Here is a 57,671-nt window from a genome sequence, read left to right on the forward strand (position 1 = left end):
CGTTTATCGCTCGGTGCCTAGGGATGATGAGCGGTATTTTGGGGTTGAGGCGCGGAAGGATTTTTGATGTTTAACAAACCTCTCAAAACCCACCACCGTCATCCTCGCGAAGGCGGGGATCCAGAATGGCCCGTCGAACGGTGCTCGTCACAACACTCTGGATTCCCGCCTGCGCGGGAATGACGGATGTAGGGGCAAAGAAATTCGTTTCCGACAACCCACCCCTGTAGGCGCTACTCGAATGGGCTGGCGTACAGCGGCGCTGACTACGTGTATCGCTCGGTGCCTAGGGATGATGAGCGGTATTTTGGGGTTGAGGTGCGGAAGGATTTTTGAGGTTTAACAAACCTCTCAAAACCCACCACCGTCATCCTCGCGAAGGCGGCGGTCCGACGATTCGGGATCCAGTATGGCCCGTCGAACGGTGCTCGTCACAAAACTCTGATCCCCGCCTGCGCGAGGATGACGGGTGTAGGGGCAAAGAAATTCGCTTCCGACAACCCACCCCCTGTAGGCGCTACTCGAATGGGCTGGCGTATAGCGGCGCCAACTACGGGTATCGCTCGGTGCCGAGGGATGATGAGCGGTACTTTGGGGTTGAGGTGCGGAAGGATTTTGAGGTTCGAGCCTGACCATTACGTTGAACAACCCCACCGTCATCCTCGCGCACGCGGGGATCCAGAATCTTGTGACGAGCACCGTCCGCCGGACAATTCTGGATCCCCGCGTGCGCGAGGATGACGGACGTAGGGGCAACGAAATTCGTTCAGACAACGCCACCCCTGTAGGAGCGGCTTCAGCCGCGATGCCCTTGACCTTAAACAACCCAAAAAGCACCACCAGGAAACCCAAACCCATGACCACCCCCACCCGCCAACTCAGCCTTGGCGCCTTCCTCATGGCCGGCGGGCACCACATCGCCGCCTGGCGCCACCCCGACGTGCAGGCCAATCCGCTGGATTTCGCCAGCTACAAACGCACCGCACAAATCGCCGAGGCGGCCTGTTTCGATGCGGTGTTTGTCGCCGACAGCGTGGCCGCCAGCACCGACGACATTGCCAGCCACACCTCACGTTCGGTGTACTTCGAGCCGCTGACGTTGCTGGCCGCGCTCAGTGCGGTGACCGAGCGCATCGGGCTGATCAGCACGGTCACCACCAGCTACAACGAGCCTTACCACGTGGCGCGTAAATTCGCCTCGCTGGATCACTTATCCGGTGGCCGCTCAGGCTGGAACCTGGTCACTTCGGATGCCGCCGCCGAAGCCTTCAATTTCGGCCGCGATGCGCATATTCCCCACGCCGAGCGCTACGCCCGCGCCCGCGAATTCCATCAGGTGGTTACCGGCCTGTGGGACAGCTGGGCCGACGATGCCTTTGTGCAGAACAAACAGTCCGGCCAGTTCTACGACCCGGCCAAGCTGCACGTGCTCAACCACAGCGGCGAGCATTTCAGCGTGCGCGGTCCGCTTAACGTCGCCCGCTCGCCGCAAGGTCGGCCGGTCATCGTGCAGGCCGGTTCTTCGGAAACCGGTCGCGCCCTGGCGGCGGAAACGGCGGAAGTGGTGTTCACCGCGCAAACCTCTTTGGCCAAAGCGCAGGCGTTTTATGCCGATGTGAAAGGGCGCATGGGCGCCTTTGGCCGCGAGCCCGACGCGCTGAAAATCATGCCCGGCGTGTTTGTGGTGGTCGGCCAGAGCCGTGACGAAGCGCAGGAGAAATTCGAGCAGTTTCAGGAGTTGGTCGAGCCACAGGTGGGCGTCGCCTTACTGGGACGCATGTTGGGCAATTTTGATTTGTCGGGTTATCCGCTGGACGGCCCGCTGCCCGATTTACCGCTCACCGAAAACGGTCAGCAGAGCCGGCAGAAATTGCTCACCGAACTGGCCGGCGCCGAGAACCTGAGCCTGGCGCAACTGGGCCGGCGTATTGCCGGTGGAAGAGGGCACTACAGCTTGATCGGCACCGGAAGCGACATCGCCGATGAGTTGCAGGCCTGGTTCGAAGGCGGCGCGGCGGATGGCTTCAACGTGTTGGTGCCGCACTTGCCGGCCGGGTTGGAAGACGTCGCCCATTTTGTGGTGCCGGAGCTGCAACGGCGAGGCTTGTTTCGCACTCAGTATCAGGGCAGCACCCTGCGTGAGCACCTGGGCCTGACTCGGCCGGTGAATCCGTTTTTCAGCCAATGACATCAAAAGATCGAGGCTGAAGCCTCTCCTACAGTGAACGCATTTCTCTGTGAGAGAGGCTTTAGCCTCGATTCCTGAAACCAAGAGACCACCCCATGACCTACCTCGCCAACCCCGACCGCTACCAATCCATGCCCTACCGCCGCGTCGGCCGCAGCGGCCTGGTATTGCCGGCGCTGTCCCTCGGCCTGTGGCACAACTTCGGCGATGCCACGCCGATTTCCACCCAGCGCGCGTTGCTGCGCACGGCGTTTGATCTGGGCATCAATCACTTCGACCTGGCTAACAACTACGGCCCGCCCTATGGCAGCGCAGAAACCAATTTCGGTCGCCTGCTCAAGGAAGATTTCGCCGCGCACCGCGACGAGCTGATCATTTCCACCAAGGCCGGCTGGGACATGTGGCCCGGTCCCTACGGCCAAGGCGGCAGCTCGCGCAAGTACCTGATTTCCAGCCTCGACCAAAGCCTGCAGCGCTTGGGCCTGGATTACGTCGATATCTTCTATTCGCACCGCTTCGACCCGCACACGCCGTTGGAAGAAACGGCCGGCGCGCTGGCGAGCATCGTCGAGCAGGGCAAGGCGTTGTACATCGGCATCTCGTCTTACTCGGCGGGAAAAACCCGCGAGATCACCGCCTTGCTGCGCGAGCGCAACGTGCCGCTGCTGATTCATCAGCCTGCGTACAACCTGCTTAACCGCTGGATCGAAAAAGACCTGCTCGATGCCACCGACGAGGTGGGCGCCGGCGTCATCGTGTTCACCGCCCTGGCCCAGGGCTTGCTCAGCGACAAATACCTCGATGGCGTGCCGCAAGATTCGCGCGTAAACCGGCCGGGCGGCGCCTCGCTGCGTCCCGAGCATTTGTCCGAAGCCAACATCGAACGCGCCCGCGCGCTGAATGAAATCGCCAAGCGCCGTGGCCAAAGCCTGGCGCAACTGGCCCTGGCCTGGACCTTGCGCGACCCACGCGTGACCTCGGCCCTGATTGGTGCCAGCCATCCTGAGCAGATCGTGGAAAACGTCGCGGCGCTGAACAACCTGGCCTTTAGCGCCGAGGAGCTGGCCGAGATCGACCGCTACGCCGTCGAAGGCGGAATCAACCTCTGGGAAAAACCGTCCACCGACTGGGAATGACATGCGCCTATTAAAACGTTTTACCGCGCTGTGGCTGCTCGCCGCGTGCAGTCAATTGGCGTTGGCCGATCCGGCCACGCTGCGCATCGGCTATCAGAAAGGCTCGGCGAGTCTGGTGTTGGCCAAAGAGCACAAGCTGCTGGAGCAGCGCTTTGCCAACACGCAGATTAAATGGATTGAATTTCCGGCCGGGCCGCAGATGCTCGAAGCGCTGAATATCGGCGCCCTTGACGTGGGTTCCACCGGCGATATTCCGCCGCTGTTCGCCCAGGCGGCCGGCGCCGATTTGCTCTACATCGCCGCCGAGCCGGCCAAGCCGCAAGCCGAGGTGATTGTGGTCGGCAATGCCAGCCCGATTCACAGCGTGGCCGAGTTAAAGGGCAAAAAGGTCGCCTTTCAGAAAGGCTCCAACTCGCACAATTTGCTGCTGCGGGCGCTGAACAAAGCCGGCCTGGCATTTAGCGATATTCAGCCGGTGTACCTGTCGCCCGCCGACGCCCGCGCGGCGTTCGAGCAGGGCAGTGTCGACGCCTGGGTGATTTGGGATCCTTACTATTCAGCGCTGGAACTGGAAGGTAAGGCGCGCCTGCTGGCCAATGGCGAAGGGTTGGGCCTGATTGGGCCATTCTTCCCGGCGGCGCGGCCTTATACCGAGGCGAATCCGCAGTTTATTCCGGCGTTGCTGGATGAACTGGGCAAAGCCGAAGCGCTGATCCGTACTGACAAAGCCGCCAGCATTGCGCTGCTTTCCAGCTTTATGGGCTTGTCGCCAGCGGTGATCGAACGCAGCTTCAGCCATCGTCCGCCGTCGCCGCCGATGGCGGTCAGCGCCGAGATTGTGCAGGCACAGCAAGCCACGGCCGATCTATTTCTGGCCAATCGGTTGCTGCCGAAAAAACTCGATATTGAAGCGGCGGTGTGGCGGCCGTAACCGCCAGGCGAGCGGGGCGCCTTAGCGCTCGCGCATCGCTTCGGAACGGGCTTTGAGCACGGGTTTAAGCAGGTAATCCAGCACGCTTTTATGCCCGGTGATGATGCCGACGTTGGCCACCATGCCGGGAATGATCAGCAGCGGATGCTCGTCGGTTCCCAGGTGGTTTTTGTCGGTGCGCACCTGGATCAAGTAGAAGCTGTTGCCCTTGTCGTCGGTCACGGTGTCGGCGCTGATCAGTTCCAGCTTGGCTTTCAGCCCGCCGTAAATCGTGTAGTCGTAAGCGGTGAACTTGACCATGGCGCTTTGGCCGGGGTGCAGGAACGCGACGTCTTGTGGGCGCACCCGCGCTTCGATCAGCAGGTTGTCTTCCAGCGGCACGATTTCCAGCATGTCGCTACCGGGCTGCACCACGCCGCCGATGGTGTTGATCTTCAGCGTTTTGATGATGCCGTGCACCGGCGAGGTGACGGTGGTACGGCTGACGCGGTCGTCAATCGCGACGCTGGTGGCGGTGATTTTTTGCAGTTCGGTGCGCTTTTCGTTGAGCTCTTTCGAGGCGTCGGAGCGGAACGCCAGGTCGGATTCCTGCATCTTGCTTTTGATTTCGTCGATGGCCGCCTCGGCGCGCGGAATGGCCAGCGAGGTGGAATTCAGCGAGCCGCGAATTTCCACGGCGCTGCGGCGCAAGCGCAGAATTTCCACCGGTGAAATCGCGCCGGTGCCCACCAATGGCTCGGACATGTTCAGCTCTTGCTGCAACAAGCCGAGGCTGGAGCGGTATTGCTCAACCTTGGAGCGAAACTCGGCCAGCTCCTGGGTTTTCTGCCGCAGTTGTTCGTTGAGGGTGCGCTGCTCGCTTTCCAGGTGTTTTTTCCGCGAGCTGTACAGCGCCAGTTCATCGGCGGCCAGTTGCGGCGCCTTTTCCAGAACGTCGGCAGACAGCTGCATGGGCCGGCCTTCGGCTTCGGCAGACAAGCGTTCCACCCGCGCTACCAACGCCATGCGGTCGGCTTCGGTTTCGCCACGGTTGGATAAAAACCGCGTGTCATCCAGACGCATGAGCTTGTCGCCCTTGTTCACCATCTGGCCTTCGCGCACGAAAATTTCGGTGACGATGCCGCCTTCCAGGTTCTGGATCACCTGCACTTTGCTCGAGGGAATGGCTTTGCCCTCGCCGGTGGTCACTTCATCGAGCACGGCAAAGTGCGCCCAGCCGAGAGCGGTGAGCAGCAGGCCGCAGGTCACCCACAAGGTGATGCGCGACAGCCAGGGTGAATCTTCGCGCACCACGCCGTCCACTTCCGGCATGAACTCGGTGTCCTGTTTTTTCTGCCGCAGGCTTGAAAAGTACCCGCGTGGCGGTTGGCTCAGGTCCATGTTTTTTCCGTTAACACTCATCAGTTGACGTCATACCGAGGCCTGGCCGATGCGGCCTTTGCGCAGGGCGTCGATAACCGCATCTTTCGGCCCGTCGGCCATCACTTGGCCGTTGTCGAGCACCACCAGACGGTCGACCAGGCTGAGCATCGAGGTGCGGTGGGTAATCAGCAGCACGGTTTTGCCTTGAATCCAGGTGTGCAGCTTGGCTTTGAGGGCTTCTTCGCTGGCGTTGTCCATGGCGCTGGTGGGCTCGTCGAGCACCAGAATCGGTGGGTCCAGCAGCAGCGCGCGGGCCAGCAATACCGCCTGGCGCTGGCCGCCGGAAAGCAGTTGGCCGCGCTCGCCCACCGGGCGCTCAAAACCTTGCGGATGTTGGCGGGCGAGTTCGCTGACGCCGGTCATTTCCGCCACTTCGAGCATGCGTGCATCGCTCACGTAACGGGCGCCGAGGGTGAGGTTGTCGCGCAGGCTGCCCGACAGCAGCGGCAGGTCGTGGGCGACGTAGCCGATCTGGTGGCGCAAGTCGGCGACGTCGAGTTGGCGCAGGTCGAGGCCGTCGAGCAGCAATTGGCCTTCTTCGGGTGTGTAGAAGCCCATGATCAACCGCGCCAGGGTGCTTTTGCCCGAGCCGCTGCGGCCGATGATGCCGATGCGCTCGCCCGGCTGCATATGCAGGCTGGCGCCGACCAGGGCGGGGCCGCTGGCGTTGGGGTAGGTAAAGCTGACCTTGTGCATGTCCAGCGCGCCCTTGAGTTGGGTGCGCTCCAGCGGCCGCTGTTTGGCTTGGCGCTCTTGCGGCATGGACATCATGGCGTCGGTGCTGCGCATGGTGATTTGCGCTTGTTGGTAGCGCGTAATCAGGCCGGCAATTTGGCCCAGCGGCGCCATCACGCGGCTGCCAAGCATGTACGAGGCCACCAGGGCGCCGACGCTAAGGTTGCCGTCGATAATCAGGTACACGCCGGCAATGATCGTCGCCATGCCGGAGAACTGCTGGAGGAACAGCGTGCCGTTGGTAGCCAGCGCCGACAGGTTGCGCGCATGGGCATCGAGGCGGGTCATGGCGCCGTGGGTGGTTTCCCATTTGTGCTGCCGCTCGCTTTCGGCGCTGCACGCTTTCAGGGTTTCCAGGCCGCTGAGGGTTTCAATCAGCAAGGCCTGACGCTCGGCGCCCAGGGCCAGGCTTTTCTGCACGGTGTCGCGCAGGCGCGACTGAATAATCAGGGCGAAAATAATCGTGATGGGAAAGGCCAGCAGGGGAATCACCACAATCCAGCCGCCGAGCAGACCAATCACCACAATCATCAGCAGGGCGAAGGGCAGGTCGATAATGCTGGTCAGGGTCACGGCGGTGAGAAACTCGCGCAGGCCCTGGAAGTCGTGAATGCTCTGGGCGAAACCGCCGACGCTGGCGGGCCGGGCGATCATCGACATACCTGTGATGCGCTCGAACAAGGTGGCCGAGAGCACCACGTCGGTTTTCTTGCCGGCGACATCCAGCAGATGGGAACGCAGCACCCGCAGCAGCAATTCGAACATCGTGCCCAACAGCAAACCGATGGACAGCACCCACAAGGTCGAAATGGCCTGGTTGGGCACCACGCGGTCGTAGGTCTGCATCACAAACAGCGGCACCATCATGCCCAGCAGGTTGATCAGCAGGCTGGCGAGAATGGCGTCGGCATACAGCCAGCGCGACAGTTTCAAGGTGTCGCGAAACCACGCTTCCACACGCGGCACCAGCGGCGTGCGCAGGTCTTCCAGTTCATGGCGCGGCCGGGCAAACAGCGCCTGGCCGGCGTACTCGGCTTGCAGCAGCTCGCGGCTTACCCATTGCTCGCCGCCTTCGGCCTCGCTGGGCAAAATCAGCGCCTGACCATCGGCGCGCCACTCGCGCAGCACGGCGCAGCGGCCGCCCTTGAGCACCAACAGCACCGGCAGGTTAAGGGCGGAAATGGCATTCAACTCACGGCGCAGCAAGCGGCCTTGCAAGCCGGCGCGGGCTGCAGCGCGAGGTAATAAATCGGGGCTCAGACGTTGTTCAGGCATCGGCAAGCCGGCACTCAAACTGCCACGGCTGGCTGAGCAGTTGTGCAGGTTGCACAAGATCAACAACCCATCGAGCAGCGGGTCATCGTGGTCTAAACGCGGGTCGCCGGACGGGCCGGTCCGTTCCATGGTGGTCACAGTCTCACTACTCCTCATTCAGACCTTGAGCACTCGGCTGACTGCTGTCTGATCGCACTGTGCCACTGTGGTTCAGACAAATTATTCAGCGAGTTCACCGAGGGCTGATACAGCGGGACCCGGCGCCACCCATGCACTGTTGTAGGAGCGGCTTCAGCCGCGATGCTCTGGATTGAAGATCAAGGGCATCGCGGCTGAAGCCGCTCCTACAAGGGCGGGTGGGGCGGCTGGCTGCCGTCGCTTATTTCATCGACGGCAATTGCGCGGTGCTTTTCACTTCGTTGAGCGCGGTCGCTTCGGCGGGCAGCACGGTGCCTTGCTTGCGCAGCAGCTCGCCCATGGCCGATTGCAGGCGGTACATCGAGAATTCCTCGGTGTAGCGCACTTCCACGTAACGACGGTTGGCGGTGAACAGTTCGTTCTCGCTGTCGAGGAGGTCGAGCAGGGTGCGTTGGCCCAGGCCGAATTGGTCTTGGTAGGCCATGCGTACACGCTTGGTGTAGTCGGCGTAGTCACGGGCCAGCGGCGTCTGCAGGCGGGCGTTGCGCAGGGCGTTCCAGGCCAGGGTCACGTTCTCGTTGATCTGACGCAGGGCGTTGTTGCGGATGTCCATCGCCTGGTTGATTTGGTAGGCGGTGGATTGCAGGTTGGCCTTGTCGCGGCCGCCGTTGAGCAGGTTGTAGGTCATCACCACGCCCGCACGCCAGTTGTTGTCATGGCCTTCGTCGCCGGCGGTGTTGTTGTTGGCGTTGGCCGCCAACTCGGCGTCGAAACGTGGGTAGAAGGGCGACTTGGCCACTTCGTATTGTTTCTCGGCGGCGATCACGTCGGCTTGGGCCGATTTCAGCATGGGGTTGTTATCCACCACGCGCTGGCGCGCTTCGTTCACGTCTTCGGGAATCTGGCCTTTGATCGAGGCCGGAATTTCCAGCTCATCGGCGGGGCGGCCAACGGCACTGAAGAAATTGGCTTCGGCGTCCTGCAGGTTCACTTCCTCGGTGTAGAGGTTGTTGGCTGCCAGGGCCAAACGCGCGGACGACTGATCGGAGTCGGCGTTGCTGCCCACACCGCGCTCGCTGCGCAGGTTGATCTGATCGCCCATGCGCTGGTGCGCCTGCAAGTTATTGCGGGCCAGGTCGACCATCTCGCGGCGTTTCAGCACTTCGAGGTAAAGCTGCACGGTGCGCAGCGCCAAGTCTTCGCCGGTGCCTTGGATGTAATAAGACCGGGAATTGACCACCGCTTCGGTGCGAGCAATTTCGTTCGGCGTGTTGAAGCCATCGAACAGCATTTGCCGCAGGCGCAGCTGCGAGGTGCCGTAGTCGAGTTGTTCCTTGTTGTGGCTGTTCAGGCCATTGCCGCGCGCGCGGGTGGTGGGGTTGTCGGTTTCTTCGCGGCCGTAACCGGCGATGGCGTCGACTACCGGGTAGTAACCCCTTGTGCGACGCCGACTTGCTCCTTGCTCGCTCGGCGGTCGTTGATGCTGGCTTGCAGCTCGGGGTGGGTGTCGATGGTGCTCTGGATGGCTTCGGACAGGGTCATGGCCTCGCGCCTGTGCGCAGACCACAGCCAACAGCACGCTAGTCCATAGCGGTTTTATTGCAGGCATGGGTACTTCTCCATAGGTGTGAACGTTGTGTTGGTATGCCAATAAATTGGCTTATGCGCCTACTAGACCGTTTCAGGCTTGTAACATTCCAGCTAAGAACAACTTTAGAAGAACCTAAGAAATTTTTGGAACAAACCTTATGAATATTTATTCTTATGCAGTATGTGAAAACGAGCACATTGTTTTTGCCTGCACGTCACGTTTACCGGGGTCTTTGACGCTGGCGAGACTTGCAAATCACGGTCAATTGCGGTTTCGAGCGTCTGGAACGGGGAGAAACACTGCGGTAGTTTGAGCAGCGCTAGGGCGGTAGTTTTTTGACGTCATGGCTTTTTGATGCAAATCATCGTTGCCTAACTTTCGGCGGGTTTTTCGTATTCCTCAGCTTTTGAAAGGCGGTTGGCCCTTTTGAAAATGCGTGTCGACGGGTCGTTGGCAGCAGTAGTGAGGAAGGAATCATGGCTACGTTGATTGGTGTCGTCAGTAAAGTAATCGGCGAGGTCTTTGCGGTAGCGAGCGATGGATCGCGACGCGCGTTGACTGAGGGCGACCGCGTATACGCGGGCGAACAACTGGACACCGGCGCTCAAGGCGCCGTTGCCGTGGCGCTGGCCAATGGCGGCGAACTCACCCTGGGCCGCGAAAGCAGCCTGGAACTGGATACCGCGCTGCTCAACGGCGGCAGCGGTAACGAGGTGATCGTTCAAGACCCCGTTGCACCGGCCACGCCCAGCCAGGACGACCTGACTGACGTTGAGCAACTGCAAGCGGCCATCGAGGCGGGCCAAGACCCGACCCAAGCCGGTGAAGCCACCGCTGCCGGCCCGGGTGCAGGCGCAGGCGGCCCCGGCGGTGCAGGCGGCGGCCGTTCCTTCGTGCTGCTGACCGAAGTCGGCGGCGCCGTGACCCCGAACATTGGTTTCCCCACCGAAGGCCTGGCGCGCGGCCCCGAGTTTCCCGATCCCGACCCGGCCGCCCGTAACCTCCCTGATCCTGATCCTGCGGCCCCGGACGGCGACCCCGACGCCGGCACCGTGTCCATTTCCCTCGACGAAGACAGCGACCTGCCCGGCAGCATCGAAGGCAGCCCGTACGGCGACGACCAGCCCGGCGTGCCGGCTTCGCTCAGTGGCAGCCTGGGTTATAACTTCGGGCCGGACGGTCCGGGGGCGTTCGCCTGGAACGCGGTGGATTTGTCTGGCATCACCTCGCAAGGTCAACCGCTGGTCGTGGTCATCAGCGCCGACGGCCTGACGCTCACGGCCCACCAAGGCGGCGCTGACGGTCCGGTGGTATTCACGGCCACCAACACTAATCCGCTGACCGGCGCCTTCGACTTCAACCTGGAGCTGCCGCTGGATCATCCAGTGGCCGGCGCCGAAGACACGCTAAACCTCAACCTCGATTACACCATCACCGACGGCAACGGCACGCCGAGCACCGGCACCCTGGCCGTGGGCATCAACGACGACAGCCCCGAATTGAATACCGGCGGTGAGGGTTCGCCGTTCGTGGGCGGCATCGTCCATGAAGACGCGCTGAGCCAATTGCCGGCCAGCGGTCAGTCAGGTCTTCCGGGCGTGGCGGTTGCCGCGCCCTACGAGGGCAACAACGAAGACGGCGATGCGCCGGGTTCCGACAGCAACCCCGCGCAGACCGTGAATGTCGGCGTGGAATCCGGCCCCGGCTCGCTCACCAGTCTGGTGAACTTTGGTGCTGATGGCATTGGCAGCTTCGGCCTGGTCGGCACCGCTGCCGCCACCGCCGTGCTCGATGCCCAGGGACTGACCTCGGGCGGCGTGGCGTTGACCTATTCCGTCGTGGTGTCGGCTGACGGCAGCTACACCACACTCACCGCCAGCGGCCCCGGCTACGACGTGTTCACCCTGCAAGTGGGCGCCGATGGCAGTTTCAATTTCACCCTGCAAGGGCCGCTGGACCACGCGCTCGCCAATGGCGATGACGGCGAACTGTTCGGCAATGGCAACGTGCTGGGTATCGACTTCACCGGCCTGCTGACCGCCACCGATTTCGACGGCGATCCGGTGCAAGGCTTCGGCACGGCCGGCGGCCTGTTTGTGATCAATATCGAAGACGATGTGCCAACCATCGGCACCGTGGGCACCGAAGCCCAGCTGCAAGTGGATGAAAGCGATCTGGGCGCCAACGCCTCAGCCAACTTCAGCGATGCATTCACTGTGCAAGCCGGCGGCGATGGCCTGCAAAGCGTGAATTACGAGCTGACCGTGAGCGACCCGGCCAGCGGCCTGGTGGACACCGCCAGCGGCGAGAACGTGGTGCTCAGCGTTAATGCCGGCGTGGTCGAAGGCCGTACCGAAGGCGGCAACGAACTGGTGTTCACCGTGAGCGTGGGCGCCGACGGCACCGTGACCCTCGATCAGATTCGCCCCGTGGTCCATGACGACGGCAGCAACCCCGACGATGTCGATGTGCTCGGCAGCGGCCACATCAACTTGGTTGCCACCGCCACTGACGGCGATGGCGACACGGCCAGCGGCAGCCTCGACCTGGGCAACGCCATCAGCTTCCGCGATGACGGCCCAAGCATCACCCCCGGCACCTTGGCCGGCATCGCCCTGGTGGTGGATGAAAGCGCGCTTTCGGTGGATGCCAGCGCTGATTTCAGCGGCGCGTTCACTCCCGTGTTTGGTGCCGATGGCGCCGGCAGCGTCAGCTATCAACTGAACGTCAGCACGCCCGGCGCCGACAGCGGCCTGGTGGACACCGCCAGCGGCGACGCCATCGTGTTGTTTAAAGAGGGCGACATGCTGGTCGGCCGCGTCGGCGATGCCGGCGGCCCGATCTCCTTTACCGTTACGGTGAACGCAGCGACCGGCGTGGTCACGCTGGATCAACAGCGCGCCATCGTGCACGACCCGGACACCGGGCCAAATCAATCCACCGGCTTGCTCACCGATAATCTGGTGCAGCTGAGCGCCACCGTCACCGACAAAGACGGCGACAGCGCCACCGCCAATCTGAACATCGGCGGCACCCTGAGTTTTGCCGACGATGCGCCCATCATCGACCCGGGCACCGGCTTGCCGCCTGCGCTGGTGGTGGATGAAACAAACCTGAACGTGGACGCCAGCGCCGACTTCAGCGGCGCCTTTACGCCGCTGTTCGGTGCTGATGGCGCGGGCAATGTGGCCTACACCCTGAACGTCAGCGCACCGGGCGCCGACACCGGCCTCGTCGATACCGCCAGCGGCAACGCCATTGTGCTGTTCAAAGAAGGCGACCTGCTGGTTGGCCGCGTCGGCGATGCCGGCGGCCCGATCTCCTTCACCGTTTCGGTGAATGCGGCGACCGGCGTGGTCACGCTTGACCAACAATTGGCCATCGCCCACCTGCCCAACACCGGGCCGGACCAAGCCAGCGATTCGCTGCTGGGCAATCTGATTCAACTGACCGGCACCATCACCGACGGTGACGGCGACACCACCTCGGCCACCGTGAATATCGGCGGCGCGCTGAGTTTCGAAGACGATGCACCCACCGTCTCGCCAACCACGGCCACCGCCACATTGGACGACGAAGGCCTGCTCGGTGGCATTAACGGCGGCCCGGGCGATGTCGCCGGCGCGGCCACCACCACCAGCGGCACGCTGAACTTCGCCGCAGGCGCCGATGGCTTGCAAAGCATTGCGCTGACGGGCCCAAGCAGCCTGGGCACTGAGGCTGTGACCTCGGTGTGGGATGCCAGCACCAACACCCTGACCATCAGTTCCGCCCGTGGCGAACTGGTGCGCGTTGAGCTCACCAACCCAAGCACTGGCGCTACACCGTCAGCCTGCTGCAACCGCTGATGCACCCGACAACCGGCACCGAAGACACCCTGCAGCTGAACGTCGGCTACACCGTCACCGACCGCGATAACGACCAGGCCAGCGGTAACCTGGCGGTCAACATCAACGACGACAGCCCAACCATTCAGGCGTCCGATCTGGGCGGCAGCTCGCAGGTCACCTTTAACGGCACCAGTGCGGGTTACGCCAGTAGCTATGGCTACTACACCAAAGGGCCTGATGGCTTGCCGGTCGACGGCAAAATCATCTGGGCCAACGTGCAGGACCAGACCGCCGGCGACACCGCCGACATCAGCAGCCTGGACCCCAGCACCACTGGTTTCTTCATCATTCCCAACGGTGCCAACGGCAACGCTGGCCTGGTAGACGGTGCGTCCGTCAGCTTCAGCCAGGTGGGCGGCAAGTGGGTGGCCTCGGTGGGCGGCGTGCCGCTGGTGGGCGACGATGGCGCCAATGTGCTGTTCACTGACGCCTCGCTCAACCCCGGCGGCTCGCACCTGCAAGACACCGGCAGCGCGGGCAATCAGAACTGGGAAGACCTCACCAACGGCTCCGACTACGACTACAACGACGTTGCCACCAACGTGACGTGGGGCTCGTCGTTGCAGCTGCAGGTGGATGAAAGCAACTTCGGCGCAGATGCCAGCGCCAACTTCGCCGGCACTTTCAACGTGCAGGCCGGTGCCGATGGCATCGCCAGCCAGACCTACAACCTCGGCGTGACAAACGCTAACTCCGGCCTGGTGGATACCGCCACCGGCGAGAACGTGATGCTCAGCGTCAACGCCAGCGGCGTAATCGAAGGGCGCACCAGCGGCACCAATGACTTGGTATTCACCGTGAGCGTAAATGCCGGCGGTACCGTTACCCTCGACCAGATTCGCGCCATTGTTCACCCCACCGGCGACGCCGACGAAGCGGCGTACCTGGGCGCCGGGCATATCAGCCTTGGCTCCACGGTTGTCGATGGCGACGGCGACAGCGCTACTGCCACCGTCGACCTCGGTCAGGTGATCAGCTTCCGCGACGACGGCCCAAGCGTGGGCACCAACGGCACCGTGCTGCTCGACGACGACGCATTGGCCAATGGCATTGCCGGTGGCGTTAACGACGACGTCGACTCCACCAACGTCAGCGGCACCCTCGCGCACGACTTCGGTGCCGACGGCGCGGGCTCGATCCAGTGGCTCACCACGGGCGCGCCAGCCGGCTTCAGCTATGAAACCTCCGGCAGCAATCTGCTGGTCGTCCAGGATGGCACCACGGTTCTGACCGTGTCGCTCGACAGCAGCACTGGCGCCTACAACGTGGTGCAAAACGCCGCCATCAACCACGCCAATGCCGATAACGAAAACAACCAGCCGTTCACCTTCAACTATCAGGTCACTGATAAAGACGGCGACAAGGCCAACGGCACGCTGCAAGTGAACGTCGACGACGACACGCCTACCGCGCGTGACGACGTGGCTCAGGTGCAAGTAGCGCAAGGGCAAAACTTCAACACCCTGTTCGTGCTCGACTTCAGCGGCAGCATCGATAAGAGCGAACTGAACACCATGCTCACGGCGGTGAAAGCTGCGGCGCAGGCATTGTTCAATGGCACCACGGGCGATGTGCACGCGCAGATCGTCGCCTTCTCCGGTGACGCCACCTCGTATCCGTCATTCGATAACTACGCCGACTTCGCAGCGAAAATCGACAGCCTCAACTCCAGCGTCCCTGGCGGCGCACGGCCTTACAGCGGCTCGACTGACTTCAGTGATGCCGTAAACGAAGTGGTCAGTTCGTTCAACCCGATTGCCGGTGCCAGCAACCAGGTGTTCTTTATTAGCGACGGCAACCCGAACGAATCCCTCGGCCCGAACGGCGAGGCATTGAACCCGGCAGCTGCGGCGCAGTGGAACAACTTTGTTAATGCCAATGGCATTCAGGTCAGCACCATCGGCATCGGTGACGGCATTGCCACTGGCCCGTTGCAGCAGGTGGACGTGGACGGCAACGGCGTGCCGATTCTGGTCGACGGCTTCGGCTCGTTGATCGATTCTCTCGTGGGCCAGGTCACTGGCGGCTTCGTCAACGGCAACGTGCTCAATGGCAGCGACGGCGCCGTGGGCGGCGGCGATGACGATAGCTTCGGTGCCGACGGCGCCGGGCGCATTCAGTCCATCGTGGTAAACGGCGTCACCTATACCTGGGACGGCGCCAACACCATCGACCCGAGCACTGGCGCCAACATCAATGGCAACCAACTGAATAATATCGCCACGGGGCAGGGCGGCGCGTTGTCGTTCAACTTCAGCACCGGGGCCTGGAGCTACGTTGCGCCGGCCAATCTCTCGGGCGACCAGGTGGAAAACTTCACCTACACCATCGTCGACAAAGATGGTGATCCGTCGTCGGCTTCGTTGACCATCAACGTGGAAGACGCCGGCCCGGTCGTGGGGCGTGTGGATGAAAACGAACTGGCCGGTGGCGCTTCCGATGGCGACGCTTTCAACACCGTTACCACCGGCGACCTTTCCGACCTGGTGGCAGGTCCCGGCACCGCGCAGTTCAGCCTGAGCAGTAACACCAGCGGGCTAACCGCAGCGACTTCGCAAGGCGTAGCACTGGTATACAGCGTGGCCGGCAATACCCTCACCGCCACCGCAGGCGCCAACGGCCCACAAGTGTTTACCCTGCAAGTGCAGGCCGACGGCGAATACACCTTCACCCTCAAAGGGCCTCTCGACCATCTGCCTGGCAGTGGCAACGGCGACGTGTTGAGCCTGAATTTCGATAGCATCCTCACCGCCGTAGACGCCGGCAATAATCCGGCACCGTTAGTGGGCGGCTTCCTGGTGCAGGTCGAAGATGACGCGCCGACTGCTGCCAACATTGTGCAGAACGGCCAGGCTACCAACTCGCTGAACACCAATCTGATGGTGGTGCTCGACGTCTCCGGCAGCATGCTCGACGCCTCCGGTGTCGGCGGCATGAACCGGCTCGACGTGGCGAAGAATTCGTTGCTGGAACTGTTCGAGCAATACGATGCGATGGGCGATGTGAAAGTCAGCGTGGTGTCGTTCTCAGGCTCGGCCACTACCGAAGAAGTGTGGGTCAGCATCGCCGATGCCAAAGCGGCGATTCTCGGTCTGCAAGCGGCGGACTCCACCAACTATGACGCGGCGCTGATTGCCGCTATCAACGCCTACGGCCAGCCCGGCAAAATCGAAACAGGCAACGTGCAGAACGTGGCGTACTTCCTGTCCGATGGTGAGCCTAACTGGCCAAACGGCGACGCTGGCATTTCCAACGCCCCGGGCAGCGCTGCCGGCTGGCCAACCCCGTACTCCAACGGTGGCGTATCGGAAGAACAGGCGTGGATCAAATTCCTCGAAGCCAATGACGTGCGCGCCTACGCGCTGGGCATGGGCACGGGCGGCACCGTCGCCGGCCTGGACCCGGTTGCCTACAACGGTGAAACAAACACCAACACCGGCGGCCAGGTAGTGAGCAACCTCAACAACCTGACCTCAGTACTGGTGAACACCGCACAGGCGTCGCCCCTCTCCGGCAACCTCACCAGCGGCGGCAGCTTCGGAAACGACGGCGGCTATGTGCGTTCGCTGACCGTGGACGGCAAAACCTACACCTACGACAAAGCCGGCAACGTGGTAACCGCCACCGGCGGTGCGGCATTCACCTTCACCGCCGGCACTCTGAACTTCGGCCTGGCCTCGGGTGGCAACCTGGCGGTTAACGTCAACAGCGGCGCCTACACGTTTACGCCGCCAAGCGTGATCAGCACGGCGATCGCCGCGAGCATCGTGTTCACCCTGATCGACATGGACGGCGACACCGCCAGCGCCGCGCTGAACATCGGCATCGGTGCAGGGCAGGCGCCGACGGTGGTGCGTGATGATCTGGTGCTCACCAACGCTGGCGCGCAAAGCGGTACCGATCAAATCAGCATCCCGACATGGGCGCTGCTGGCCAACGACACCGGCCCGAGCCACAACATGCTGTCGATTATCGCGGCAGGCAGTGCGGTGGACGGCGACGTCAACCATACCGCGGCCGCGCAAGTGTTCAAGGAAGAGAGTGGCGGCGCACGTGACGGCGGCAGTTTCACCTACACCGCCTCGGTAAATGGCAGTACCGCCCTGGACACGGCAGTGGTCACGGTTGATCGTACCCACGAGGGACAATCGATCCTGGATGGCACCGTCCGCAACGAAGTGCTGCTGGGCCGCGATAGCGCCAACGACACCCTCAACGGCAAAGACGGCGACGACATTCTGCTGGGCCTCGGCGGCAATGACACGCTGAACGGCGGCGAGGGCAACGACATTCTCGTAGGCGGTCTGGGCGTCGATCAGCTTATCGGCGGCAACGGTAGCGATACCGCCAGCTACCACGACGCCACCGGGGCAGTGACTGCGATTCTGACCACCACCGGCGGTGGTCTGGGTGCCGGCTCGGCGACGGGCGCGGCAGGGAACGACACCTTCAGCAGTATCGAAAACCTGATCGGCTCGGACTACGCCGACAGCCTCACCGGTAACACCAGCGCCAACTACCTCAACGGCGGCGCAGGCAACGACACGATTGTCGGCGGCGGTGGCAATGACGTGGTCATCGGAGGCCTGGGTAACGACCAGCTCACCGGCGGCACCGGCACCGACACCTATGTATGGGAAAAAGGCGGCCTGGGCGGCACCGACACCATCAACGACTTCCACGTTGACCTGAGCGGCAACAGCTCGGACGTGCTCGACCTGTCGCAACTGCTGTCGGGCGTGGCGCAGGCCGGCAACGCACTGGACGACTACCTGAGCTTCAACTTCGGCGGCGGCAATACCACCATCGGTATTTCCACCACCGCTGGCGGGCCGGCTCAGCAATCGGTGGTATTGAGTGGGGTAGATCTTTCCAGCGGCGCCTACTACGGCAGCACCGATGCGGCGACGGTCATCAACGGCATGATCAGCGATCACGCCCTGAAAACCGACACCGTCTAACCCGTTGTTCCTGACTTGGGCCCGCTTCGGCGGGCCTTTTTTTGCCCAGGTTTTACGACGGCTAAAACGACTACGGGCAGCTCGAAGGCTGCCCGTATGGGGTGTTGCGTGTGAAGCCTTAAGCGGTCATCTGCCAAGGCTCAAGGTCGTAACCCTGTTTGTTCAACTCATCGCGTGACTGCTTCAGCAAACGCTCGAGTTGGGTTGGATCGGTAAACGCGCTGCTGGCCACTTGAGTACGGCCGAGCAGGCGGGTGTTGGTGCGGTCGATAACAGAAAAATTCAACTCACCTTTGCCATCTTGCGGCGCCCAGGCAACACACTGGAAAGGCTGAAAAGCGCGGTGAGCAATCAACAAAGCTTCGTTAACACGGAGCGGGGTAGTCATGGGGTCGTTTCTCCGATGGGTCCCAAACAGTAAGCGGCCGCTGGAGCGAATCTTCGCTACTGGGGCCTTCAGGAGTGTTGATGGCGGGAGCTGACCCTTGAGTCACAATAAGGTCGCTGAAATGATGAAAAAGGTCGCAAATTTGAAGTAATCGTGTGGTAAGCGGGGGGGGAGGTTTGTTTAGAAGATCGGAAAATCTGCAGAGCCCCCGTCATCCTCGCGCACGCGGGGATCCAGAATTTCGGATGTGACGCGACGTGACCGACTTGAGAGCCTGGATCCCCGCCTTCGCGGGAATGACGGAGGTTTGTAGCGGGAAAATGGATAACGCCCAGCCCGCACCGTCATCCTCGCGAACGCGGGGATCCAGAGTTTTGGATGTGACGAATTATGTGACCGACTTGAGAGCCTGGATCCCCGCGTTCGCGAGGATGACGAGGGTTGTTTAGGAGACCGGAAACCTGCAAAAGCCACCGTCATTCCCGCGCAGGCGGCGGTCCGACGCTTCGGAATCCAGAGTTTTGAATGTGACGCGAAAATGTCGACCGATTTGAAATTCCAGAATCCCAAGCCCCGCACCCATCAAAAAGCGCAACAACCCCCCACAAAAAAGCCCGCCATAAAGACGGGCTCTTCCACAACCAGAGTGCCCTTAAATCACCACACCCTGACTACGCAAATAATCATCATAAGTGCCGCTAAAATCCACAACCCCACTGGCCGACAACTCAATAATCCGCGTCGCCAACGACGACACAAACTCCCGATCGTGGCTCACGAAAATCAGCGTACCCGGGTAGTTCTCCAGCGCCAGGTTCAGCGCTTCGATGGATTCCATGTCCAAGTGGTTGGTCGGTTCGTCCATCACCAGCACGTTCGGCTTTTGCAAGATCAGTTTGCCGAACAACATACGGCCTTGCTCACCGCCGGAAATCACTTTGACCGACTTCAAAATCTCGTCGTTGGAAAACAGCATGCGGCCCAAGGTGCCACGAATCATCTGCTCGCCCTGAGTCCACTGACCCATCCAGTCGAACAGGTTCACGTCGTCTTCAAAGTCGTGGGCATGGTCCTGGGCGTAGTAACCAAGCTCGGCGCTGTCGGTCCATTTCACGTTGCCGGAATCCGGCGATAGCTCGCCAACCAAGGTACGCAGCAGCGTGGTTTTGCCGATACCGTTCGGGCCAATGATCGCTACGCGCTCGCCGGCTTCAACCTGGAAGCTGAAGTTCTTGAACAGCGGCTTGCCGTCGAAACCCTTGGCCATGTTCTCGACCATCACCGCATTGCGGTGCAGCTTCTTGGTTTGCTCGAAACGAATGAACGGGCTCACACGGCTGGACGGCTTGACCTCGGCCAGCTGAATCTTGTCGATCTGCTTGGCGCGCGACGTCGCCTGTTTGGCTTTCGAGGCGTTGGCCGAGAAGCGGCTGACGAAGCTTTGCAGCTCGTTAATCTGCGCCTTCTTCTTAGCGTTATCCGCCAGCAACTGCTCGCGCGACTGGGTGGCGGCCGTCATGTACTCGTCGTAGTTGCCCGGGAACAGACGCAACTCGCCGTAATCCAGGTCAGCCATGTGCGTGCACACGCTGTTCAGGAAGTGACGGTCGTGGGAAATGATGATCATGGTGCTGTTACGCGCCGTGAGAATGTTTTCCAGCCAACGGATGGTGTTGATGTCCAGGTGGTTGGTTGGCTCGTCGAGCAGCAACACTTCCGGATCGGAAAACAGCGCCTGCGCCAGCAACACCCGCAGTTTCCAGCCTGGCGCCACTTCAGTCATCGGGCCGAAATGCTGCTCCAACGGAATGCCCAAACCCAGCAACAACTCACCAGCACGGGACTCGGCGGTGTAGCCGTCCATTTCCGCGAACTCGGTTTCCAGCTCGGCCACAGCCATGCCGTCTTCTTCACTCATCTCCGGCAGCGAATAAATGCGATCGCGCTCGGCCTTAACCTTCCACAATTCCTCGTGGCCCATGATCACGGTATCGATCACGGTGAACTGCTCGTACGCGAACTGATCCTGACGCAGCTTACCCAAGCGCACATTCGGCTCCAGCATCACCTGGCCACCGGACGGCTCCAGATCGCCACCGAGAATCTTCATGAAGGTCGACTTGCCACAGCCGTTCGCACCAATCAGGCCGTACCGGTTGCCGTTGCCGAATTTCACGGAAACGTTTTCGAACAGCGGCTTGGCGCCGAACTGCATGGTGATGTTAGCGGTGGAAATCAAAGGGCTTACCTATCAATAACGTAAAGGTGTCAGGAGTTGCCTGATACCGATTGGAGACCGATATTCAGCGTTTCCTGTCCGCTCCAGGCGGAGCGTAAATGGGTCCGGCGGGCATGAAATCAACGCAGCGTGTGCCCAATCGGGCGGCGCTGGCGGGCGTTTGATGCGGGGTTCATGCCAAACAGGGCGCGCATTGTCGCATAGGTGATGCGACTGTTGTACGGTCGCTGACAAGCAGAATATTCAGCGCACCCGCACGTTTCCCACGCAATTTCCTTGCACTTTGCGTACGCTTCGCCGACTGGAACAAGGACGACTGGTGTTTTGCCCCGTGATTAAACGAATCCCTCCTGCCTTATGGATTGGTGTGACGGTGCTCCTGCTTGGAGCACATGTGGCCAATCTGATGCACTGGCAAACCCAGCTTCGACAGGTCGAAAGCGCGCCACTGCTAGTGGTTGCGAGCGACACGCCCGCTGCCACACCCGCCCCGATCCCCGCCGTCACCTCATTATTCGGCACTGCCCAGTTGCAGAAGCCGGAGCAGGGCAGTACGGCTGAAATCAAGCCCAGCACGCTCTCGCTGAAACTATTCGCCAGCTACGTAATGCCCGATAGCAAACGCTCGGCGGCCATTATTAGCACCAACGGCGACAACCAAAAGCTCTATTACCTGGGCGACAACATTCAGCAAGGCGTCGAGCTGAAAGCCATTCACGCCGACCGCGTTCTGGTTAAGCGTAATGGCGTGTTGGAAAGCATCAGCCTGGAAAACATCACGACTGACGCCACGACTACCGTCGAGAAAGAGAAACCCGAGCCGATGGAGGTGGCTGTGGCAGAGCCCACACCACAGCCAGCAAACAAGCAGGACATGTTGCAGCAACTGAAAAAACTCAAGTCGTTGGCCGCAGGGAATAATTAAATGTTGGGTAAAGGACTGCTAATGGCGCTATTGCTGGCTCCAGGCCTAGCGAGTGCAAACGTAACGATGTCCGATTGTTGGGGCGAGCCCACCAGCAGCTTGAGCATTGACGTGGACGGAAGCGGAACAGTTTCCGGAGCTCTGGTTTTATCCGAGCCGTTGTTGGCGCCGCGTTTGCAACAGGTGCGCAGCCCGGTTGACCTCTTATTCGACGGCTACGACATGCTCAAAGCGCAGCGAGTCTGTGAGCAAATCTCCGCCGCCAACGCGCCCTTGGCAAAAATGGTTTTTGGCGGACGTCAGCGCTATCTGGCCCAGCGAGGCGCACCAGCGTGGGACTGGTTGATGGTCACCAGTAATGACGTCGCCGCAAACCTGGTAACCGGTGACCTCCAAGGCATTTTTGTGGGCAAAGGCAAAACGGTTTTCGGCCGAGGCCTGGAAAAGTCCGCGCTAACCGATCCGGCAAAAATGGCGGCATGGCTCCTGGATACTTACCGCCGCAAACATCAGCCGGTGGTGCTGTTTGTGGAAGCCGAATATCAACAACCGTTCTTTGAGTTCTTCTCCGAGAATCCATTACCCGGCGTGTTCCTTTCTTTCGAAACACCTGAGAACGTGCGCGACGCCCTCAACAAACATGCCAAGTTTTCCGCTGATGAACAGGCTCGTCTGCTCAATTATTACTGCAAGTAGCCTGTGTATCTCGGCCTTGGCTTCGGCGGAGGACATCGAGCTCACCGTGCGCATTCGTAACGAACGAGCCTCCGTGGTATCGGGTGCGCAACTGTGCGGGCAATTGCCGCTGGCCGAAAACGGCGCGGCGTCCTCGTGGACGGTTTCCGGCCCCGCCAACCTATCTCTGGCGCCGTCCAGCTATTGCGTAGAACTGGATGATTTTGGTCCATTCCAAGTTAAGTCAGTGCCGCTTCGCTGGACGTTGTCCGGCACGCCAGTCCAACAAGAAGTAGCGCCTGACTACCCGTTGGCGACTCGCCCGTCACCTGAGTTACAGGCGCTCGCGGAATCGTTCGCGCAATACCCGGCAGCGAAGCGACCGGCTCGTATCTATGAATGGATGGTGGCCAACATTGATTACATCGGTATCCGTCGAGGCATTGACGGCGCGGAACATGCGTTGAAACACCGACAAGGCGACTGCACAGAACACATGTTGCTCGCCGCAGAGCTGTTAGTTCGCAACGGTTTTTCCGTACGACGCGCATTAGGTGTCGCATTGCTACCACAGCAGAACCGCATAAACGCGAACGACTTGCATAACTGGTTGGAATATTTCGATAATGGCACTTGGCTTGTTTTCGACTCATCGAAACGGATTTTTATAGAGCCGGAAGGGCATAGGTACGTTGCGCTGCTGTATTACCAGAGCAGCCAACAACTGTCGGTGTCGCCATTTGCGACCGATGTCCAGGACCTAGTGTTGTACCTCAAATAATCAAAGGGATTTGTGTGAAAGGATTCAACCAATCTGCCCCCTGCTGCGGGCAGATGCTTGGTGTACGCAACGCAGAGTGCATTCCACCATTGCGATCGTTCCTTTGTCCCAAATGGTGGCTTTCACAGCTCGCACCGCATCGGGATGTCGTCGTAACAACCCCTAGAGAATCTGCCGTTCCTTCTCGGTCGTGCCGAGAAGCCGGAGTCCGCGCGCCATTGTGTCTGCTGCAAGCCTTTGCTCTGGATTGGGGAATGTCATGAATGGATTCACCGCGTTCATTATCGGACTGATTTTAGCGGGAGTAGGCGCACAGGCGCAGGCCACCGAGGAAGTTCTGATTCGCGCCAACACCACCATCAGTGCAACCGACCACTTGCACGACGGCAAACGCCTGATCGTCGAAGGGGCGACGCTTACGCTGGCCGGCGCGCATGCGTATGAGTCGGTGATATTGCGCAATTCAGCGGTACTGACCTCGCCAGTTGAGCTAGCGATTACGCTGACCGCAGATACGGTTGAGGTGGATGCGACATCACGGATTAATTTGAGCGCCAAGGGCAAGACTGGGGCTGGAAACTCCAATAACTACAGCGGCGCCAGCTATGGGGGCCGTGGCGGTCTCTACTCTAGCTTCGTAACCAATGAACCATATGGAGATTTCCGCGAACCGAGGGATTTGGGGAGCGGTGGCCGCGATCCGAATTCAAACTACACCCGTGGCGGAGGAGCGTTCGAACTAAACACGGATACGTTGAAGTTGCAGGGTTTGGTTCAGTCGAACGGCCAAGCGCAAAGTGGATACGGTTCAAGCAGCGGCGGTAGCCTGTTACTGCGTGTGGGCACACTCACCCTAGGTGATCAGGCCCGAATCGAGGCAAATGGTGGAGGCGGCGCTGGCTACGGTGGCGGCGGAGGAGGGCGAGTAGCACTGTACTACGGTGCGCTGACTTCTGGCTCGCTGGCGAGTCAGGTGTGGGCCAAAGGCGGACTTTCAGGTGGTGGTAGTAGTGGCAAGGCCGGGGGTGCTGGCTCTGTTTATTTTTAAGAACACTAGCAGTGGCGTAGAAGAAGTAGCGTTCAATAACGGCGATGTGCCTCTCAGCGCAGCGATGGCGCTGTTGGATGTGAGCACTGGAGCCAGCTACAACGGCGCGATGCGTTGGAGCAACGTAGTCGGAGAAATCAAAGGGGCGGTGCCTGCCGATTCTACTGTTAGCGCAGGGACGTTAGTGCTGGAGAACGCGACTCTGTCACTTTCCGGAGTGCATGCATACGAATCGGTGCGCTTGAGTAAGTCGGCGGTATTAACCTCCGGAGTTGGCACAGCAGTGAAATTGACCACCGGCGCGGTTGAGGTGGATGCGACGTCGCGGATTGATGTGACCGCTAAGGGCAAGACTGGGGGCGGCAATTCGAATAACTACAGCGGCGCCAGCTATGGGGGACGTGGCGGTGTCTTTTCTAACCTCGTAACCAATGAACCATATGGAGATTTCCGCGAGCCGAGGGATTTGGGGAGCGGTGGCCGCGATGGAAACACAAACTACACCCGTGGCGGAGGAGCGTTCGAGCTAAACACTGACACGTTGAAGTTGCAGGGTTTGGTTCAGTCGAACGGCCAAGCGCTAGGTGGATACGGTTCAAGCAGCGGCGGTAGCCTGTTGTTGCGTGTGGGCACACTCACCCTAGGTGATCAGGCCCGCATTGAGGCAAATGGTGGGGGCGGCGCTGGCTACGGTGGTGGCGGCGGAGGGCGAGTAGCACTGTACTACGGTGCGCTGACTTCTGGCTCGCTGGCGAGTCAGGTGTGGGCTAAAGGCGGACTTTCAAGTGGTGGTGGTAGCGCCAAGGCCGGGGGTGCTGGCTCTGTTTATTTTAAGAACACTAGCAGTGGCGTAGAAGAAGTAGCGTTCAATAACGGCGATGTGCCTCTCAGCGCAGCGATGGCGCTGTTGGATGTGAGCACTGGACCCAGCTACAACGGCGCGATGCGTTGGAGCAACGTAGTCGGAGAAATAAAAGGGGCGGTGCCTGCCGATTCTAATGTTAGTGCAGGGACGTTAGTGCTGGAGAACGCGACGCTGTCACTTTCCGGAGTGCATGCATACGAATCGGTGCTCTTGAGTAAGTCGGCGGTATTAACCTCTGGAGTTGGCACAGCAGTGAAATTGACCACCGGCGCGGTTGAGGTGGATGCGACGTCGCGGATTGATGTGACCGCTAAGGGCAAGACTGGGGGTGGCAATTCGAATAACTACCGCGGCGCCAGCTATGGGGACGTGGCGGTTTCTATTCTAACTTCTTAACCAATGATCTATATGGAGATTTCCGCGAACCGAGGGATTTGGGAAGCGGTGGTCGCGATGGAAACACGAACTACACCCGCGGCGGAGGAGCGTTCGAGCTAAACACGGACACGTTGAAGTTGCAGGGTTTGGTTCAGTCGAACGGCCAAGCGCTAGGTGGATACGGTTCAAGCAGCGGCGGTAGCCTGTTGTTGCGTGTAGGCACACTCACCCTAGGTGATCAGGCCCGCATTGAGGCAAATGGTGGAGGCGGCGCTGGCTACGGGGGTGGCGGCGGAGGGCGAGTAGCACTGTACTACGGTGCGCTGACTTCTGGCTCGCTGGCGAGTCAGGTGTGGGCAAAGGCGGACCTTCAGGTAGTAGTGGCGGCAGTGCCGGAGGTGCTGGCTCTGTCTATCTCAAAGATGTGTCCAACCATAAAGAAGAATTGATATTTAACAATGAGGGCATCTCTACCAATGCCCCTGCCGCGGTCTTGGATATAAGTTCTGCTCCCTATACGGGCACCCTTCGTTGGACCAACGTAGCAGGCGAGCTTAAAGGCGAAATGCCCTTCGATCCCGCAGGCAATCACAGTCAGTTGGTATTGGAGAAATCCACGCTCACCCTTGCAGGTTCCTTGGCTTACGACTCGATCGTTATGCGTAGTACTTCTACGCTGACCTCTCCTATGGGCGAAGCTATCCACCTTGTCGCCGACACCTTCGAAGTTGACGAAACCTCGCAAATAGATGTTACGGGGAAGGGACGACGAGATCCGTCAGTCTCCGATTATAACTGCGGAGGTAGTCATGGGGGGCTGGGAGGGTGTTACGCGCATACGCCTGCGCCAGCTTTTGGCGATAAGCGGATGCCAACAACTTTTGGCGGTGATGGACGGGCGGGATACGGCGACGGCGCCCATGGCGGCGGAGCGCTCGCCATTGTGGCTAGAGTGTTAAAACTCGATGGCCGGCTGCTTGCAAATGGTGCCTCGGACTGGGGTGGTGGTGGCGCAGGCGGCTCGCTCTGGATTAACGCTCAGCAGCTTCTTGGCAGCAGCACAACTCGAATTCAAGCAATCGGGGCAAACGGTACTTACAGTGGAGGCGGCGGCGCAGGTGGACGTATCGCCATTTACCATGCTGGTATGGTGGGCATTGACGTCTTCAGTCAAGTCAGTGTTGCACCAGGAACCGGTTCGGCCACTGGCGGCGTCGGCTCTTTACACCTCGAATACAGGATTGGCTCCACCGCCGTTCTAGGCACCAGCTTCACCGACACCATCAACCAGGACGTCTACCAGTTCACTGTGGACTTCAACGGTGCCGTTGATCCTCACTCCGTCAGTTCAGAGACCGTCTGGTTGCAAGGTCCGGGGGGAGCCGGAGTCTATAGCAGTTTCCGGGCTCTCACCCCCGCCAAGTACCTCTTTATGTTCGATGAGGCGCTCCCTGACGGTACTTATCAGCTGCGAGTTGCAGGCGTTCGCTCTGCCCAAGGTCGAGGCATGGACCAAGATGGCAATGGAGTTGAGGACGAAGAAAGCGACATCTACCTGCGCACCTTTGTCATCGACCAGAGCTCTCCGGAAGTTCCGCAAATCCTCACACCCTTGGTTGCGCCTGCCGTGAACCAACTGACCGTCCGCAAAACCACCATCACGGGCAATCGAGAAGATCAGACAGAAGTTTATGTAAACGGCGTACTGAAAGTGCCGTTGGGCAATAGCGAGTGGAGCATTCCCGATTACCCGCTGCCAGAAGGCAAAAGCGACCTGCAGATAATCGCGCGCGATGAGGCCGGCAATCCGTCCGCATCAACAGCGACATTGAAGTTCGATGTCGACAGCATCAAGCCGGGTCTCAATGGCTATTCCCACTCAGGCAATATCCGCCTAGTACCTGCTGCTGTATGGGTCACGTACACCGAAGCCGGCAGCGGTTTGGATCTGGCTAACAGTTCCATAGCGCTGACACTAGCCGGCAACACCCTGTCGGGTCGTCTGACAGAAGAAACAGGCAAACTCGTTTTGACGCTTAACAGCCCCTTGCTAGAGGGCAGCTACAGCTACGACGTTCGCCTGCAAGACAAATTCGGCAACCTGCGCACCGGCGCGTCCAGCTTCACCCTCGACTACACCCCGCCCGCTGCAATCGTGGTGAATACTTTCCCTGCGGTGACAACCAGCGCGAAACAACGCTTCACCGGCACTAAGGAAGCAAACGGCACGTTACGGATCCGCAATGCCGCCGGCACCGTGCAGTACACGAGTACGGTTAGTGCCAAAACCTGGCAAACCGACCTAACGCTAGTTCCTGGTGACAACGCGTTCACCGTCGATCAAACCGATGCCGCCGGCAACGTCAGTCCGAAAACGTCGTTCCAGATTCGCTTCGATGATCAAGCCCCTGGCTTGGTGGCGTGGAATGCCGAGCCTAAGGGCAGCGGTACGGCCCTCAAGTTGTCCTGGCCGGGATATGACGAGGTTGCCAACGGCAACGACATACAGGAGTACCGCATTTACAGCGCGGCGGCGCCATTCACCACGGTGGCGAGTGCGCAACTGCTGCAAACAGTGGTCGCAGGCACAAAGCAGGTCACTCTCAACGGGCTGACGCGTAAAGAACCGCGGTATTACGCCGTGCTGGCGGTAGATCAGCAGGGGCTGCAACAGGCCACTGTCATCTCACAATCCGTCACCCCTGAAGATGTTATTGCCCCCGAGGAGGCCGGCAATCTTCAAGTGACTACTGGCGCCCAGCAGCTACAGCTGAGCTGGAATGCCAGTGCCAACGGTGCCGCGGATTTGGCCGGTTACGCGCTGTATGTCGGCGCTAACGGTGAACAACGCATCAATCTGCCATTAGCCGAGTTAGCGGACGGTTTGCGTTACACCCTGGGCAACCTGGACCCTGCCACCACCTACTCTTTGAAACTGGCGGCAGTCGATAACGACGGCAACGAAAGCACAGGTGTGCGAAACCCTGGTGTCACCTGGCTGGCCAATCCTCAAGGGCTCGAGGTTGAGGCGTTTTCCAGTCGCTTTGATGCGAAATGGCTCGCCTCGCAACCTACCGCTGCGGTCAGTGCCTATCGGATTTACGTAGCGGATGCGCCGTTTACTTCGGTGGCTGGCATGAGCCCACGTTTAACGCGTACCGCCGCGCAGCTAACTGGCTCCGTTGCCGGTCTGCAAAACGGCCAGACCTACTATGTTGCCGTTACGACCGTGAACACATCCGGCGGAGAAAACCCTCAGGTACAGCCTGTCAGCGTCAAACCCAATGCCGATACCGTAGGACCGGTTCTGACCGCGCTGCAGTGGGACGGCGTCGCCGGCGTTGTGAATCTGCTTGGCGGCGGCGAGCTGGAGACGTTGGGCGAGCTGCAAGCGCAAGCGCGTGACGAGTCCGGTATTGCTCGTGTAGAGCTGAGCCTTGATGGCCAGCCGCTGGGTCAAGCCGTCCAGTCTGGAACTGCTTACAAGCAGGCGCTCGACCTGACGCGCATTGCCGATGGCGACCATGTGCTCACCATCAAGCTGGTCGACACGCTGGACAACACCAGCGAAACCAGCGTCGAGCTGGAGGTCGATCTGGCCGAGCCGGCCAAGCCCACGTTGCGTCTGCAAAGCCAATTGGCAACTACCAACACTGCGCAGCAAGTGCTCGTGATTCGCGGGCAAGCGGGTGCCAGTGCTCAGGTTGAGTTGAACGACGAACTGCAGTCCGCCGAAGTCAGCCTTGGCAGCACTGGTGAAGCGCTTTTGCCGGTTACCTTGAAAGAAGGCGAAAACGAGCTGGTGGCGCGTCTTCGTCACGCCAGCCGCAGCAACTTTGGTGAAAGCAGTACGCCGTTGAGTGTGACCCTCGACACCACGCAGCCAGACGCGCCTGCGGGTTTGCAAGCCTTGAGCAAAACCCAGGGTGTCGTACAGATGAGCTGGTCGGCGGTCGCCAAAGGAACCGCGGTTGGTTACAACCTTTATGTGTCTAGCCAGCCTTTCACCCTTGCAAATGAAGCGGGCGTAACGCGGCTGAACACCACACCGCTGACGGCGCTTGGCTATACGCACAAGCCGACAATCGACGGCACGTATTACTACCGGGTCAGCAGCGTCAACAAGGTGAATTCGGAAAGCGCCTTGTCCGTCCAAAAATCGGCAGTGGCCGACCGCGTGGCGCCGCAAGTACTCACCATTACCTACAGTTCACAAGGCAGCGTATCCGGCGATGCTCGCTTTGCGCCGGCGCGGGTGGATGTCCGCATGCAGATGAGCGAGGTGCTGCGTAATGCGCCGTTCCTTAGTCTGGACTTGCCCGAAGGCACCTCCATTCCGGTACGCATGAGCCAGGCCGCGAACGATCCGCTGTATTACCAGGGCAGTTTCGATATCAGCACGTCGCTGCCGTCCGGCCTGTTGTATGCGCGGGTATCGGCGTACGACACGGTGGGCAACGAAGGCACCGACATAGGCCTTGGCAGAACCTTGCGCGTCGACACGCAAGGACTGGATGTGCAGCAGCTCTCGCTGCTGCCAGAAAGCCCGGTGGAAAACCTGGTGGCCAACAACCTGGGCCGTGAAATGCAAGTAATCCTGCGTCTGAGCGAAGACCCTACCGGCTTGCCGCAGCTCACCCCACAACTCAACGGCCAGGCCTTCGGTGGCCCCATAGCATTGAAACTGGACGCGCAGTCGCAACCGGGCAGTCCGATCTTCACCGGCAGTTTCCGTGTGCCAGTGGAAGCCGGAAAGCATCAGGTAGACCGTCTCGGTTTTGCGTATCTGGCCACTGACGATTTAGGTAACAAGAGCGAGCGCATTCAGGGGCGTCGTGATTTCCAGGTGTATCAAGGCAACTTGCCGCCGCTGGACATCCCGCAAGGCCTTGTGGGCAAGGCACTACCGTCTGGACGTGTTGCCCTAACCTGGCAAGCCGTGTCCGAGTCCACGCTGTACCAGGTGCTGCGGCGTGCCGAAGCGGAGTCCGAGTTCCTGGAAGTGGCGCGGGTCAGAGAGCCTCGCTACGAAGACAATCTGCCTACCGCTGGCATGGCCGATGGCGTGTATTTCTACCAGGTCACAAGCATTCGTGAGCATGAGGGTAAAGAGGCCTCAAGCCAGCCGAGCACGGAAGTTCGCGTCGAGGTCGACAGCGAAGTGCCGGCTGCTCCGAGCGAGCTGCAGGCAGAGCTGAATGGTTCAGGCGTTGTTCTGCGTTGGCAGTCGCCAGAGCAGCCGGGCACTTATGCGTACAACCTCTATCGCGCCGATGTCGCTCAAGGTGCCCCCAATAAGCATTGTGGGTCGCGCCGCTTTGCAAACCGCTATACCCGAGCTGATCGCCCGTGACGGCAAGCCCTCGGACACCGAGCACGCCTATACCGTCACGGCTGTGGACGCCGCCGGTAACGAGTCTGAGCCTGCACAAAGCGTGTACCTCAACAGCACATTGTTGCCGGTACGTGACCTGAAAATTGTGCTGCGCGACGGCCAGGCACCTGCACTGGCGTGGGATCACAGCGGCAAAAACGTAGTGGGCTACAACCTCTACGTCGGAGCCGACGGCGCGCAGCAAAAGCTCAACGCGCAACCGCTGCAAGCCAAGCAATATCAGGATCAAGGCCTGACATTGCCACTAACCTCAGACCGCCGCTACAGCGTCACCGCCGTGGACGCGCAAGGCGTCGAAAGCATCCCCCACACCTTGCTCCTACCCGCCGTTAAAGCCGAGCTGCGCCCGGACCAACAGCTGCAACGCGGCGTGTTCAACACCGTTCACTACCGCATTACCAACAACAGCCCGCAGGCACTCACACATCTGCGCTTGCGGATCAATGTGGATGTCAACGGCACGCCAACACCGCACCTGTCCGAGTACTTCGATATAGCCGCAGGCGGCTTGACCGAGGTGCCGCTGGTGATCGGTGGCTATCCGGAACTTACCGGCGTGGTAGCGCTGAGCAGTGAACTCATTTACGCGCCAATGGCTGGTGAAGAAGCACTGATTCAGCAGAGCCAAACAATGGACGCCGGGGAGAGCGCTTTGCTGGTTCAGGTGCTCGCCGATGACCTCACCCGTGGTGGTGTTGGCCAGGTGCGTTTGCGCATCGAAAACCCAAGCGAAGTCGCGACCGAACTGGTCACAGCCAAAGCCAGCGGCACTCAGGCTTCAGACGAAATGCGTCTGGTGCTGGAGGACCTGAAAGGCAACGTGCTGTCGAGCAAACCGCTGAAAGCGGCCATCGGCAATGGCCTGGTCACCGTGCGTGACGGCCGCACCGTCGCCCGCGTTGGCGCGCTTGATGTGCTGGAGACCGGTCCGTTCAACATCGACGTACCAGCGGCCGCGCCGGACCAGGTGCGCGTGCGCCTGGAAGCCGACTTCCTGCACTACCAAACCGGGCTGCCCACCGAGCTGAAAATTCGTGGTCTGCGCAGCAGTCGCGAAGTAACGCTGGTGGAAAGCCCGTACTACGGCGAGCTCACGAAGATCTCGGCGCAGCAAGTGCAGGCGGGCGACAAGCTGACCATCACCGGCCGTGCCCTCACGCGTGACGGCAATCAGCCGTTGGCCGCTGTGGAGCTCAATGTGGTGCTCACGGTGCGCGGTTTCGAACGCGTTATCAGCGTTACCACCGACGCCAACGGCGCCTTCAGCTACGAGCACCAGACGGCGGCAGACGACTCTGGCACTTACCAGGTGTCCATCGTTCACCCGGGTATTTCCACCCGGGCGCAGCAAGGCCAGTTCCTGGTCATGGGCGCCTCGTTCTCGCCTGCCAGCGTCACTACCCAATTCCCGCGCAATTACGAGCAACTGGTAAGCATCGTGGTCGATGCGGGTTACGACACCGCGCTCAACAACCTGCGCCTGGAATACATCAAACCGGCCGGCAGCACTGGCTTGCCCACCGGCATAAAAGTGCAGCTCAGCCCGGCCATGAACCTGGCGGCGAAAAAGCGCGGCAATCTCACGCTGCGCATCAGCGGTGACAACAGCGCAGCCGCCAACGGTTTGCTGGACTACCGCATCGTCGCCGACGGTCTGAGCAAACCACTGGGTCAAACGCGCATCCAGTACAGCCTGGTAGAAGCGCGGCCCGTCATCAGCCTTAGCCCGAACCAGATCCGTACCGGCCTCAAGCGCGGCGGTGAAGAACAGGTGGAAACCATCAACCTGAAAAACACCGGTCTCGACGTGCTTCGCAACGTCCGTCTCAGCCTGCTTAACAGCGAAGGCGGTGTTATGCCGGCGTGGCTCAGCCTGCGCAGCGCAGAACGCCTAGGTGACCTTGCCGTTGGCGCCGGTACGCCTATCAGCATCGCGTTCAAACCGGGCGACACCGTGCTTGAAGGCAACTACTACGTCACCCTGCGTCTGCAAAGCGACAACCACGCGCCGGTGGATGTCGCCATGGAAGCCGCGGTTACGCAGTCGGGGCAGGGCGGAGTGATCTTCCAGGTATCGGACATCTATACCGGCACCAAAGCCGACAACGGCACGCTGATTCCGGGCTTGGCCGGTGCGAAGATCAAACTGCAAAACCGCAACGTGCTAACCGAGGAATACAGCATCACCAGCGACGCCCGCGGCCAGGCGCTGCTGGAGAATATTCCGGCTGGCGAATACACCTACCGCATCTCCGCCTGGGACCACGACGACCTCGCCGGACAGCTGTGGATCAAGCCCGGAATGACCCAGGCCGAGCCGGTGTTCCTGATGAGCAAGCTGGTGACGGTTGAATGGTCGGTGAAGGAAATCACCCTCGAAGACCGTTACGAAGTCATCCTCGACGCCACCTTCAAAACCAATGTGCCAACCGCGTTGGTATTGATCGAGCCGCTAGCGATCAACCTGCCAGCCATGCGCAAGGGCGATGTGCTTCAAGGCGAATTGACCCTCACCAACTACGGGCTGATCCGCGCCGACGAAGTCAAAGCCAGCCTGCCCACCGGTGACACCCGAGCGAAAATTGAATACCTGCGCCCGGTGCCCAACACGCTGTACCCCGGCGAGGTGCTGATCGTTCCGTACCGCGTCGTCGCCCTACAAAGCTTCGACCCCGACGACGTACTAAACGGCGCCGCCGGCTGCTGGAACTTCAACTACCAAGGCACCGTGTCATACAGCAGCTATTGCGCTAACGGCGTGCAGGTGCCGGGCAAAGCCAACGTTGGTTGGTTCTCCTCCGGCACCGCCTGCAGCGCGAGCGGTGGTGGTGGCAGCTCAGGTGGCGGTGGCGGGGCTGGCGGTTGGGGCGGCTGGGGTGGCAGTGGCGGCAGCTTTATACCCAAGCCAACGCCAATCACCACCCAGCAATGCGTGCCCGATGTGCAATGCAAAACAGGCAACTGCCCGGGCGCCAACGGCGGCGGTAAATAATTAAACGATGGGAGAGCCCTTCCGCATGACGGAAGGGCTGCAAGGGAGTGCGCACGTGAGCAAGAAAACTTTTAGCCTGTGGTTGTACGCAGGTGTGTTGGCTATGCTGGCCGGCGTGGCGCAAGCCAAGCCGGGTATCGACCATCAATTCGGCGAGCCCGATTACGCCGACGGCCGTCTGCAACTGGACGTGCTCGACCTGCAAGTACAAGCCCTGGGCGCCCCCCATGCGCATACTGCGCAGCTGGAAAAACGGCCAATGGGTATGGAACGAACGCTGGCACGACCTCGAAATTCTCGGCGCCGCCGACGCCACCGCTCCACAAGGTGCGGCCGACCCCGTCAACGCCGACAAACCCTACGCCATCGTCCGCGCCGGCCAGAGCTACCTGCGCTCCAGCACCACCGCCCAAGGCCAGGACGTCAGCTTCAACAACCTGCCGCAACGCACCCTCACCGCCCTGCAACACGGCCTGGCCGGCTACCGCTGGCAAGACATTCAAGGCAATCGCAACGAATACGACGCCCAGGGACGGATGACCGCTTACCTCGACCACAATGGCGTGCGTACCACCCTGGTACGCAATGCCGACGGCCGCATCAGCGAAATCAAAGACCACAACGGCGACAGCCTTATCACCCTGACCTACACCGCCGGCAACCTCACCAGCGTTAAGGACTACAGCGGTAGGGAAGTGAAATACGAATACAGCGGCAACCGCCTAAGCGCTGTGGTCGACGTGCTCGGCAAACGCTGGGTCTACAGCTACGACACTAATGGTTTGGCCGGCTACACCGATCCGCTACAACAGAAAACCACCTTCGTGCTTGGCACTAACGACCGTGTACAGCAGCGTCGTCTGCCGGACGGGCGTTTCACCCAATACAGCTACAGCTACGACGATGCGCAGGAGCAGTACTACGTACGCAAGATTGATCAGGCGGGTTTGGTGACTGAGCGGTGGTATGACCGATTGGGGCAGGTAGTTCGGGAGCAGTTGGATGGGGAAACCCAGTTCACGCGTAGTTATTTGCTGTCGGATCGCTCCAGTGATGTCAGTAAGGTGGCTGAGGCTTATCGTATTTCAGGTAAAAGTTTGGCGGTAAGTAAGGAAATATCTCAGCGGCAGGGAGAGCGCCTTCGCCTTATGTGGCGCAGATGACAGAAGTTGATGCGCATGGGAATAAGACGCTGACGGAGTACAACCGTGTTGGGCAGATTTTAAGGGTTAAGTACGCCGATGGCAGTGAGATCAACAAAAGGTATGACCCAGCAACCAACCGTGTGTCCGAAGAGATTAGCCAACGGGGAATTAAAACCAAGTACCGCTATAACGTAAACGGCGACTTGACTGAGCTGACCGAAGCTGCTGGACTTAAGGAAGAGGCGAGTTCTACGTTTAGCTACAACGCTCTTGGTCAACTGGAAGAGGAAATTATTTCAGGCGATTTAGCCACGCAGACCCCCTCCTGCCAGATGGAGCTATGGCTATGACCAAAAGGGAAACAACGATAAAGTGACTGACCCGCTAGGCTACGAAGCGAAGTACACCCATGATGTTCAAGGCAATATTGAAAAAATAATCAACGCTAGAAAGAAAAGTTGGACTCAAACGTACGACTTAACGGGAAACCTGAAGAGTACAAGAACACCCTTGGGTCAAGAGACGATATATGGTTATGACGATCTTGGGCAGCGAAACAGCGTAGCGATGCCTAACAGTGCCAAGAAGAATATCCGGCTTAATATATCAGGTCTGCCGATCATTATCGAAGATGTTGAGAATTTAAAAACGAATTTTGAGTACGATGCGAGTCAACGATTAACAGCAGTTATAGACGCGTACGGCAATCGCAGGGAAGTCGAGTATGACAATCGCAGTCAATTAAATAGCATCAAAGACGAAACAGGCAATATCATTCGGTATCGCTACGATCACGGGCGATTGGCACAGGTTGCTTTTCCTAGCTCTAAAAATGACTTTGAATACGACAATCGTAATCGACGGATACATGACGCGCGCAAGTACATCTCGGAAGGTGACGAGATAACTGAGCTTGATAGTTATACTTTCCTAGAAAATGGCCTGGAGTCAGAATGGAAAGATGCTGCAACGAATTCGCTGAGGACCAGGTACGACGCGCGTGAGCGAGTGATCAGCAAAGCGGACGCTAGCGGAGCAGTAAGTAACTATAGTTATGATAAGCGAGGAAATTTAACTGAAGTAAAAGATTCTTCAGGTCGTATCACTCGCTTCCGCTACGATGCGCGCGACTTCGTCATATCGGAGATTAAAGTTGGAGACAGTAGTACGCCCTCTAATGAGCGGCGGTATAACTATGACGAAATGGGAAATCTAAAGCGGTTCGAGACACCTAGCGGCCGAGTGGTTGATTATTTCTATGACGCAGATAATCGCCTGGTAAGGCTAAAAACTCTTGATACTGCTTTGGCTGCGAGTAACGATCTTCCAGTTAGTACCATCGACTATAGTTACAGCGATCTCAATAATCTTATAAGCTATGAGGATGAGAGCAGTAAGGTGAGTTATACTCGCGATGCTTTAGGTCGAGTGGAAAATGTTACTACCATATACAAAAAAGCGTCGCCCGTTTTTAGTAAGACTTATAGTTATGCCTATGACTTAAATAGCCGAAAAATTAGCTACACGACGCCTGAGCACGAGACGTACCTCTACCAGTATACTCCACATGGTCGATTGTCCGGAGTTAGTATTCCGAATGAAGGTAGTATTAGCTTTCAAGATTTCAACTGGGTAGTGCCGCAGACTATCTTATTTCCCGGGGGGAATCAGTACAGCATTGGTTACGATGGCTTGCAACGCTATAAAAGTCGAATGCTAAAAGATGCAGCTGGCAACCCAATTCTCAATTGGCAATACGAGTACGATGCGGTGGGCAACATTACCTCCATTGAGAGCGGCGGCGGAAAAACCAAATATGGTTACGATCAATTATACCAGTTGACCGAAGCCAATTATTCGGAGGGTGATGTTCGAAAAAATGAAGTGTTTGCTTATGACGCTGTAGGAAATCGGCTGGATAAAGCTTTTGATGAAAAAGAACTGGATATCGGCCAATGGCATTACAATGCACATAATCAACTTATTAGCCATGATGGCATCGGCTATCGCTACAACCGAGACGGACATCTAATTGAACGTGGTGCTCTGCAAGCTGATGGTAGTTTGAGTCGCGGCGATTCAAGCGATCACTGGAGATACGATTATGATTTCCGTGAGCGATTAGTGAGAGTATACAAAAAACAGTCAGCTTTTGGTTCAGTATGAATATAACCCGCTAGGGCAGCGAATTAGTAAGACCCTCCAAGAACAGGGTATTACCATTTTCTATCTTTACAGTGAGGAAGGTTTGGTCGGTGAGTATAATGAAAAAGGCGAGCTTCTACAGGAGTTTTCTTATGACCCTACCGCATCATGGATGAGTCAGCCACTATTCACTCGTGCAAAATTAGCAAATGCTCAAAATCAGGCTTTTCAAGTTAGCTACTACGGCACTAGTCATCAGGGTTCGCCAGAAGTCGCTTTCCTGAAAAGCGGATATGTGACATGGCGAGCTAAATCGCAAGCTTTTGGCGAGACTATCGTAACGAACGGCAGTATAAATAGTCCGTTGCGTTTTCCGGGACAGTATTTCGATAAAGAAACTGGGCTCAATTATAATTACTTCCGGGACTACGACCCGGAGTTAGGTCGATATATAGAGCAGGATCCAATAGGTCTGGCTGGCGGGGAAAATAGCTATATATATGGGTACGGCAATTCTGTAACTTTTTCTGATGTCCTTGGTTTGGATGCGATTAAAATCAGATGTCTTTTTCTATATGATTAACACTGAGTGGAGCCCGTTTGGGGGGCTTGGCGAAATTAAGCTTCCACTTTATCACGCTGGCGTTGTTTCCGTAGATCCAAAACTGGAGCAACGAGATATTACGAATATGGTCGCTATGACAGTGGTAGGCGAGGTGTGGTAAAGCGCCGCGGAGTCCCTAACCTGGTTTTTAAAGACGGGAAGCCCACGGATGATTCTTTAGAAAAGCTGTACGACTTTATTGGACGAGAAATTTGCAAAGGTGCTCCGGTATGGCGCAGCTATCATGACGACTCTGATCATAATAAGGTGAACGCTTATGCTGAGAAAGTTAAAAGCGATGCTAGTCGGCCGGATTATGATCTCACTTCAAATAATTGCGGTGACTTTGCCAATAGTGCAATAGATGCAGGAAAAAATGAGGATGCTAAATGATGATATGCGCTAGTAAAGCAAAAAATATATTTATGATATTTTTGGTTGTGCTCGTCGTATTTCTTTCGTGGCAGTTGGTGAATGGCAGCGTCTCTCTTGAGCATGCCGGGCGTCAACAAAGTTATGCTGAGACAGATCTAAACAAAGCAGTTCGCTTGTTAAGCGTGATTGCTCGAGAGACTGGTCGGGAAGAGCTTTTACATGTTGTGCGCTCTGAGTTCGCGGATGACGAATTTCTCATTAAAGATAGAGTTATTTTGGTCGGGTCGATTTGTTTTGTTTTTAAAGGCGATTTTTTAAGAAAAGTTGTATTGTTAGATGGGTTAAATTCTGACGAGATGGACTATATAGATGGTAAGTGAACGCTCGGCGAAGGTTGGTGAGCCAGATTTATATGGTGATAGGTGCTGGCGAATGATGAATAAGTTTGAGTAGTATGAAGATTTTATCTTTCCTGATTTTTTAAGTAATCGTGTTGAATTCGGTAGGTCATCATCTACCTAAAAACGTGGGGTAATGATGTACAAGCAATGGATGGCAGGCTTTTTAGCCCTATGGAGCGCAAGCACCTGGGCAGAAGACAAACTATGCGCAGTAGTCCTAATCGAAATCGCCCAGGAACTAACCCTTGAGCGCCAAGCCTTCGAAGCTACGATGCGCATCAATAACGGCCTGGACACCATTGCCCTCGACCAACTCCAAGTCCAAATACTGTTCGAGGACGACACCGGCCATGTCGTCAAAGCCAGCTCCGACGCTAACGCCAAAGACGCGGCGTTCTTTATCCGCCTGGACGACAGTAACAACCTCAATAACTTGCAGTCCGGCGCGGACGGAGCGGTCACCAATGGCCAGGTGCCGGCCAAGGCGGCGGGTGTATTGCGTTGGTTGATCATTCCCACCGCCGGTGCGGCCGGCGTGAGTCTGGCGGGCAAGCGCTATAACGTGGGCGCGAGCCTGAGTTACAACGCGGGCGGCAAGGTGGAGTCGTTGGACGGTGACCCCCGACACCATCACGGTCAAACCCCAGCCCGAACTGACGTTGGATTACTTCCTGACGAAGGAAGTGATTGCTGACGATGCCTTCACTCCAACCATCGAAGCGCCCGAGCCGTACACCTTGGGTGTGCGCGTGCGTAACAGCGGGCGTGGCGAGGCGAAGAGCGTGAAGATTGAGTCTGCGCAGCCGAAGATCATTGGCAATGAGCAGGGCTTGGCGATCAATTTCCGAATCAACCAGAGCTTTGTCGACGAAGCGGCGGCCTCGCCGACCTTGCTGATCGATTTCGGCACTGTGGCGCCGGGCAAGAGCCGCAATGGCCGCTGGATTATGGAAAGTACGCTGTCGGGCCAGTTTATTGATTTCACGGCGTCGTTCTCGCACCCGGATGAGCTGGGCGGGCGCCTGACGTCATTGCTTGATGGTGTGAATGCGCACTTCCTGTTGCGCGATGTGCTGGTCGACCGCTCGGGGCGGGACCGTATTCGCGATTTCCTTGGCTATGTTGGCGACGAGCTCTATGTGTTCGAGTCCGACAGTATCGGCCAGGCCGACAATTCACCGTGTCTGGATTGCTCGCCCGTCGCTCGACTCGGCGGCGCCCTGGCTGGCGGCTCCACGCTGCGCACGTTGGCGGTAAACGGTGCCGCCGACTTTGGTTTTGTCCGTGTGGCCGACCCCTACGCCGGTGGCAAAGGCTTGATGCGTGTGGTGCGCAGCGATGGCTTTGCGTTGTCGCGGCACAATGCTCTGGCTGAGCAAAGAACGGGCCGCTGATAACCGCTCCTTCAACTACTTCCTCAATGTGTTCGACATTAGCCCCACCAGCCAATACACCGTGGAATTCGGTGAACTGACGCCAGGATCCCCAAGCCTCCTGTGTTTATGCCCGTCACCGACCGCAGCACCTATGAGGGCGGGCAGGTGAAGCTTTCTGGTGCGAGCCGACGACCCCAACGGCACGGTGCCGAAACTAGTGGCGGCCGGGCTGCCCACCGGCGCCACGTTTAAAGACAACGGTGGCGGCAGCGGCACCTTCTACTGGACGCCGTTGCAAGGTCAGGCGGGCCGCTACGTGGTGAATTTCCGTGCATCCGATGGCGCATTGGAAAGTGCCTTGCCCGTGGGCATTCGGGTGTTCCGTGCCGGTGACAACGACGGCGATGGGTATGGACGACGCCTGGGAACTGGAGCAGTTCGGCAATCTGGACCGCGACGGCAACGGCGACCTCGACGGCGATGGCATCAGCGACCTGAATGAGTTCGACCAAGGCAGCGACCCCAAATCTGCCGAGCTGACGCCGCTGCCGCCGCAGCTCGATACACCGGCCGACAACGCAGAAGTCACCAGTTTTTATCCAACGTTGCGCGTGCAAAACAGCGGCAACGGCCAGGGCAAGAACTACGGCTACTGGTTTGAGCTGTATGAAGACGCCAACTTCGCCAGTTTGGTGGCCAAGTCGGACGAGATCAGCGAAGGCAGCGGGCATACAGAATGGGCCGTAACCGAGGCCGACTTACTCCCCAATGCCACGTTGCACGACAACCACCGTTACTACTGGCGTGCGCGGGTCATGCACAGCAGTGGTAGCAGTGAATGGGTTAACGGGCGTTTCTTCATCAACCGCAGCAACGACGCACCGACCGCCCCGACATTGCTCAACCCCACGCCGATGGGCCTGGTAGCGCAAACGCGGCCGACCTTCCAGTTCAACAACAGCGCCGACCTTGATGAAGACGCGCTCAGCTACCGCGTGCAGGTGTTCCTCGAAGCGGACGAAACCTTCACCCAGCCGGTTGCCGAAGTCACAGGTTTGTTGCCGGGCGCCAGCGGCGTCACCGAATGGCAATCGCCTGTAGAGCTGCAGGAAAACAGCTTTTACATGTGGCGCGTTGAGGCGATCGACGAGCACGGTTTGGTTACCTCAAGTGAGCCGAGTTTGTTCGGTGTCAGTTTGAGCAACGAAGCCCCCACCGAGCCGGTGCTGGCCTGGCCGTTGAACGGCCAGCAGATCGATAAGGCTGATGGTGTAGTGCTGCGTGCCGACCCCGCAACGGACCCCGAGCGGCGGCCGTTGCGTTACCGCATTCAACTCGACAGCAATGAGCGTTTCGACTCTGGCGATGGGCTGGATTCGGACTGGTTCAGCGCTAGTCAGGGTTCCGTTCAGTGGACGGTGCCGCATGCGTTGAGCGAAAACCAGCGGTACTTCTGGCGCGCTACGGGCCAGTGATGGTCAGCAAGAATCCGCCTGGGTGACCGGCCGTTTCACGGTCAACCAGCATCAGGAAGCGCCGCCCACCCCGGTGGTCAGCAATCCCACAGGCGGCGCTTGGATAGAGGTGCGCACACCGCGTCTGGAAGTGCACGCAGCGCTTGACCCTGACGGCGATGCGCTGTCGTACGAGTTCGCGCTGCACACACCCGAAGGCGTGCAGCCGCTGGCTACTCAGGTAGTGAGCGAGTTGAACTGGTCGCCGTCATTTGCGCTGCAAGACAACAGCAGCTACCGCTGGCGAGTTCGTGCGCTGGATGCCACCGGCTTTACGTCGGCCTGGAGCGACTGGCAAACATTCTTCATCAACGAAAACGGCGTGGACGACGCCCCTAGCCTGAGCTTTGTGCTGCCCAATGCAGACCAGACCGTGAGCGGTGGCGCAGTAGCTGTTCAGTGGACCGATCAGGACCCAGACAGCGCCGCGACCATCGATCTGTATGCCAATGGCCAACTGATCGCCAGCGGTCTCGCCGAAGATAACGACGGCGATGCTGACCAGTTCGTCTGGTCGCTGGCCGGCGTTGCGCCGGGTAGCTATCGCATCAGCGCGGTAATTCGCGACGCCAGCAACAACGTGACGGTGCAGGCGTGCTGCAGCGTGACCTTGCAAGCCTCGACACCAAGGGTGCAGGTCACGCCAGTGGGCGGCCTTGCAGCTTGACGAGTTCGGCGAGGCCCACGTTGAGGTGACGGTCAGCCTGGATCGCAGTCCGAAAGCGGGGCAGAGCGTCATGCTCAACCTGGCTCTCAGCGATGAGTCGGAAGCGCGCTTGCTCAATGAGCAGCCATACCTGTATTTCACCGCCGAGAACTGGCAGCAGCCGCCACGTATTCGGGTTACGGGCGTTGACGATTGCAGCATCGACGGGCCTCAACCGGCAGCGTTGCAATTGCTGCCACTACAGAGCACAGACAGCGACTTTGCTGGCCTGGATCCTCAGGATCTGGCCCTGACCACAGTCGACAACGAGCAGGCTGGGCAGACGCTGTTCGTGTGCCACTACCAAGTGGTTTCACGCTCGGAGCCCGATAACCAAGGGCGGGTCGACATCACCCTGCGTCCGCAACTACTGAACACCGGCGCAACCCTGGTTTCTGCGCAGGCAGCGCCTAGCGTTCAGGGGGCGGGTGTAAGCGTGGCTTCTACCACTGCGCTTGGGTTCGGCAAGGTGCTCACTGGCGTGCGCAACCCGTCCACCGACACCCTCGTGCTGCGCCAACCGGCAACGGAGCCGGTGTCGTTCAGCCGCGTGCATTGGGCGATCACGTCGGGCGCGCAAGCGCCGGTTACCCAGGGCTCAGCCGGAAACGACACGCTCGCCGGAGGCGCTGGCGGGGTCATTCTGGATGGTAAAGGCGGTGACGACCTTATCAATGGCGGCAGCGGCAACGACGTGATTATCGGTGGCTCCGGCAAAGACAACCTGTTCGGTAATGCCGGCGACGACACCTTTATGGTGGAGGGCAGCGATGGCTCATCAGATACCTTCAACGGCGGAGACGGCTATGACCGGATTCTGGGCGGCGAGGGCGACGATGTTATTCGCGTCACCGCCTACACCAGCGCATCGCGGGTTGAATTGATCGATGGTGGCCCAGGCCGAAACCGTATCGAAGGCACGGCCGAGGTCGACCGCATCGATTTACGCGGCACGGAGCTGCGCAATATCGAACTGGTCGACGGCTTGGCCGGCAACGACTATATCGCCGGTACTGCCGCCGCTGACGTGATCATGGGGGGACTAGGCAACGACGAGCTGCTGGGCGATGGCGGCGACGACACCTTCTTGGTGACCGGCGTGCAAGGCTTTGACCGGGTTACCGGTGGCGAAGGCAACGATCGTGTGTTGGGGTCCGCAGGCGATGACCGTATCGGTTTTACCTACTTCGCCTACGACGCCACCGTCGAGTTGGTGGATGGTGGCGACGGGGTAAACGTCATCAGCGGCGACGATGCTGGCAATACCTTCGACTTCACCAGCACGGTCTTGCAGAACATCACGCGAATTGACGGTCAGGGCGGTAACGACTCCATTCGCGGCAGCCCCGGTAACGACGTGATCGACGGCGGCCCAGGTGTCGACTCCATGACCGGCGGGGCAGGTGATGACGTCTTCCTGTTCTATGGCAACAGCGGCGAGGCGGACGGTTACGCCGGTGGATTGGGCGTCGACACGATTCGCGGTGGCCCCGGCGATGATGTGTTGAACGTCACTGGCTTCTCATCGGTGAACGGCATCGAGGTGATTGATGGCGACGGCGGTTTCAACCGAATAGTCGCCACCAGCTCCAACACCTTGGACTTCTCCACCGTGCGTTTGCTTGGCATCGCGCAAATCAACGCAGGCGCAGGCAGCAACCGCATCATCGGCAGCGTCGATGCGGACGTGCTGATCGGCGAGGCAGGCAACGACGTGCTGCTGGGCGGCACCGGCGGCGATACCTACCGTTTCTCTGAGGGCGATGGCAAAGACATCATCTCAGACGGCGGCAATGTGGCCGACGTAGACCGCTTGGTGTTCGATACCTCATGGACGACCGAGGAGCTGTGGTTGGTTAAGTCAGGTGATGACTTGCGCCTGGTCAAAGGAACGGATCAGGTGCAAATCACCGGGTGGTACAAAACGCCTGCCAACCTCATCGAGCGCATCGAACTAGGCAACGGTCTGGTCATGACCTCTTGACCGTGTCGAAGCACTTCGAGCTGTAATGGCCAGCATGAATCCTCGACCAGTGCGGATCGCACCGAAGCGCAGCGGCAACAACTGGCAGCCGCACTCGCGACGGCCTGGAAGTAAGACAAAAAGCTCGCCTTTCGGGGCGAGCGTTTTTGCGCAAGGCGCCAACATCACCTCTTCAGCGCTTCGTTGTCTTTGCTTGTTTCTGTGCCGGTGAATAATCAACGCGCAAAAAAAAGCGGCATCACCAAAACCCCTATGGGGCCCCGATGACGCCGCTTTGGCGTTTGCGCTAGCTAAGCGCTGTTTCGTTACGCCTTAGCGCAGCTCTCCGGTGCCCAGTCACCCATATCGGGGTTGTTGCACACGTCGTTGATCATGGTTTTGCCTTGTGTGGCGACTTTCTGGCTTTCGGTGCGCGAGGTTTGCGCTTTTTGCGCGGCTTTCTCGGTGGCGACGGCCTGGGTCGATACTTTGGCGCGTTGGGCTTTGGTGACGGTCACTTTCTTGCCGGCGTCCGCTTCAGCCACTTTGGCTACGGTGTCGCGCTGCACGCCAACGGCGATCAGGTCCTTTTCGTAGGCTTGGGTGTAGGCGTCGAGGTCTTCGCCGGTGCGGCCGTCAGCGGCGGCGAGCAGGGCGTTGGTTTCTTTCAGGCCGCTGACGATTTCGGCCAGGTGGGCGCGGCCGTCGGCTTCGCTGATTTTCTTGGCTTTGCGGGCATCGCGCAGGCTGGCGAATTCGCGCTGGTAGCAGGCTTGGGCGGCTTTGGCGTAGCCGACGCTGCGGTCGATTTCGCCGGTGCTGCGGTCGATGTCGGTGGCGTAGGAGCCGATGCGCTGGTTGTCGTCGGTGATCTGTTTTTGCTTCTCGACGTAGTAACCCGCTGCGCCGCCGACCAGGGCGCCGCCGGCTGCGCCGATCAGGGCGTTGCGTGCGGCGTGGTCGTCACCGGACAAACCGCCGGCCAGACCGCCGATCAGGCCACCGGCGATGGCGCCGGTAACGGCCGAGTTTTTCACCGCGTCTTCGGTACCGCGCAGGTGCGATACCGGTTCGTAGCACGCTGGGTAGTACTGGGCGGTGGTGGTGGCCGCTACTTTCGAGGTGGGGCCGGTGCTGGCGCAACCGCTGATGAAGATGCAGCTGGCGGCCAGAAAGGACACCGCCATACGTGCCGACATGTTGAGTGTTTTGTTGATGCTTGCCTGCTTCATGGTTTTTTCCCGTTCTTGGTGTTGTGTGTTTCGCGGCCCGGTGAGCCCGGCCGCAAACGCTTCCTTAACGCTCGCCGTTCGCGAGCAACTGCTCCAGAATCGCCGCCGGATCGGCACGCTTTTCCTGGCGATACTTTCCTACGTGCGTAACGAAGAGGGTGGCACGTTTGACCAGGCTCTTGCCGAGCACTGGTTTGCGGTTGAGCTCTTCTTTTATGCGTTGTAGCTGCGCCTGAATCACGGCATCGGTGTAGCGGGTGCCAGTGGCCAGGTTGTCGATGTAAATCTGTACGGCGCCATCCAGTGCGCTTCGGCCGTTGGCCATCGCGGTGGCAAACAGCTTAGCTGAGGCTTCGTCCTTATTTGCCTTTGCTTGTTCCTGACTTTTTTCAGGTTGGTCAGGCGAATGTTGTAGTTGTTGATGGTTTCAGCCACCAGCGCTGCCGACTGAATCAGGTTGCCGGCTGCTTCTTCTCGCTGTTGGGCAATCAGCGAGACGTTGCGTTTCAATTCTTCGTTAATTAATCCGAGCTGAGCTTGCAGCGCCGGGTCGGTGCTGGCGGCGATCAGGCTGTCGAGGCTTTTGGTCGGGTCGGCGGTGTCGTCGATGGCGTCGGTGAGCGAGGCCAGGCGGCCTTCTTTTTGCCATTGCGTGAGCAGTTCTTTGTAGCGCGAACGTGGGGCGGAGAGGGCGCCCAGGGCCACGCGGAAACCGGTAGGTTTCGTTGGCTTGCTCGGTGCCGTCGGCGGCGAACAGCGGGTACTCGCGGCGCATGCCGGTGAACAGCGTGGTTTCGCCTTCGAGGTAGTTGCCGCCTTTCACCACAAAGCCGCCGTAGGTGCCTTGGCGGCGTCCGGCGTGCACCAGCTGGAACGATTCCTGAACCATTTCCGCGGCGTTGCCAATTACGTCGTACAGGCCGATGGGGTTGGGCAGTTTGGTGCCGATGGGCAACAAACGCGCGGCCTGACCGCTGCCGCCTGCCACCTGGTTGTAGACGGCCCAGTCGCCGAGCGGACCTTCCTGATCGCTGCCTTCGACTTTGCGCGGGAACAGCCGGCCTTCCAGTTCCTGGCGGCTCACGGCTTGCGCGCCACGGGCGGCGAATTCCCATTCGGCTTCGGAGGGCAGGCGCACAAAGCTCAGGCCGCCGTCTTCGGCTTTGGCGGTGCGACCGCTCACGGGCAGCAGGTCGCGGTGGTTTTTCATCAGCCAAGCGGTGTACACGGCGGCGAAGCGCTCGGCGTCGAAGTGCGACACCTTCACCTTCGGCAAGCGCGCCGCCGCGCCGGTGGCCGGTTCCGGGCAGGCCGGCGGTTCGCCTTGGCCGGCCAACGAGGCGGCTTGGTCCATGACGGCGGCGTACTGGCGGGCGGTCACTTCGTATTTGCCGATGAAATACAGCATGGGCGACAGCGGCGTGCCGGCTTCTTTTTTTGGCAGCGCTGGTTTCAGGGTTTCGCGCCAGGTTTCCGGCAAGTCGGCGAGGGTGAACTGGCCGTTGATAAAGTCGCGGCGGTAGCCGGAGATAAACGACTGCTGGTAACCGCTTTCACCTTCAGCGAACGGGTAGCCCAGGCTGATTTCACGGTCGTCCAGGGCGCCGTTGGCCAGCACGTAGACGTAGCGCATCACCAGATTGCCGCCGCATGGCAGCGGCAGGCTGACGTCGTCGGGTAGCGGCTTGGGGTTGTCCACCGAGGGTTCTTCCGCCCAGGCGTTCTGACCCAATGCCAGGGCCAGCGCCGCTACTGCCGTGAACCGCTTAAACATCGCGTAATCCTTCCGAAGCTTCGATCTGCGCCGCGCGCCAACCGCCGAGTGCAGCTGCGAAAGCGCTGCAGGTCAGGGTGGCCAGCGCCGCCAAAACAAAATGAATGGGCAATAACTGGCACACGAACTCGCCGGTGCCCGTGTCGAATAACTGGTTCAGACCGGCCCCGGCGGCTGCGTACAGCAATCCGGGCCAGCAGCAGACTAAACGCGCCGCTGTACAGCGCCAAGAGCAACAGAAACCCCACCAGCGCGGCCGTCGGAAAACCCAGCAGGCGCAACACGGCCAGCGCTTTGCGTTTGCGCTCCACCGCCGCCAGCGTGTTGGCGGCCACGGCAGCAAAAGCACCGCCCACGGCCAGCGCGGCAATCAGCCAGAACACCAGCGTGAGGTTATGGCTGAGCGAGCGCACCTGAGCGATGGTTGAGGCTTGCGTGGCCACTTCCTGGCCGAGCCCGGCGAAGTGCTGACGCAAACTTTCCACGCCATCGAGGTCCGCTGCATACACGCGCAGCCCCGGGTACACACGACTGCCCGGCACCGACGGCGTCTCGCCCGGCCAGCCGAAGACGGGCACAGCGCGACCGTCGCGGTAATCCTCGGCGGCTTCAAGCAGGCTCAGCGGGGCGAACAAGCCATCGCGGTTGAAGGTGGCCAACGGCAACACCGCCTGCACCGTCACGCTGATCTGCCGCGACTCCACTTGGCCGTTCTGCTGCCGCCCGAAACGCGCGCTCAGGCGCTCGCCGGCTGCTACACCGAGCTTCTCGGCAGCGCTCTGGCTCAACACAATTTGCTCGCCGGTTGGCAGCGGCACATCGGCGAGCAACGGGTCGCCCTCGGCGGTGGGAATCATCTCAACAGTCAGCGACTGGCCGCTGCCGTCTACCGACAAATCGGTGGTGGCGGCAATCTGCCGGGTGCGCGGCAGGGCGAAGGCCACGTCCGCGCGCAGTTTCAATTCAGCGACATCGGCCGCGCGATAACGGCCGCCACCCAGGGTGATGACCTCACGAATCGACGGGTCGTTTTCCAGGCGTTCGGTCAGCGTGGTGACCAGGCCGAACTTGAGCCCGAACAACACCAGCAGCGGCGTGATCACGGCGGTCAACGCCAACACCGCGCACAGCGACAAGCGCGCTTCGGTGCGGTAATCCGCCCAGGCCAGTGACAGCAGCAAACCTAGGCGCATCAGTGCCCCGCCTGCGTAAGTGTCGCGGTTACGCCGCCGTCTGCGTCGCGCCGCCATTCAATCGGCAACACGCTCAGGCCGGCGCTGCGGGCCAGGGGTTCGTCGTGGGTGGCAATGACGGTGCAGGTGCGATGAACCCTGGCTTGTTCAACCAACAGCTGCATCACGCGCTGCGCGTTGGCCGGGTCGAGGGAGGCGGTGGGTTCGTCGGCCAATACCAGTTTCGGCCGGTGGGACAGGGCGCGGGCGATGCTCACCCGTTGGCGTTGGCCGACCGACAGCCGACTCGGGCGCTTGTCCAGTTGCTCGGCAATTTCCAGGTGCTCGGCCAGGCGCTGCACCTGCTCGTCGGCGGCCAGGTTCAACAGGCGGCGCGGCAGCTCGATATTGCCGCGCACGTCGAGAAATTCCAGCAGCCCACCGGTTTGCAATACGTAGCCGCAGGCCTTGCTGCGCAAGCGTGCCAGGGCGTCGTGGTTGTGGGCGCGCCACAGCGCGGCGATGTCGAACTGGCCGCCGTCGACCTCGAAGTGAAACTGCCCGCTGTTATCCGGCGACAGCACCAGCGCGAGCAAATCCAGCAGCGTGCTTTTGCCACAACCACTGGGGCCGACCACGGCAATCTGCTCGCCCGCCGCCAGGTCCAGCCGGGGAATGTTCAGGCTGTAACGCTGGCGGCCGGCGCCACGGGTTTTCTGAATGTCGCGCAGGCGCAGCATCAGGGCAGGGTCGACAGCGGAACGCGGTACAAGGCATCGCCCGGCTCAGCGTCGCCGAAGCGCACCCAGTTGGCGACGTCGTTGTGGAAGGTTTCGTACAGGCGAATCTTCGAATCCAGCTCGTCGATAAAGTCTTCCTGCTCGGCCACGCTCAGCGACAGCCACAACTCCTGGGTCATGTTCAGCGACTTGCTGCGGTACGGCAGGCCTTCCAGGTACTCACCCAGGATGCCGCTCTGGGCCAGGTTGCTGCCCTTCACCAGTTTCGACGGGTCGCGGCTCATGTAGGCGCTGGCCGTGGCGATTTCTTCGAAGAAGTCTTTCGATGAACTCTGGGTGCGGCGCGCCGCGTCGACGATCAGTTTCAGCGATTGCTGCAGGTCGTTGAGCTGCATTTTGCTCAGCAGCACGCACACCTGAAATGCCGGCAGGGCCGGGTTGGTCAGGTCGCGGTCGGCGGTCCAGGCGGTCACCAGTTGCGGCGCGTGGGCGGCGCCGCGCTGGCCGAGGAAGTCCATGTGCATGGCGTAGCCGATGGCGGCGGTTTTCGCCGCCAGGCTCAGGCCGCTTTGCAGCTGCGGCGCCGGTTGGGCTTTTTGCTGGCCGGCGTTGTGCACCAGGTCGGCAAACACCGAGCCGATTTCATTGACCGTGTTGCCGAATTTGCCGACGTCGCCGCCAGCCACGGAAATGTACAGGTCGCCGATTTTCGGGTTGCCGTCGGCGGTGAGGCTGCGGTACTGCTGCTCGGCGTAGCCGTGGTTGTTTTTGCCGGCCGGGGTGCGCAGGTGCAGGGCGTAGATTTTGATCTGCTTGCGCAGCGCCGCTTCGCGTACTTGGGCTTCGTTCATTTGCGTGCGGCCCAGCGGATCGTTTTTGCGCAGGGCGCCGGCGTCGGTCACCAGCAAAATCACCCGGCCGGCATAGGGCGACCAGTCCATGTTGTCGACCGCGTCCATCACGCCGGCAAAGGCGTCTTCGTTGAACGAATGGCTCGACACGGTGGTGGCTTTGACGTTGCGCGCCAGCTCGATAAAGCGCTGCGGGTCGTTGTCTTGCTGCAACGGCACCAGGGTTTTGCTGACGTATTCCAGGCCTGGGGTTTTGTCGGTGTTGTTGCGGAAACCGACCATGCCGAAGCTGACTTTATCCAGCTCGCCACGGGCGCCGATCTGTTCTTGCAGGCCTTTAACCACGTCGTTGACCTGGTCGATATACGGCTGCATCGACACCGAGGTGTCCACCACCAGCACGATGCCGGTGCGGAAGGCGTCGGGCTTGCTGGCGAGCTTGGCGCCGGCGCCATTGAGTTGCGGCGTGTTGCCAGGGTCGATGGACGCCACGTTAAGCAGCTGCGCCGGCTGGCCGTCGGCGTCGAAGCTTTCGCGCGACTCGAAAATCGGCAGCAGATAAAACTGGTCCTGGGCGATGGCCATGTCTTGCGGCTCGATGGCCAGCACGTTCTGGCTGGAACCGTCGTCGCGCTGCGCTTTGGTGACCTCGTTGCGCGCGGCGGTGGTGTCGGCCAGCAGGCGTTCCACGTCGTCAGCCTTGCGCAGGAAAATCACCGGACCACGGCCCGAGCGCTCGGTGAATTTCAGCACCAGGCTCTGCTTCCAGTCGCTGACCTGCGCGGCGGGCAACCAGCCTTCGCTGCGGCCATCGCTGGAGGCGCCAACTTTTACCCAGGGCTCGCCGCCGACCTGCTGGCGGGCATACACGTACAACACCGAAAACGCCGGCAGCGCCGTGCTCCCGGCTTTGCCGCCGGCTTCTTGCGCCAGTTGCGCGCCGGGTTTGCTCAGTACGCGCTGGAACAGGGTTTTCTTGCCGGCCATCAGCAGCGGTTTGTCGCCGCCGTCCGCATTGGCGGCCGGGGCGACGCTGCCGGTAGTGGTTGATGCCGTCGTGGTCGAAGCTGGCGGCTGAGCGGGTTTCTTCTCAGGCTGCACCTGAGCGACTGGCGGTTTGTCGGCTTTCGGCGAACCGCTCAACAGGAAATAACCGCTGCCGCCGAGAATCAGCAGCAAGCCCAAACCGGCGCCGGCAATCAACGGCACTTTGCTGCCCGAGCGTTTCTTCTCCATTGGCGGCGTGTACGTAGGCGCGGGCGGCGGCAGGGTGGCGCCGGCGTCGGTGGCGTGCAGCGGCGGCATGTCGATGGACATCGGCGTCAGGCCACCGGTGTCGGCGGTAATCACCGGCGTGGCGGCGGTCGGCGCTTCTTCGCTGCGCGGTGTCGGCGGCAGGTTCAGCGGGCGAATCTGTGTGCTTTCCATGGCGCTTGGCGCCAGGTGATCGAGCGCGGCAATAAACGCCCCGGCGGTGGGGAAACGCTCGTCCGGGTTCTTCGCCAGCAGCTTGCGCAAAATGTCCTGATAACGGCCGTGGTTGATCGGCAGTTCTGGCAGCGGCTCGGTCAGGTGGGCGAGGGCGGTGGACAGCGAGTCGGTGCCGACATAGGGCAGCTTGCCGGTGAGAATTTCGTAGAGCACCACGCCAAGGGCGTAGAGGTCGGTGCGCCCGTCGATAGGCAAACCACGCGCCTGCTCGGGGCTCATGTAGCTGGGCGTGCCGATGGCAAAACCGACCTGAGTGAACTGCGTGCTTTCTTCAATCGACTTGGCGATGCCGAAGTCCGACAACACCGCCGTGCCGTCGGCGCGGAACAGAATGTTGGCGGGTTTTACGTCGCGGTGCACCAGCCCTTGCGAGTGCGCATAGCCGAGCGCCGAGGCCACCTGGCGCAGAATCGACAAGCCCTGTTCCGGGCTCAGGCCTTCTTCGATGCGCTCTTTCAGCGTGCCGTTGGCCAGGTATTCCATGGCCATGTAGTACCAGGGCCCGGCGTTGCCAATGTCGAAAATGGTCACGGTGTTGGGCTGCGACAGGCGCGCCAACATGCGGCCCTCGCGCAGAAAGCGTTCGCAAAAACTCGGGTCGGCGGCCAGCGCACTGGCCATCACCTTGAGCGCGACCTTGCGTTGCAACGAGCGCTGCGTGGCCAGATAAACCGTGGCCATGGCGCCTTCGCCAAGGCCGCGTTCTATGTCGTATCCAGGTATCTCGATTTGCATGCCTTTACTGCTCTTATGAGGCGGCTAGTTTTTCGTTCAAAAGCATCGCGGCTAAAGCCGCTCCTACAGTCCGCACAACATGTGGGAGCGGCTTTAGCCGCGATGCTCTTCTGGTCCTTTCACAAAGCCCGAACCGTAATCGCCGTAATGTTATCCGGCGCCCCCCGGGTCAGCCCCAGGTGCACCAGGCTTCTCACCATGGCGTAGGGTTCGGCGTTGCTGAGTACGTCGCGTAATTCACTGTCATCGGCGGTTTTGTTCAGGCCGTCGCTGCACAGCAGAAAGTTGTCGCCGGGCTGCACGGTAAAGCTCACTTCGGCCAGCTCCAGCTGTTCAAACACGCCAACGGCGCGGGTGACGACGTTGGCACGTGGGTGCACGCGGGCTTCTTCTTCGCTGAGCATGGCGTTGTCGATCAGGTCTTGCACGTAGCTGTGGTCGCGGGAAATCATTTCCAGCTGGCCGTCGCGCAGGCGGTACAGGCGGCTGTCGCCGGCCCACAGGCACACGGCCTGCTCGCCACGGGTGGCCAAGAGCACCACGGTGCTGCCCATCATGCTCACGCCACGGCGCGCGGTTTCTTGCAGCACTTGTTCGTTTACCTGGGCCAGCGCCGCGCGCAGGGCGGCGACGTACTCGGCCAATTCCTGCGGCGCGGGAATCTGGCGCAGCGTATCGATGATCAGGTTGCTCACGTAGTCACCCGCCGCGTGGCCGCCCATGCCATCGGCGACCACCCACAACCCGCGCTCGGTCAGTTCCAGGCAGGCGTCTTCGTTCACCTGACGCACCATGCCGACGTGGCTGTAACTGGCGGCCTCATACGCGCTAATCATGGCGAATCCCTCAGCACGCTGCGCCGCTCGCCCATTAGCAAGCGGGCAAAATCTTCCAGCGCCGGCAATCCGTGGCAGCGCAACAGCCCGGCTGCCACCTGATCGGAACCGTGGCCCCACCAGCAACTGGCGCCTTCGCAGCTCAATTGCGCCAACAGCGCCAAACGCGCGTGGGGTGTGGTGACGTCGCTGCGCAACAAACTGCCCAGCCCACCGACATGGGCGCGAGGCGCCACTGCAGGCTCACCGAGGGCGCTGACGGCCTGCTCGAAGTGCTCGACGTCGGCGTCCGGTTCCAGGGTTGAAAGCAGCAAGGCTTCGGCGCGATCAAACCATTGCTCGTCGCCACCGACCACGCTGGCGATGTCGGCATCGGCCGGCAGCAGGCAGGCGATGGTCAACGGAAAATAGCGGCCGACGCGGTCGATGCTCGGCATCATCACGCCCGCCACCGGCTGGCTGCCGAGCAGGTTGGCCGGCACGGCGAAACGCCACAGCGGGCTGACCAGGTACGCATCCAGCCAGGCATCGCCCAGCTCGCGCTGGCTGGCGGCCATGCCGGCGGCCAGCCAAGCGTCCCAGGCTTCGATAAACGTGGGCGGCAGGTCGCGACTGAGAAAGTCGCCACGGGCGGCCAGCTTGCCGTAAAACCCAGCGCTCATTTACAGCCGCTCCGGCAGGCTGAAACCCGACAGCACGCGGCTCTTGAACGGGTTGAAGGCGCTGCTGGCGCGCAGCTCACAGGAGATGCTCGCACCGTCCACATGCAGGCGCAGGGTGAAGCGGTCTGGCGCGTTGCCGCGTTCCAGTTCCGACTGCTCCAACAGGCGGAACCAGGCCCACGGGCCATCCAGCGTCAGCCCGGAACGACCGCCGGTAGGTGGCGGCAGAATCGACACGCGCACGCCGCCGGTGCTGTTGGGGCTTGGCCATTGCATCGCCACGGGCCGGCTCGGGCCATGGTCGTAGGTCATTTGCTGGCCGTCGAGGTCGAGCAAAAATTGCTCAATGCTGGCGTCCATGGCCACAGGCCGCAGCTCGAAACGCACCGCCGGTTGCGTGCCGCCTGCGCGGAAAAACGCATCGCGAATCGCCGCCGCGCGCTGGAAGGTGCCCAGCACGTTGGGGTTGATACCGAGCTTCTGAGCGGCGCCCGGCTGCCAGCGCCAGGTGGCGGCGGAGGTGTCGACGTAGGGCTGCAAGTACTTGCGGAAGTAGTTGTCCATCACCCCGCCCGTGCCGAAGAACAGACCGAAGTCTTCCAGCGTCACGTCGCGGCTGCTGCTGGGGTTGATCGGGTAACGGTCGGCGATGGACTGGCGATACACGCTCACCACTTCGCTGACCCACGCGCCGTTCAACTGATTGCGCACGCCACCCATCATGCTGTTGGTGGTGGAGTTGACCACCGACTTCACCAGCCCTTGCACCACAGGCGGCTGACGCTCAGCGGTAAGCGCCACGCGCGAGAGCGGCAGCGGCTACCTGATTTTTCGACTCACCGAGCAAGGCCTCGCCACTGGCGCCGACCATGCCGCTGACTTGCACATACAGCGCGTTCATATCGGCCAGCAAGGTGTCGATGGGCGGTGGCTCGTTGCCGGTGGTGGCGACCAGGCTATTAAGCTCGGCAAAGCGCGCGCTAATGGGGTCGGTTTCGGCCGGCGCTTCGCTTTGCGTGGCTTGTTCTTCGCCCACCAGCGAGCCCAGTTGCTGCTTGAGCTTGTCTACCGTGCCGTCGACCTTCTTGCCTTGTTCGGCGAGCAAACGGTCGGCCTGTTGCAGGTCGGTTTCCTTCGCTACCGCCACCAGCAATTTCTTGAACGGCGAGTTCGGCCCGGAGAGCACGCGCAGCACGTCGGCAGCTTGGGCCACGTTGCTGATCGGCACCACGTCGATGTCGCCGAGCAAGCCTTCCCATTGGCGCAGGTAGTCCTCGAAATACAGCTTGCGCACCTCGGAGGCCAAACCGGCGACGCCTTGCACGTCGTCCAGCGTGCGCCCGAGCACCCACTGTTCTTCGGCAATGGTGCCGGCCTGGCTGAGGCTGGCGGTGAGGAACACTTCGCGGTAGCCACGGTAGGTGAAGAAGCCGCTCAAGGGTTCGCTCAAGGGTTTGCCACTTTTGCGCGTGAACACCAGCGGCGCATCGCGCCCGGCCGCTTCACTGATGCGAAAGTCGGGCAGGGCCTTGCGGCAGTTTCTGCCGTTTCACCCGGTCGTACACGCGCTGCGCCACGGGCAGGCGTTGCAGTTGCCGGCGCAGGTCTTCCACCAGGTTTTCGTCCAGGCGGGCGCTCGGCGGCCGACGTTCCAGCAGGGCGTCCAGATGCTCGTGCAAGGCTTGGCGCTGCTCGGGCGCCAGGTCGCGGGGCAGGGCGCGGTCCCAGTCCAGCGCAATCCAGGCTTTGATGAAGTCGGCGTCGTAATGGTCCGGGCTGCCGAGCATCAAGTAGGCCTTGAGGCCTTCGTAGAGGAAGTCGGAACTGCCGCCGGAGCGCAGCTGTTCTTCCATACGGGTGACCAAACGCGGCGCAAACACCGCGATCAGCAACTTGCGGTACACGCTGGCCGATTCCTCGCCGAGCATGTCGCCTTGGTACAGGCCGTAACCTTCAGCCCAACCGGGCGGATCGCCGGCCACGTTCTTGATCGCGTTGAGCAGCGGCAGTACCGCCAGCACGTCACGCTGAGCCGGGCTTAGGCTTTCCAGCGCTGCGGGCAAAGGCTGCACGCGTTGCTCGACAGCAGCGATATAGGCCTGGTTAGCGCGGTAGCTGGCAAACCACACGCCGGCCACCACCAGCACCACCAGCACGGTGGCGGCCAGGGCGCCGCGCGCCAGCCATTTGCGGCGCCGCTCGACCTTGGCGTCGGCGCCGACCAAACCGCGCTCACCAAAGGCCACGGTGCGGAACAGGCGCTCGATAAAGTAGCTGCGCCCGGTGCCGTTCTGCCGCGCCAGGTGCTGACGGTCGAGGTTCATCGACTGCGCCATGGAGCCAATCAGCCGATCAATCGGCGTGCCTTCCTGCGTACCGCTGGTGAGGTACACGCCGCGCAGCAGCACGCGTTCTTCGAAGGTGGTGGGTTTGAACACGCCTTCGAGGAAGCTGCTGAGGTTGTCTTTGAGCGCCGACACTTGCTGCGGGAAGCCGTAAATCAAATCACGGCGCGCCGGGTCGCGTTCGGTTTGCAGGCGCTCCACCAGGCCTTCGTTCAGGCGCTGTTCAAGACCAGCAAATTCGCTGGCAAATACCGCCAGCGGGCCGTCGGTGTTTTTGCCGTCGTCCAGGGCAAAGGTCATGCCCCACACCTGAGCGCGATCCTCTTTACTCAGGTTGTCGAAGAACTCCATAAAGCCCGGCACCAGGTCGAGCTTGGTGAGCATCACGTAAATCGGGAAGCGCACGCCGAGCTGGGTGTACAGCTCTTGAATACGCGCGCGAATGGCGCGGGCGTGGGCCAGGCGCTCGGCCTCGGTACCCAGCAGCAAATCCGAGAGGCTGATGGCGATAAACGCACCATCGATAGGCCGACGTTTGCGTTGGGTTTTGAGCAAGTCGAGAAAGCCCAACCAGGCCGCTTTGTCGACCGCTGCGTGGCTGTCTTGCGTGGTGTAACGGCCGGCGGTGTCGAGCAACACGGCTTCGTCGGTAAACCACCAGTCGCAGTTGCGCGTGCCGCCCACCCCACGAATGGCGCCGCTGCCCAGTTCGCCGGCGAGGGGAAGTTCAACCCCGAGTTCATCAGCGCCGTGGTTTTGCCCGAGCCGGGCGGGCCGATGATCACGTACCACGGCAGCTCGTACAGGCTGCGGCGTTCATCGCCGCCGAGCTTGGCGCGCTTGAGCAACGCCAGGGCTTCGTCCATGCGCTGCTTGAGGGTCGCCAGTTCTTCGGCGGTGGCTACGCTGGCGGCATCCGGCGCGCTGACGGCGGCCAGGCCGCTCATCACCTTGGCGGCGTTGCGCCGGGCTTGCAGGATGCGGGCGACGCGGTAGCCGATCCAGATCAGAAACAGCAGGGCAATCAGCACCCAGCGGCTGGTGGCCGAAGCCAATGGCTCGTGCTCGCCAATGCGCAGCAACGGGCCGACAAACCAGATGATCAGGCTGAGGGCAATCAGGCCCAGCACCGGCATGACCCAGCGGGCGAAAAAGTTGAAAAACGACTTCACTCGACGCCCTCCGCAAATACCGTAATTTCGACCCGGCGGTTGCGCGCGCGGCCTTCGTTGGTGGCATTGGAGGCCACCGGCTCGGTGTCACTGCGGCCTTCGGCACGGAAGCGCGTGCTGTCACCGCGGTTTTCGCCGCAAGAATGCCCGCCACTTCCTGGGCCCGCGCCTGCGACAGTTTCCAGTTCGAGGGAAAGCGCAGGGTGGCGATGGGGCGGTTGTCGCTGTGGCCGGTGACCAGCACGTTGCCTTTGACTTTCTGCACCGCGTCGGCGATGCGCTTCAGCAGCGGTTGCAGGTCGCTGTCGATACTGGCGCTGCCAGAGCTGAACAGCTCGTCGCCGCGAATGGTCACCACCGAGCGGTCGACCGCGTCTTCCACGGCCACACGCTGGGCTTTGATGTCGTCGGCCAAGAAGCCGGCCAAGCGCGGACGCTCGATGATTTTTGGCTGCATCGGCGGGCGGTCAATGGCTTGC

General features: G+C 60.4%; 34 protein-coding genes and 5 pseudogenes (2 of these 39 cut by a window edge). 25 read left to right on the forward strand and 14 right to left on the reverse strand.

Features of this window, described 5'->3' with window-relative positions; translation table 11 throughout:
• The 4 genes from ACZZZP_RS10160 to ACZZZP_RS10175 all read left to right on the forward strand — a co-directional run.
• Positions 1–67, forward strand: the 3' end of a protein-coding gene (locus tag ACZZZP_RS10160) for a TonB-dependent receptor (RefSeq protein ID WP_463382615.1). The gene continues 2,159 nt to the left of window position 1, outside the view; 67 of the gene's 2,226 nt are visible here — the last part of the coding sequence; the start codon falls outside the window, past its left edge; its stop codon occupies positions 65–67.
• Positions 68–856: 789 nt separating this feature from the next.
• The gene (locus tag ACZZZP_RS10165; protein WP_463382616.1) at positions 857–2,188 is read left to right on the forward strand and encodes an LLM class flavin-dependent oxidoreductase; all 1,332 of its coding nucleotides are present in this window, start codon (positions 857–859) and stop codon (positions 2,186–2,188) included.
• 95 nt (positions 2,189–2,283) lie between these two features.
• Entirely contained in the window at positions 2,284–3,324 is a 1,041-nt protein-coding gene (gene mgrA, locus ACZZZP_RS10170; RefSeq protein ID WP_463382617.1) for an L-glyceraldehyde 3-phosphate reductase, read from the forward strand.
• Position 3,325: 1 nt separating this feature from the next.
• On the forward strand, positions 3,326–4,255 hold the full coding sequence (locus tag ACZZZP_RS10175) for an aliphatic sulfonate ABC transporter substrate-binding protein (RefSeq protein ID WP_463536478.1): 930 nt from the start codon (positions 3,326–3,328) through the stop codon (positions 4,253–4,255).
• Positions 4,256–4,276: 21 nt separating this feature from the next.
• On the opposite strand, the gene ACZZZP_RS10180 is transcribed toward ACZZZP_RS10175, so the two are convergent.
• The 3 genes from ACZZZP_RS10180 to ACZZZP_RS10190 all read right to left on the reverse strand — a co-directional run bounded on the left by ACZZZP_RS10180 (position 4,277) and on the right by ACZZZP_RS10190 (position 9,434).
• A complete protein-coding gene (locus ACZZZP_RS10180; RefSeq protein ID WP_122498507.1) occupies positions 4,277–5,635 on the reverse strand; it encodes an HlyD family type I secretion periplasmic adaptor subunit in 1,359 nt (452 codons plus the stop codon).
• A gap of 30 nt (positions 5,636–5,665) precedes the next feature.
• Positions 5,666–7,816, reverse strand: a complete 2,151-nt coding sequence (locus tag ACZZZP_RS10185) for a type I secretion system permease/ATPase (RefSeq protein WP_463384688.1) — start codon at positions 7,814–7,816, stop codon at positions 5,666–5,668.
• A 250-nt stretch (positions 7,817–8,066) separates the two neighbouring features.
• Positions 8,067–9,434 carry a TolC family outer membrane protein gene (locus ACZZZP_RS10190; protein WP_463536479.1) on the reverse strand — a complete coding sequence of 456 codons (1,368 nt, stop codon included), beginning with the start codon at positions 9,432–9,434 and terminating at the stop codon, positions 8,067–8,069.
• A gap of 458 nt (positions 9,435–9,892) precedes the next feature.
• Between ACZZZP_RS10190 and ACZZZP_RS10195 the strand changes: the two genes are divergently transcribed.
• Entirely contained in the window at positions 9,893–13,264 is a 3,372-nt protein-coding gene (locus ACZZZP_RS10195; protein WP_463536480.1) for a retention module-containing protein, read from the forward strand.
• Entirely contained in the window at positions 13,264–18,267 is a 5,004-nt protein-coding gene (locus ACZZZP_RS10200) for a DUF5801 repeats-in-toxin domain-containing protein (protein ID WP_463536481.1), read from the forward strand. The genes ACZZZP_RS10195 and ACZZZP_RS10200 overlap by 1 nt, the downstream gene beginning before the upstream one ends.
• A gap of 118 nt (positions 18,268–18,385) precedes the next feature.
• On the opposite strand, the gene ACZZZP_RS10205 is transcribed toward ACZZZP_RS10200, so the two are convergent.
• Both ACZZZP_RS10205 and ACZZZP_RS10210 read right to left on the reverse strand, forming a co-directional pair.
• Positions 18,386–18,655: a hypothetical protein gene (locus ACZZZP_RS10205; RefSeq protein WP_122498515.1), complete on the reverse strand. Its 270-nt coding sequence runs from the start codon at positions 18,653–18,655 to the stop codon at positions 18,386–18,388.
• Between the two features lie 652 nt (positions 18,656–19,307).
• The gene (locus ACZZZP_RS10210) at positions 19,308–20,894 is read right to left on the reverse strand and encodes an ABC-F family ATPase (protein ID WP_122453664.1); all 1,587 of its coding nucleotides are present in this window, start codon (positions 20,892–20,894) and stop codon (positions 19,308–19,310) included.
• A gap of 373 nt (positions 20,895–21,267) precedes the next feature.
• Here ACZZZP_RS10210 and ACZZZP_RS10215 point away from each other — a divergent pair, with 373 nt between their 5' ends.
• From ACZZZP_RS10215 to ACZZZP_RS10305, 19 genes and pseudogenes are all read left to right on the forward strand, one after another.
• On the forward strand, positions 21,268–21,819 hold the full coding sequence (locus ACZZZP_RS10215) for a type II secretion system protein N (RefSeq protein ID WP_463384689.1): 552 nt from the start codon (positions 21,268–21,270) through the stop codon (positions 21,817–21,819).
• 21 nt (positions 21,820–21,840) lie between these two features.
• A complete protein-coding gene (locus tag ACZZZP_RS10220) occupies positions 21,841–22,515 on the forward strand; it encodes a hypothetical protein (RefSeq protein WP_463382622.1) in 675 nt (224 codons plus the stop codon).
• On the forward strand, positions 22,478–23,275 hold the full coding sequence (locus ACZZZP_RS10225) for a transglutaminase-like domain-containing protein (RefSeq protein ID WP_463382623.1): 798 nt from the start codon (positions 22,478–22,480) through the stop codon (positions 23,273–23,275). The genes ACZZZP_RS10220 and ACZZZP_RS10225 overlap by 38 nt, the downstream gene beginning before the upstream one ends.
• A gap of 259 nt (positions 23,276–23,534) precedes the next feature.
• A complete protein-coding gene (locus ACZZZP_RS10230; RefSeq protein ID WP_463536482.1) occupies positions 23,535–24,323 on the forward strand; it encodes a hypothetical protein in 789 nt (262 codons plus the stop codon).
• Positions 24,274–25,584, forward strand: a complete 1,311-nt coding sequence (locus ACZZZP_RS10235; protein WP_463536483.1) for a hypothetical protein — start codon at positions 24,274–24,276, stop codon at positions 25,582–25,584. Before ACZZZP_RS10230 ends, ACZZZP_RS10235 begins: the two co-directional genes overlap by 50 nt.
• Positions 25,585–25,918: 334 nt before the next feature.
• Positions 25,919–30,919, forward strand: a complete 5,001-nt coding sequence (locus tag ACZZZP_RS10240; protein WP_463536484.1) for a fibronectin type III domain-containing protein — start codon at positions 25,919–25,921, stop codon at positions 30,917–30,919.
• The gene (locus tag ACZZZP_RS10245; RefSeq protein ID WP_463536485.1) at positions 30,885–33,953 is read left to right on the forward strand and encodes a hypothetical protein; all 3,069 of its coding nucleotides are present in this window, start codon (positions 30,885–30,887) and stop codon (positions 33,951–33,953) included. Before ACZZZP_RS10240 ends, ACZZZP_RS10245 begins: the two co-directional genes overlap by 35 nt.
• Before the next feature lie 227 nt (positions 33,954–34,180).
• On the forward strand, positions 34,181–35,116 hold the full coding sequence (locus ACZZZP_RS10250) for a hypothetical protein (RefSeq protein WP_463536486.1): 936 nt from the start codon (positions 34,181–34,183) through the stop codon (positions 35,114–35,116).
• Complete coding sequence (locus ACZZZP_RS10255) at positions 35,113–35,448, forward strand: hypothetical protein (protein ID WP_463536487.1); 336 nt, start codon at positions 35,113–35,115, stop codon at positions 35,446–35,448. Before ACZZZP_RS10250 ends, ACZZZP_RS10255 begins: the two co-directional genes overlap by 4 nt.
• Before the next feature lie 22 nt (positions 35,449–35,470).
• A complete protein-coding gene (locus tag ACZZZP_RS10260) occupies positions 35,471–37,264 on the forward strand; it encodes a hypothetical protein (RefSeq protein WP_463536488.1) in 1,794 nt (597 codons plus the stop codon).
• The gene (locus ACZZZP_RS10265; protein ID WP_463536489.1) at positions 37,251–37,826 is read left to right on the forward strand and encodes an RHS repeat-associated core domain-containing protein; all 576 of its coding nucleotides are present in this window, start codon (positions 37,251–37,253) and stop codon (positions 37,824–37,826) included. Before ACZZZP_RS10260 ends, ACZZZP_RS10265 begins: the two co-directional genes overlap by 14 nt.
• A gap of 87 nt (positions 37,827–37,913) precedes the next feature.
• A pseudogene (locus ACZZZP_RS10270) lies at positions 37,914–38,240 on the forward strand (hypothetical protein); the annotation flags it as partial.
• Positions 38,237–38,602, forward strand: a complete 366-nt coding sequence (locus ACZZZP_RS10275; RefSeq protein ID WP_463382627.1) for a hypothetical protein — start codon at positions 38,237–38,239, stop codon at positions 38,600–38,602. The pseudogene ACZZZP_RS10270 and the gene ACZZZP_RS10275, both read left to right, overlap by 4 nt.
• A gap of 292 nt (positions 38,603–38,894) precedes the next feature.
• Entirely contained in the window at positions 38,895–39,317 is a 423-nt protein-coding gene (locus ACZZZP_RS10280; RefSeq protein WP_463536490.1) for a hypothetical protein, read from the forward strand.
• Positions 39,238–40,017, forward strand: coding sequence for a hypothetical protein (locus ACZZZP_RS10285; protein ID WP_463536491.1), 780 nt, complete (start codon positions 39,238–39,240; stop codon positions 40,015–40,017). Before ACZZZP_RS10280 ends, ACZZZP_RS10285 begins: the two co-directional genes overlap by 80 nt.
• A gap of 160 nt (positions 40,018–40,177) precedes the next feature.
• Positions 40,178–40,501, forward strand: coding sequence for an Ig domain-containing protein (locus ACZZZP_RS10290; protein ID WP_463536492.1), 324 nt, complete (start codon positions 40,178–40,180; stop codon positions 40,499–40,501).
• Complete coding sequence (locus ACZZZP_RS10295) at positions 40,410–41,474, forward strand: fibronectin type III domain-containing protein (RefSeq protein WP_463536493.1); 1,065 nt, start codon at positions 40,410–40,412, stop codon at positions 41,472–41,474. Before ACZZZP_RS10290 ends, ACZZZP_RS10295 begins: the two co-directional genes overlap by 92 nt.
• Before the next feature lie 22 nt (positions 41,475–41,496).
• The gene (locus ACZZZP_RS10300; protein WP_463536494.1) at positions 41,497–42,180 is read left to right on the forward strand and encodes an Ig-like domain-containing protein; all 684 of its coding nucleotides are present in this window, start codon (positions 41,497–41,499) and stop codon (positions 42,178–42,180) included.
• Positions 42,170–44,203, forward strand: a complete 2,034-nt coding sequence (locus ACZZZP_RS10305) for a calcium-binding protein (protein ID WP_463536495.1) — start codon at positions 42,170–42,172, stop codon at positions 44,201–44,203. Before ACZZZP_RS10300 ends, ACZZZP_RS10305 begins: the two co-directional genes overlap by 11 nt.
• Positions 44,204–44,508: 305 nt before the next feature.
• On the opposite strand, the gene tagQ is transcribed toward ACZZZP_RS10305, so the two are convergent.
• The 9 genes and pseudogenes from tagQ to ACZZZP_RS10350 all read right to left on the reverse strand — a co-directional run.
• The gene (tagQ, locus tag ACZZZP_RS10310) at positions 44,509–45,414 is read right to left on the reverse strand and encodes a type VI secretion system-associated lipoprotein TagQ (RefSeq protein ID WP_463382629.1); all 906 of its coding nucleotides are present in this window, start codon (positions 45,412–45,414) and stop codon (positions 44,509–44,511) included.
• A gap of 64 nt (positions 45,415–45,478) precedes the next feature.
• Positions 45,479–47,188, reverse strand: a pseudogene (locus ACZZZP_RS10315) (formylglycine-generating enzyme family protein).
• Positions 47,181–48,381: pseudogene (locus ACZZZP_RS10320) on the reverse strand (FtsX-like permease family protein). Before ACZZZP_RS10320 ends, ACZZZP_RS10315 begins: the two co-directional pseudogenes overlap by 8 nt.
• Complete coding sequence (locus ACZZZP_RS10325; RefSeq protein ID WP_463382631.1) at positions 48,381–49,100, reverse strand: ABC transporter ATP-binding protein; 720 nt, start codon at positions 49,098–49,100, stop codon at positions 48,381–48,383. The pseudogene ACZZZP_RS10320 and the gene ACZZZP_RS10325 overlap by 1 nt, the downstream one beginning before the upstream one ends.
• Positions 49,100–52,177, reverse strand: a complete 3,078-nt coding sequence (locus ACZZZP_RS10330) for a serine/threonine-protein kinase (protein WP_463382632.1) — start codon at positions 52,175–52,177, stop codon at positions 49,100–49,102. Before ACZZZP_RS10330 ends, ACZZZP_RS10325 begins: the two co-directional genes overlap by 1 nt.
• Before the next feature lie 119 nt (positions 52,178–52,296).
• Positions 52,297–53,013: a PP2C family protein-serine/threonine phosphatase gene (locus tag ACZZZP_RS10335; RefSeq protein WP_463382633.1), complete on the reverse strand. Its 717-nt coding sequence runs from the start codon at positions 53,011–53,013 to the stop codon at positions 52,297–52,299.
• Complete coding sequence (tagF, locus tag ACZZZP_RS10340; protein WP_463382634.1) at positions 53,010–53,675, reverse strand: type VI secretion system-associated protein TagF; 666 nt, start codon at positions 53,673–53,675, stop codon at positions 53,010–53,012. The genes ACZZZP_RS10335 and tagF overlap by 4 nt, the downstream gene beginning before the upstream one ends.
• Positions 53,676–57,192: pseudogene (tssM, locus tag ACZZZP_RS10345) on the reverse strand (type VI secretion system membrane subunit TssM).
• Positions 57,189–57,671, reverse strand: a pseudogene (locus ACZZZP_RS10350) (DotU family type VI secretion system protein); it runs 894 nt beyond the window's last position. Before ACZZZP_RS10350 ends, tssM begins: the two co-directional pseudogenes overlap by 4 nt.

Source organism: Pseudomonas sp. AC211, from assembly GCF_979258055.1.

Bases quoted from the DNA above. Each gene is read 5' to 3' on its own strand.
- ACZZZP_RS10165 (WP_463382616.1), top strand. From the start codon at position 857: ATGACCACCCCCACCCGCCAACTCAGCCTTGGCGCCTTCCTCATGGCC.
- mgrA (WP_463382617.1), top strand. From the start codon at position 2,284: ATGACCTACCTCGCCAACCCCGACCGCTACCAATCCATGCCCTACCGC.
- ACZZZP_RS10175 (WP_463536478.1), top strand. From the start codon at position 3,326: ATGCGCCTATTAAAACGTTTTACCGCGCTGTGGCTGCTCGCCGCGTGC.
- ACZZZP_RS10180 (WP_122498507.1), bottom strand. From the start codon at position 5,635: ATGGACCTGAGCCAACCGCCACGCGGGTACTTTTCAAGCCTGCGGCAG.
- ACZZZP_RS10185 (WP_463384688.1), bottom strand. From the start codon at position 7,816: ATGGAACGGACCGGCCCGTCCGGCGACCCGCGTTTAGACCACGATGAC.
- ACZZZP_RS10190 (WP_463536479.1), bottom strand. From the start codon at position 9,434: ATGCCTGCAATAAAACCGCTATGGACTAGCGTGCTGTTGGCTGTGGTC.
- ACZZZP_RS10195 (WP_463536480.1), top strand. From the start codon at position 9,893: ATGGCTACGTTGATTGGTGTCGTCAGTAAAGTAATCGGCGAGGTCTTT.
- ACZZZP_RS10200 (WP_463536481.1), top strand. From the start codon at position 13,264: ATGCACCCGACAACCGGCACCGAAGACACCCTGCAGCTGAACGTCGGC.
- ACZZZP_RS10205 (WP_122498515.1), bottom strand. From the start codon at position 18,655: ATGACTACCCCGCTCCGTGTTAACGAAGCTTTGTTGATTGCTCACCGC.
- ACZZZP_RS10220 (WP_463382622.1), top strand. From the start codon at position 21,841: ATGGCGCTATTGCTGGCTCCAGGCCTAGCGAGTGCAAACGTAACGATG.
- ACZZZP_RS10225 (WP_463382623.1), top strand. From the start codon at position 22,478: ATGAACAGGCTCGTCTGCTCAATTATTACTGCAAGTAGCCTGTGTATC.
- ACZZZP_RS10230 (WP_463536482.1), top strand. From the start codon at position 23,535: ATGAATGGATTCACCGCGTTCATTATCGGACTGATTTTAGCGGGAGTA.
- ACZZZP_RS10250 (WP_463536486.1), top strand. From the start codon at position 34,181: ATGCGCATACTGCGCAGCTGGAAAAACGGCCAATGGGTATGGAACGAA.
- ACZZZP_RS10255 (WP_463536487.1), top strand. From the start codon at position 35,113: ATGACAGAAGTTGATGCGCATGGGAATAAGACGCTGACGGAGTACAAC.
- ACZZZP_RS10275 (WP_463382627.1), top strand. From the start codon at position 38,237: ATGATGATATGCGCTAGTAAAGCAAAAAATATATTTATGATATTTTTG.
- ACZZZP_RS10280 (WP_463536490.1), top strand. From the start codon at position 38,895: ATGCGCATCAATAACGGCCTGGACACCATTGCCCTCGACCAACTCCAA.
- ACZZZP_RS10295 (WP_463536493.1), top strand. From the start codon at position 40,410: ATGGACGACGCCTGGGAACTGGAGCAGTTCGGCAATCTGGACCGCGAC.
- tagQ (WP_463382629.1), bottom strand. From the start codon at position 45,414: ATGAAGCAGGCAAGCATCAACAAAACACTCAACATGTCGGCACGTATG.
- ACZZZP_RS10325 (WP_463382631.1), bottom strand. From the start codon at position 49,100: ATGCTGCGCCTGCGCGACATTCAGAAAACCCGTGGCGCCGGCCGCCAG.
- ACZZZP_RS10330 (WP_463382632.1), bottom strand. From the start codon at position 52,177: ATGCAAATCGAGATACCTGGATACGACATAGAACGCGGCCTTGGCGAA.
- ACZZZP_RS10335 (WP_463382633.1), bottom strand. From the start codon at position 53,013: ATGATTAGCGCGTATGAGGCCGCCAGTTACAGCCACGTCGGCATGGTG.
- tagF (WP_463382634.1), bottom strand. From the start codon at position 53,675: ATGAGCGCTGGGTTTTACGGCAAGCTGGCCGCCCGTGGCGACTTTCTC.